Source organism: Roseburia inulinivorans DSM 16841 (genome assembly GCF_000174195.1).
Lineage (GTDB): Bacteria > Bacillota > Clostridia > Lachnospirales > Lachnospiraceae > Roseburia > Roseburia inulinivorans.
In genome coordinates this window covers 1-46,779 of the sequence record NZ_ACFY01000054.1, presented here as the reverse complement: position 1 = coordinate 46,779, position 46,779 = coordinate 1, and the positions used below count along the sequence as shown (strand labels likewise).

The 46,779-nt window shown below is 46.6% G+C and carries 44 protein-coding genes, 7 tRNA genes and 1 pseudogene; 46 read left to right on the top strand and 6 right to left on the bottom strand.

Annotated features, from left to right (window positions below):
• Positions 1 to 24: 24 nt before the first annotated feature.
• Positions 25 to 1,209, bottom strand: coding sequence for a helix-turn-helix domain-containing protein (locus ROSEINA2194_RS05935; protein ID WP_007884465.1), 1,185 nt, complete (start codon positions 1,207 to 1,209; stop codon positions 25 to 27).
• Positions 1,210 to 1,362: 153 nt separating this feature from the next.
• Here ROSEINA2194_RS05935 and ROSEINA2194_RS05930 point away from each other — a divergent pair, with 153 nt between their 5' ends.
• The 41 genes and pseudogenes from ROSEINA2194_RS05930 (at position 1,363) to ROSEINA2194_RS20240 (ending at position 39,828) form a co-directional block, all read left to right on the top strand.
• Entirely contained in the window at positions 1,363 to 1,611 is a 249-nt protein-coding gene (locus tag ROSEINA2194_RS05930; protein WP_044927325.1) for a hypothetical protein, read from the top strand.
• 70 nt (positions 1,612 to 1,681) lie between these two features.
• A complete protein-coding gene (locus ROSEINA2194_RS22470; protein WP_289844232.1) occupies positions 1,682 to 1,813 on the top strand; it encodes a hypothetical protein in 132 nt (43 codons plus the stop codon).
• Between the two features lie 58 nt (positions 1,814 to 1,871).
• Positions 1,872 to 3,794: a beta-galactosidase gene (locus tag ROSEINA2194_RS05920; RefSeq protein WP_172727052.1), complete on the top strand. Its 1,923-nt coding sequence runs from the start codon at positions 1,872 to 1,874 to the stop codon at positions 3,792 to 3,794.
• A gap of 101 nt (positions 3,795 to 3,895) precedes the next feature.
• Entirely contained in the window at positions 3,896 to 5,230 is a 1,335-nt protein-coding gene (locus ROSEINA2194_RS05915; protein ID WP_252832557.1) for an MFS transporter, read from the top strand.
• 33 nt (positions 5,231 to 5,263) lie between these two features.
• Positions 5,264 to 7,735 (top strand): glycoside hydrolase family 3 N-terminal domain-containing protein, encoded by a 2,472-nt coding sequence (locus ROSEINA2194_RS05910; RefSeq protein ID WP_007884445.1) that lies wholly within the window; start codon positions 5,264 to 5,266, stop codon positions 7,733 to 7,735.
• A 5-nt stretch (positions 7,736 to 7,740) separates the two neighbouring features.
• Positions 7,741 to 10,230, top strand: coding sequence for a glycoside hydrolase family 3 protein (locus ROSEINA2194_RS05905; RefSeq protein WP_007884442.1), 2,490 nt, complete (start codon positions 7,741 to 7,743; stop codon positions 10,228 to 10,230).
• Positions 10,211 to 12,517, top strand: a complete 2,307-nt coding sequence (locus ROSEINA2194_RS05900; RefSeq protein ID WP_227970535.1) for a GH36-type glycosyl hydrolase domain-containing protein — start codon at positions 10,211 to 10,213, stop codon at positions 12,515 to 12,517. Before ROSEINA2194_RS05905 ends, ROSEINA2194_RS05900 begins: the two co-directional genes overlap by 20 nt.
• A 108-nt stretch (positions 12,518 to 12,625) precedes the next feature.
• Positions 12,626 to 12,706, top strand: a pseudogene (locus ROSEINA2194_RS20245) (Hsp20/alpha crystallin family protein); the annotation flags it as partial.
• Positions 12,707 to 12,953: 247 nt separating this feature from the next.
• Positions 12,954 to 13,127, top strand: a complete 174-nt coding sequence (locus ROSEINA2194_RS20920) for a hypothetical protein (protein ID WP_172727051.1) — start codon at positions 12,954 to 12,956, stop codon at positions 13,125 to 13,127.
• Positions 13,128 to 13,228: 101 nt separating this feature from the next.
• Positions 13,229 to 13,531: a rhodanese-like domain-containing protein gene (locus ROSEINA2194_RS05890; protein ID WP_007884438.1), complete on the top strand. Its 303-nt coding sequence runs from the start codon at positions 13,229 to 13,231 to the stop codon at positions 13,529 to 13,531.
• A 105-nt stretch (positions 13,532 to 13,636) separates the two neighbouring features.
• Positions 13,637 to 14,785 (top strand): THUMP domain-containing class I SAM-dependent RNA methyltransferase, encoded by a 1,149-nt coding sequence (locus ROSEINA2194_RS05885; RefSeq protein WP_007884437.1) that lies wholly within the window; start codon positions 13,637 to 13,639, stop codon positions 14,783 to 14,785.
• A gap of 16 nt (positions 14,786 to 14,801) precedes the next feature.
• Positions 14,802 to 16,508: a lectin like domain-containing protein gene (locus tag ROSEINA2194_RS05880; RefSeq protein ID WP_007884431.1), complete on the top strand. Its 1,707-nt coding sequence runs from the start codon at positions 14,802 to 14,804 to the stop codon at positions 16,506 to 16,508.
• 11 nt (positions 16,509 to 16,519) lie between these two features.
• Positions 16,520 to 17,584 (top strand): N-acetylmuramoyl-L-alanine amidase family protein, encoded by a 1,065-nt coding sequence (locus tag ROSEINA2194_RS05875; protein WP_007884428.1) that lies wholly within the window; start codon positions 16,520 to 16,522, stop codon positions 17,582 to 17,584.
• A gap of 4 nt (positions 17,585 to 17,588) precedes the next feature.
• A complete protein-coding gene (rdgB, locus tag ROSEINA2194_RS05870; RefSeq protein WP_044927328.1) occupies positions 17,589 to 18,188 on the top strand; it encodes an RdgB/HAM1 family non-canonical purine NTP pyrophosphatase in 600 nt (199 codons plus the stop codon).
• The gene (locus ROSEINA2194_RS05865) at positions 18,185 to 18,664 is read left to right on the top strand and encodes a metallophosphoesterase family protein (protein WP_007884424.1); all 480 of its coding nucleotides are present in this window, start codon (positions 18,185 to 18,187) and stop codon (positions 18,662 to 18,664) included. Before rdgB ends, ROSEINA2194_RS05865 begins: the two co-directional genes overlap by 4 nt.
• A 168-nt stretch (positions 18,665 to 18,832) precedes the next feature.
• A tRNA-Pro gene (locus ROSEINA2194_RS05860) sits at positions 18,833 to 18,907 on the top strand.
• 5 nt (positions 18,908 to 18,912) lie between these two features.
• Positions 18,913 to 18,983, top strand: a tRNA-Gly gene (locus tag ROSEINA2194_RS05855).
• 33 nt (positions 18,984 to 19,016) lie between these two features.
• A tRNA-Arg gene (locus ROSEINA2194_RS05850) sits at positions 19,017 to 19,090 on the top strand.
• Between the two features lie 70 nt (positions 19,091 to 19,160).
• Positions 19,161 to 19,234, top strand: a tRNA-His gene (locus ROSEINA2194_RS05845).
• Between the two features lie 63 nt (positions 19,235 to 19,297).
• Positions 19,298 to 19,369, top strand: a tRNA-Gln gene (locus tag ROSEINA2194_RS05840).
• Between the two features lie 8 nt (positions 19,370 to 19,377).
• A tRNA-Lys gene (locus tag ROSEINA2194_RS05835) sits at positions 19,378 to 19,450 on the top strand.
• 90 nt (positions 19,451 to 19,540) lie between these two features.
• Positions 19,541 to 19,621 (top strand) — tRNA-Leu (locus ROSEINA2194_RS05830).
• A gap of 242 nt (positions 19,622 to 19,863) precedes the next feature.
• Positions 19,864 to 20,226, top strand: a complete 363-nt coding sequence (locus ROSEINA2194_RS05825; protein WP_005928529.1) for a hypothetical protein — start codon at positions 19,864 to 19,866, stop codon at positions 20,224 to 20,226.
• 210 nt (positions 20,227 to 20,436) lie between these two features.
• Positions 20,437 to 21,402, top strand: coding sequence for a DUF6017 domain-containing protein (locus tag ROSEINA2194_RS05820; protein WP_005928536.1), 966 nt, complete (start codon positions 20,437 to 20,439; stop codon positions 21,400 to 21,402).
• A gap of 23 nt (positions 21,403 to 21,425) precedes the next feature.
• Positions 21,426 to 21,644 (top strand): DUF5348 domain-containing protein, encoded by a 219-nt coding sequence (locus tag ROSEINA2194_RS05815; RefSeq protein WP_005422968.1) that lies wholly within the window; start codon positions 21,426 to 21,428, stop codon positions 21,642 to 21,644.
• Positions 21,645 to 21,741: 97 nt separating this feature from the next.
• Positions 21,742 to 22,218, top strand: a complete 477-nt coding sequence (locus ROSEINA2194_RS05810; RefSeq protein WP_005928540.1) for a PcfB family protein — start codon at positions 21,742 to 21,744, stop codon at positions 22,216 to 22,218.
• Positions 22,215 to 24,002, top strand: coding sequence for a VirD4-like conjugal transfer protein, CD1115 family (locus tag ROSEINA2194_RS05805; protein ID WP_005928544.1), 1,788 nt, complete (start codon positions 22,215 to 22,217; stop codon positions 24,000 to 24,002). Before ROSEINA2194_RS05810 ends, ROSEINA2194_RS05805 begins: the two co-directional genes overlap by 4 nt.
• A complete protein-coding gene (locus tag ROSEINA2194_RS05800) occupies positions 23,995 to 24,207 on the top strand; it encodes a hypothetical protein (RefSeq protein ID WP_005928546.1) in 213 nt (70 codons plus the stop codon). Before ROSEINA2194_RS05805 ends, ROSEINA2194_RS05800 begins: the two co-directional genes overlap by 8 nt.
• 210 nt (positions 24,208 to 24,417) lie before the next feature.
• Positions 24,418 to 24,633, top strand: a complete 216-nt coding sequence (locus tag ROSEINA2194_RS05795) for a Maff2 family mobile element protein (RefSeq protein WP_005928550.1) — start codon at positions 24,418 to 24,420, stop codon at positions 24,631 to 24,633.
• 16 nt (positions 24,634 to 24,649) lie between these two features.
• On the top strand, positions 24,650 to 25,519 hold the full coding sequence (locus ROSEINA2194_RS05790) for a VirB6/TrbL-like conjugal transfer protein, CD1112 family (protein WP_005928553.1): 870 nt from the start codon (positions 24,650 to 24,652) through the stop codon (positions 25,517 to 25,519).
• 24 nt (positions 25,520 to 25,543) lie between these two features.
• On the top strand, positions 25,544 to 25,954 hold the full coding sequence (locus ROSEINA2194_RS05785; RefSeq protein WP_005928557.1) for a PrgI family protein: 411 nt from the start codon (positions 25,544 to 25,546) through the stop codon (positions 25,952 to 25,954).
• Positions 25,902 to 28,331, top strand: a complete 2,430-nt coding sequence (locus ROSEINA2194_RS05780) for a VirB4-like conjugal transfer ATPase, CD1110 family (protein ID WP_015542402.1) — start codon at positions 25,902 to 25,904, stop codon at positions 28,329 to 28,331. The genes ROSEINA2194_RS05785 and ROSEINA2194_RS05780 overlap by 53 nt, the downstream gene beginning before the upstream one ends.
• Positions 28,328 to 29,209 (top strand): DNA-methyltransferase, encoded by an 882-nt coding sequence (locus ROSEINA2194_RS05775; protein ID WP_005928563.1) that lies wholly within the window; start codon positions 28,328 to 28,330, stop codon positions 29,207 to 29,209. Before ROSEINA2194_RS05780 ends, ROSEINA2194_RS05775 begins: the two co-directional genes overlap by 4 nt.
• Before the next feature lie 38 nt (positions 29,210 to 29,247).
• On the top strand, positions 29,248 to 31,311 hold the full coding sequence (locus ROSEINA2194_RS05770) for a C40 family peptidase (RefSeq protein WP_035393412.1): 2,064 nt from the start codon (positions 29,248 to 29,250) through the stop codon (positions 31,309 to 31,311).
• 34 nt (positions 31,312 to 31,345) lie between these two features.
• On the top strand, positions 31,346 to 31,603 hold the full coding sequence (locus ROSEINA2194_RS05765; RefSeq protein WP_005928569.1) for a DUF4315 family protein: 258 nt from the start codon (positions 31,346 to 31,348) through the stop codon (positions 31,601 to 31,603).
• Positions 31,593 to 32,291: a DUF4366 domain-containing protein gene (locus ROSEINA2194_RS05760; protein ID WP_015542401.1), complete on the top strand. Its 699-nt coding sequence runs from the start codon at positions 31,593 to 31,595 to the stop codon at positions 32,289 to 32,291. Before ROSEINA2194_RS05765 ends, ROSEINA2194_RS05760 begins: the two co-directional genes overlap by 11 nt.
• Positions 32,288 to 34,384: a DNA topoisomerase 3 gene (locus tag ROSEINA2194_RS05755; RefSeq protein ID WP_007884408.1), complete on the top strand. Its 2,097-nt coding sequence runs from the start codon at positions 32,288 to 32,290 to the stop codon at positions 34,382 to 34,384. The genes ROSEINA2194_RS05760 and ROSEINA2194_RS05755 overlap by 4 nt, the downstream gene beginning before the upstream one ends.
• 202 nt (positions 34,385 to 34,586) lie before the next feature.
• A complete protein-coding gene (locus ROSEINA2194_RS05750) occupies positions 34,587 to 38,300 on the top strand; it encodes a YodL domain-containing protein (RefSeq protein WP_005928606.1) in 3,714 nt (1,237 codons plus the stop codon).
• A gap of 3 nt (positions 38,301 to 38,303) precedes the next feature.
• Positions 38,304 to 39,257 (top strand): hypothetical protein, encoded by a 954-nt coding sequence (locus tag ROSEINA2194_RS05745; RefSeq protein ID WP_005928610.1) that lies wholly within the window; start codon positions 38,304 to 38,306, stop codon positions 39,255 to 39,257.
• Positions 39,254 to 39,466, top strand: a complete 213-nt coding sequence (locus ROSEINA2194_RS05740; RefSeq protein WP_005928614.1) for a transposon-transfer assisting family protein — start codon at positions 39,254 to 39,256, stop codon at positions 39,464 to 39,466. Before ROSEINA2194_RS05745 ends, ROSEINA2194_RS05740 begins: the two co-directional genes overlap by 4 nt.
• Positions 39,463 to 39,828 carry a cysteine-rich VLP domain-containing protein gene (locus ROSEINA2194_RS20240; protein ID WP_005928617.1) on the top strand — a complete coding sequence of 122 codons (366 nt, stop codon included), beginning with the start codon at positions 39,463 to 39,465 and terminating at the stop codon, positions 39,826 to 39,828. The genes ROSEINA2194_RS05740 and ROSEINA2194_RS20240 overlap by 4 nt, the downstream gene beginning before the upstream one ends.
• A 177-nt stretch (positions 39,829 to 40,005) precedes the next feature.
• Here the strand turns inward: ROSEINA2194_RS20240 and ROSEINA2194_RS05730 are convergent, their stop codons facing one another.
• From ROSEINA2194_RS05730 to ROSEINA2194_RS05710, 5 genes are all read right to left on the bottom strand, one after another.
• Entirely contained in the window at positions 40,006 to 40,374 is a 369-nt protein-coding gene (locus tag ROSEINA2194_RS05730; RefSeq protein ID WP_005928622.1) for a DUF6050 family protein, read from the bottom strand.
• 4 nt (positions 40,375 to 40,378) lie between these two features.
• A complete protein-coding gene (locus ROSEINA2194_RS05725) occupies positions 40,379 to 40,609 on the bottom strand; it encodes a helix-turn-helix domain-containing protein (protein ID WP_005928624.1) in 231 nt (76 codons plus the stop codon).
• 92 nt (positions 40,610 to 40,701) lie between these two features.
• Positions 40,702 to 42,042, bottom strand: a complete 1,341-nt coding sequence (locus ROSEINA2194_RS05720) for a relaxase/mobilization nuclease domain-containing protein (protein WP_005928627.1) — start codon at positions 42,040 to 42,042, stop codon at positions 40,702 to 40,704.
• Complete coding sequence (locus ROSEINA2194_RS05715; RefSeq protein WP_005422959.1) at positions 42,003 to 42,332, bottom strand: plasmid mobilization protein; 330 nt, start codon at positions 42,330 to 42,332, stop codon at positions 42,003 to 42,005. Before ROSEINA2194_RS05715 ends, ROSEINA2194_RS05720 begins: the two co-directional genes overlap by 40 nt.
• Before the next feature lie 254 nt (positions 42,333 to 42,586).
• Positions 42,587 to 42,940, bottom strand: a complete 354-nt coding sequence (locus ROSEINA2194_RS05710; RefSeq protein WP_015542399.1) for a helix-turn-helix domain-containing protein — start codon at positions 42,938 to 42,940, stop codon at positions 42,587 to 42,589.
• Positions 42,941 to 43,100: 160 nt separating this feature from the next.
• Here ROSEINA2194_RS05710 and ROSEINA2194_RS05705 point away from each other — a divergent pair, with 160 nt between their 5' ends.
• From ROSEINA2194_RS05705 to ROSEINA2194_RS05685, 5 genes are all read left to right on the top strand, one after another.
• Positions 43,101 to 43,304: a helix-turn-helix domain-containing protein gene (locus tag ROSEINA2194_RS05705; RefSeq protein ID WP_015542398.1), complete on the top strand. Its 204-nt coding sequence runs from the start codon at positions 43,101 to 43,103 to the stop codon at positions 43,302 to 43,304.
• The gene (locus tag ROSEINA2194_RS05700) at positions 43,282 to 43,947 is read left to right on the top strand and encodes a response regulator transcription factor (protein WP_005928637.1); all 666 of its coding nucleotides are present in this window, start codon (positions 43,282 to 43,284) and stop codon (positions 43,945 to 43,947) included. The genes ROSEINA2194_RS05705 and ROSEINA2194_RS05700 overlap by 23 nt, the downstream gene beginning before the upstream one ends.
• A gap of 83 nt (positions 43,948 to 44,030) precedes the next feature.
• Entirely contained in the window at positions 44,031 to 44,951 is a 921-nt protein-coding gene (locus ROSEINA2194_RS05695; protein ID WP_005928640.1) for an ATP-binding cassette domain-containing protein, read from the top strand.
• Complete coding sequence (locus tag ROSEINA2194_RS05690; protein ID WP_005928643.1) at positions 44,944 to 45,750, top strand: ABC transporter permease; 807 nt, start codon at positions 44,944 to 44,946, stop codon at positions 45,748 to 45,750. The genes ROSEINA2194_RS05695 and ROSEINA2194_RS05690 overlap by 8 nt, the downstream gene beginning before the upstream one ends.
• Positions 45,751 to 45,767: 17 nt before the next feature.
• Positions 45,768 to 46,682: a sensor histidine kinase gene (locus ROSEINA2194_RS05685; protein ID WP_005928646.1), complete on the top strand. Its 915-nt coding sequence runs from the start codon at positions 45,768 to 45,770 to the stop codon at positions 46,680 to 46,682.
• Positions 46,683 to 46,779 lie beyond the last annotated feature (97 nt).

The following is a 46,779-nucleotide window of genomic DNA, read 5'->3' as shown; positions in this document are numbered from 1 at the left end:
CAAATCTTCATGAATAAATTCGAATTATATCTGCTGTGTTTTATTTCGATACTGTCTCGGAGTTATACCATATTTCTTTTTAAAAGCAGTCTGAAAGTGGGCCTGACTGGAATAGCAAAGATAATTGCTTATTTCGGTCAGACTTTTTTCCGTAAAAGTAAGGAGACTTTTTGCCTCTTCCAGTTTGCAGCGGCTGATATAAGCGCCGGGGCTAAATCCTAATTCGGATTTGAATTTTTTGGCAATGAAAGAGGTGCTGCGGTCAATATGAGCGGCAACATCTTCCAGACAAATCGCTTCATTGGTATGACTTCTGATGTAATTCATGCAGGCGTAGATATCCGCAGATATCCCGCTTGGTATGTGGGTTTCACCGGCTTTTTCGCAAAAGTCGAAAAGCATTTGATACTGTAAATCGTTGATTTCTTTTAGCGTCTGAAGCTGTTCACATTCCTGTATATACATATCCATAAGATGATAAGCACGTTCAACGTCAACACCGCCCGGAATTGCGCCGATCATCCCTACATTTGTCACCGTACTGATAAAAATATTTTTGGCCTGGCGTAAAGGCGATTTTGCCAGTTTCTTTTCATTGAGATTCAAAGGAGTAGATTTGAGAAAATCCGCCAGTTTCTTTGGATTCCCGTTTCGAATATGTTCATAGAGCTCCAACTCCATATAATGGGTGGAGTGAAGTTCTTCATTTTCCTTATTTTCAATAAACTGCTCTACATTGTGTGAATTGCGGTTCACAGTATTACCAAAGCTTATTTCCAGTATTTCCGGAATATCGGCATTCTTCCGGTTCAGAATCAGATGAAGTAATGACAGATGTCTTGCAAGATGCAGGCGGCTGGTTGTCGGTATTGTATATAAAAATTCGACGATTTGCTCCCGGTATGCTGCCGGAACAGCACTCTCTTTCATGAACAGATTGATCTGTGAGGGTGTGACGGGGCACTCGAAAATAGGACCAAGAATGATAACATAGTCGGTCTCTTCTATACAAATACATCCGTATATGATTTCAGAAGAATAAAAATGTATGGACGGATTAGGACCACCTGCGAGAACAGGGTAATCTGTAAGCGGTTCTACAGAAAAAAGCTCACCGATGGTTGAGTACTTTCCGGCCGTTCCGAGAAGTAAACTAATAGGAATCTTGGTTGTGGCATAATACTGTTTACAGAAATCAATATAATCCATGATTGATAATTCTCTCCTTTTTTCAAAAGTATATCACAAAATTTTTGAAAATACAGAAAAATATAATATAAAATAAAATTATGAAATATGAATCATGGAAAATGAAGTATTTTATGAGTAGAAACGAAAGAAAGAAGGGAAGGAGAAAGTGAAGTGAGACAGAGAATAAGAATCCATAAAGCTGAAACAAACAAAGGCGCAGCGGATTTTTCACATCTGTTGGATGCACCTGCAGGAAAGCATGGGTTTGTACGTGTAAAGGACGGACATTTTTATTTTGAAGACGGAACACGCATTAGATTTTTGGGCTTCAATATGGCAGCAAGATCCAATACTCCGAATCATGAGACAGCGGAAAAAATTGGCTGCAAGATTTGCCAGTATGGGTGTGAATGTCATTAGGCTGCATGCAGCGGATGCTCCTATCGGTGAAGAACCGTGTACGTGGAGCAGTTGTAAGGAAGCGCCGCTTTTGGATTACGAGAGAGGGAACAGCCTGGAATTTAACAAAGCAGGTCTCGACAGATTTGATTATTTTGTCGCGAAATTGAAAGAAAAGGGAATCTATCTGCACATTGATCTGTTAGTTGCAAGAGCATTTTAATAAGGAAGATGGAATTGAATATTCCGATAGAGTGGATTCCTGTACAAAATGCTTTCCGATGATTAATGAAAGACTGATTGAACTGCAGAAGGATTATGCAAGAAAGCTTCTGTTGCATGTGAATCCATATACCGGACTTGCACTGGCAGATGATCCGGCAGTCATTACCGTTCAGATCAATAATGAAGAATCGGCGATTAAGGGAACAGCGGAGCTGGAGCATGTTGAACATATGAAGCCTTATAGGCAGGAGGTTCAGAGAAAATTTAATCATTTTCTTCTGATGAAATACGATACAAGGGAAAAATTAAAAGAAGCCTGGACATTTGACGGTGTTTCTGCCTTGCGGGAGGATGAGAATCCGGAAGAATGCTCAGTGCGTATTACGGAGGGGGATTTTGTCCAACCGGTGAATGATCCGATGGGTTCATGGGAAGGAATGAACAGCCCGGCAAGATATGCAGATTATATGGAGTTTGGAATTTTTATTAATCGGGAATTTTATCAGATGATGAAAAATTATCTGCATTCTATCGGGGTGAAGGTTCCGATTAACACCAGTAACCTGCTGGGCGGTGCGGCTGATGTATACGGACACAGCGATGCGGACGTAATGGAAAATAACAGCTATTTCAATCATCCGCTGCTTCCGGTCCAGGGAACGACATTTATGGTGGCAGGCCCGATGGAATATGTTTCCACCAATCCGCTGACCATACAAAAGGGTGCAGGGGCCATAGCAACAACGATCCCGAGCATGGGTGCAACTGCCATTATAAAAGGAAAGCCGTTTATGCTGAGTGAATGGAATGAATACGGACTTCATCCGTTCCATTCCACTGCATTTGTTCAGACAGTGGCATGTGCATGTTTAAATGATTGGGACGGACTGATTCTTTATAATTATCAAACTTCTGAAAAATGGGATGATCAGCCGGCGGATGAGATTTTAAGTGTATTTGATGCATACAATGATCCGGCGGTGGCCTGTCAGTGGGGATTTATGGCATCTGTATTTTTGAAGGGCCTTGTGGCTGTTTCTGATAAAAAAGTAGATGTTGTATATACACAGGATGACCTTAAGACGCTTCCAAACTGGCATGGCATGCTGACAACGATGTTACCTTACATCACAGGTATGCGAAACGTTTTCCTGGATGGAGGGGAGAGGTACACCGGTGACGCGGATGCGGCCATCAATGCAGGCTTTTTAAATGGAGCCGATCTTTCCGAGGCAAAGAAAGGAGTCTATTATGCATGGTCTCCTTACAGGGATGCAACGAGAAGATATCCGGATAAAAACCGACTGACTTTTGCAGCAAGGGATACCAAAGAGATACAGCAGGGTGTACATCTTGGCGAAAAAACACTGGTTTTTGATGAGATTGAAAAGATTGCAGGGGACGGAGATTATCGGGAATTTGCAGGAATCCTGGATCAGGCCTTTAAGAAATGGGAGATTGTTCCGGAGGATGCAGGACTTGTGGACGGGAAAATGATTTCAGTTACCAAAGAAATGATATTTGATCCGGATAATTCCAGATTTTCACTGAACACCGATTATTGCAGCTTTTTCAGCGGATCCCCGGAGAAAAATATCCGCCTGACGGAAAAAATTAGTGTAGAAGTGAATAACAGCAGAATATCTGTTTCGGTGCTTCCGATGGATACGGACAAGCTAGCAGATGCAAAAGAGTTTATCCTCACGGCAATGGGTGAGACGGGAATGGATGAAACAGAGATGCAGACGGGAATTGAACTGATGGGCTATGAATTTACTGCAGTGACAATGAAAGGAAAGCTTTTTGCAGATACGCTGGAAGGAACGATTTCTGTAAAAGCTGAGAAGGCATCCCTTGAGATATTAAGTCCGGTCGGAGAAGTCATTACGGTAATGGATGGACAAAAGAGTGGGGGATCTGTACTCTTTCATCTGGATGGAATGGTGCCGGGTATCATGTACCATTTATCAATAAACTAAGCATATAACTTTTTAAGAGAGGTAAAATCAATGGGAAAAAAGAAAAAGAACTTGGTTTCGACAGTGACGGCGCAAAAAAAGTCATGCGAAAAAGAGACTATATGGCAGATATGTCAGGTCAGTTGGCACTTGGACTTATGGCAAATGTAGTCGGTCAGCTTACATACTTCTATACAGACAAGGTGGGTCTTGCTGTTGGCGGTGTCGGTATTATGATGGCAATCGCTAAAGTTATTGATGCACTTACTGATATCTGGTTTGGAAATATAATCGAGCATTCAAAAGGCGGAAACAGTAAATTTTACAAATGGATGTTCCGCATGATGATTCCGGCGGCAGTAATTACATTTTTGATGTTTACAGTGCCGAAAGGTCAGACAATCGGAATGATTTATGTACTTGTGACTAATGTATTGTTGACAGCCGTAATTTATACGATGATTGCAACACCGTTTGGTGCAGTTATGGTTGTGCGTACCAACAGCCAGGTAGAACGAAGCAATATGGGTATCTTCCGTGCAGTAGGAAACTATGGGGCAGGGATGATCATTGCGATTATTATTATTCCTGTTACTAATATGTTAGGTGGAACACAGAGCGCATGGATTAAATTTGGAGCGATTTTAGCGTTAATTGTTCTTTTGCTGCTTGCAATTTGTTATAACAACGGACGCAAGGCAAAGTATTCAGAAGATACAGAAACGCTAAATGAAGTAGAGGAGGAAGAGGCAGTTCCGTTTAAAGATGCGATTAAAATGCTTTTTGGAAACAAATACTGGGTGATTGTTCTTTTATTCAATATTATTACGAATGTTACAAATGCGATTGCAGCGGCATCCGGAACTTATTACTGTAAATGGATCTTCGGAAATGATAATCTGGTGGCTATAACAGGTACCGCAGGGCTTGCGGCAACTTTACTTGGATTTGTGCTTGCGAAGCCAATCATTTCTAAACTCGGAATTAAGAAAACGGTTTACTTTGGGGTGTTAGGTCAGGCAATTACCTGTGCGGCCAGATGTGTCGTTCCGACGAATTTCATGGCATTTACGGTGACGTCCTTAATCGGAGGTTTAGTACAGATTCCGCTGATGTGCTTATATGGAGTGCTTCTTGCAATGGCTGTCGATTATAATGAATGGAAATACGACAAGAAGCTGGTAGCAATATCTTCAGGAGCAATCGGATTTGGAAGTAAAGTAGGCGGCGGACTGGGAAGCATTATTTTATCAGCCTTTCTTGCAATCGGAGCCTATGATGCTACATTGGAAGTTGCAACTACTTCTATGAGATATGCAATTTACGGGTTCTCAAATTATCTGCCGTTAGTGATGAATTTGCTGATGTTCTTTGTATTTACAAAGTTTGATTTGGAAGAGAAGCTTCCAAAAATGAGAGCGGAAGTTGAAGCACGTAGAACGGGTCAGAATAACTAAATAAAAATATATCAGGTATGGAGCCGGCCATTTATGACTGGCTTCATGCTATATCAGAAATTAAATGGAAAGTGGAGAGATGATAAAATGAGCGACAAATATCAGAATACAGAATTGATACCGGAGGAAAGGGCGGCATATCTTTTAGAGGAACTGAGTCTGGATGAAAAAGTGGCTCAGTTGAACTGTGTTTTTCCATTTGACAAGGCGAGTTATGATTTTGCCGGAATCAATGAACAGACAAAGCATGGAATCGGACAGGTAAGTACGCTGGAAATGCGGAGAATGGAAAGTCTGGATGAAGTGGTCCAGTGGCAGAGAAAGGTGCAGAGAATCGTTATGGAAAACAGTCCGCACCGTATTCCGGCAATTTTTCATATGGAAGGACTCTGTGGAGCATTTATTCAGGATTCCACAAGCTTTCCTTCCGGAATTGGAAGGGGTGCCGGATGGAATCCAAAGTTGGAGGAGAAAATTGCAGAAATTGTAAGCCGTCAGGAAGCGGCATGTGGGATTACGCATGTTTTTGCCCCTGTGCTTGATATTTCCAGAGATTCCAGAATGGGACGGCAGGGAGAAACGTATGGAGAGGATCCGGTTCTTACAGCCAGCCTGGGATCAGCCTATACAAAAGGGTGCCAGAAATATGAGACAGCAGGACGCAGAACAGAAAGTGTAGCCAAGCATTTTCTGGCATTTCATAATTCAGCAGCCGGTATTCATGGAGCCAATAGTGATACACCGGAACGTTTGCTGGAAGAAATCTATGGAAAGCCATTTCAGGCAGCCATTACAGAAGCAGGTTTAAGAGGAATTATGCCCTGCTATTGCCTGATCAATGGAGAGCCGGCTTCCGCATCGCATCATCTTTTGACAGAACTGCTGAGAGAAGAGATGGGGTTTGACGGACTTTGCGTCAGTGATTATGGTGCCATCAATAATGCATTTATGTTTCAGGGAATCGGAGAAACCAAAGAGGAAACAGGGCTGTTGTGCCTGGAGGCGGGAATGGATATGGAGCTGCCGAGTGTTGAGGGCTATGGGGAAGCATTTAAAAATCTTTTTGCGTCAGGCAGGGCAGATATGGACATTCTGGATCGGGCTGTAAAAAGAGTCCTGACGGCAAAGTTTCGTATGGGGCTGTTTGAACATCCTTTTGCTTTGGAAGGAGAAGAGCTTCGCAGAGTTTTTATGAATAAGACAGATAAAGAAATTTCCCTGCAGTCTGCAAAAGAATCTATGGTACTGATTAAAAATAATGGTGTGCTTCCGATTCAAAAATCCGTAAAAAAGATTGCACTGATCGGACCTCACGCAGACAGTCCGAGAAAGTTTTTCGGAGGATATACGCATATGTGTATGATGGAATCTACCTATGCAATTGCCAACTCGATTGCAGGGGTCAGTGGAAGTGAAAATGTGGACAACAGAGAAATTGTGACTGTTCCGGGAACCAATATTCAGTCAGATGAGACGCCGGAATTTGATGTGATTCTGAAACGTCAGAAACCGGACTGCCGAAGTATATTGGAGGAACTGAAAGCTCAGATGCCAGATGCAGAGATTCGTTATGCTTATGGATACCCGATTGCAGGAGCGGATCAATCCGGTTTTGCCCGGGCGCTTGAAATTGCAGAGGATGCCGATATTGTGATTCTTACTTTAGGAGGAAAGCACGGGACCTGTTCTATGGCCTCCATGGGAGAGGGTGTGGATGCGACAAATATCAATCTTCCGGAATGCCAGGATGCATTTATCAGGAAGGCAGCAAAGCTTGGAAAACCGCTGATCGGAGTTCATTTTGACGGACGCCCTATATCCAGTGATGCGGCAGATGCACATCTGGATGCAATACTGGAGGCTTGGAATCCGTCCGAGAAGGGGGCGGAGGCAGTTGTGAGCATTCTGCTTGGCAGGTATAATCCTGGAGGAAAAATGCCGGTAACGACAGCTTATACTTCCGGTCAGATTCCAATTTATTACAATCACCCGCATAATTCCGCATGGCATCAGACCGGAAGCATCGGCTTTTTGAATTATGTGGATATGCCGCATACACCGAGGTATTATTTCGGACATGGTTTGTCTTATACAAAATTCGAATACAGCAATCTGCAATTATCCAAGGATTGCATTATGCCGACAGAAAGTATCCGGATTCAGTGTGATGTGGAAAATACAGGAGAATACAAGGGGGATGAAGTCGTTCAGCTTTATCTGAAGGATATTCATGCAAGCATGGCAAGACCGGTCAAGGAACTGGCGGGATTTAAGAGAATTACGCTAGTGCCGGGAGAAAAGAAAAAAGTAATCTTTGAGATAAAAGCATCACAGCTTGCATTTCTGGATAGAAGGATGAAATGGAAGATTGAGAAAGGAACCATTGAGGCAGAAATAGGAAGCTCTTCAGAGGATATCAGGCTGAGAGGCGCTTTTGAGATTGCAGAAAATGGATGGGTTGCCGGAAGAGACAGAGCGTTTTATGCAGATGTGACAGTGGAGTAAAGAGAATGGTTAAAAATAGAAAATTGCTTGCAGAGCAGCTGGTGGAAGAATCGGTTGTTCTGCTGAAAAATGAGAATCAGCTTCTTCCGCTTCAGGAAGGACAGACAGTTGCTGTGTTCGGACGATCAGCACTTGTGACCTATGTTTCCGGAAATGGTTCCGGAGCGGCAAGAGGAGCAGAAAGCAGTAATATCATAATAGAACTTGAGAAAGCAGGGATCTCTGTATGTGAGGAGTTAAAGCAGTACTATCTGCAGCAGCGGGAAGCGGAAGCAGCGAATCCGCAGGAAGAATTCGATTTTTCCCAGATGAAGGAGGCAGTAAACAGTGGCCTGATGTATGAGATATTTGGAACGTACCATGCGCCGGTTCCGGAGTATCCGATTCCGGAATGTCTGCTGACTAATGTGAGAGACAGGACAAACACCGCAATTCTTGTGCTGGGAAGAAATGCAGGCGGAGAGGAATGTGACAGAAGATTGGAAGGAGATTATTATCTTACCGAAGAAGAAAAGAAGCTGGTCAGCCAGGTGTGCGAAAACTTCCCGGAAGTCATTGTAATCCTTAATGTAAATGGACTTATTGACCTGGAATGGACAACAAAGTATGCTTCCGTAAAAAGTATTCTGTTCCTTGGTCTTCCGGGAGAGGGTGGTGCAAAGGCTGTTGCAGAAATCATTAAAGGTAATGTTTCCCCTTCCGGAAAGCTGGCATTTACAATTGCACACCGGTATGAGGATTATCCTTCTGCAAAGCATTTTTCATGGGACAAGGAGAAGGAAGAGCATATTCTGACTTATGAGGATTATGGATTGGATGCGGAAGAAAACGGGAGTTTCGGTTTCCGAAAAAGCCCGGTGACCGTATATCAGGAGGATATCTATAACGGCTACCGGTATTTCAGTTCTTTTAGGAAAGAGGTACTGTTTCCGTTCGGGCATGGGCTTTCTTACACAAAATTTGCATTAGACGCGGCTGCTGTTTCAAAAGAAGAAGACGGGATAACTATAAAAATTGATGTGAAGAATGTCGGACTCTGTGCAGGCAGGGAAGTCGTGCAAATCTATGTTTCTATGCCGGACGGAAAAACAGAAAAAGCAGACAGAGAATTAAAGGGATTTGCCAAGACAGAAGTTTTGAAACCGGGAGAGAAAACCAGTGTGTCAATCCATATACCATGGGACGGATTTTCGTGTTATGAGGAAAAATCTTCCGTATGGCTGATTGAGAAGGGACACTATAAGCTCAGAATGGGAACGTCCTCGGAAGAGACCGTCTGCATCTGTGAGTTAGAGGTTTCGGAGGACATTATATACAGCATTTGTCGTTCAGCGCTCGGGTTGAAAGCATGTAATGAGGGGAAAATCGTGTTTTTAAAGAAAAATCCCCTGGAAAACCAGGGGAATCTGAGTGATGCATGCGGCGGAGTCTGTGAAGAAAATCCAATGTATAAACTAACGCTTTCAGGAATTGATGTCAAACCGGAGAAAAGAGAGGCGGGGCATGGAAAGCAGGCAGGAGATTTTTCAGATTTCACAGAGGAACAGCTTGCGGCACTTCTCGTAGGCTTCGGTCCCGGAATTCCCTTTGCAGGGCTTCTGGATACAGCGTTTCCGGAGACCATCTGTGACAAAGAAGGAAAGCCTTTGACCTGCAATGATCATCCGGCAGGGCATAATGGATATGTGTCACCGGCAATGAAAGAAAAAGGAATCCATTCTGTTTTCTATATGGATGGACCTGCCGGAATCGGGAGAACTGCGTGGCCGACGGAAATGCTGCTGGCATGTGCGTTTAATAAAGAGGCGTGGTACAGATTTGGAGATGCAGTGGGTGCAGAGTGTGAGGAAGCACAGGTTGATGTGTGGCTCGCACCTGCAGTAAATCTTCACCGAAATCCGTTGTGTGGTAGAAACTTTGAGTATTTTTCAGAAGATCCTTTTCTTACAGGAGTGTGTGCCTGCGCAATTACAAAAGGCGTACAGGAAAATCATCAGGTACTGGTGTGTCCAAAGCATTTCGCAGTTAATGAGCAGGAAACCTACCGCAGGGGAAACGCAAAGAAACAGTATGACGCAGTGGATTCTGTAATTACGGAACGGGCAGCCCGGGAACTGTATCTGAAGCCATTTGAAATGCTGGTGAAAAAAGCCGATGTACGCTGTATTATGACTTCTTTTAACAAAATTAATGGGATGTTCGCAGGCGGAAACAGTGACCTGTGCAACCAGATTCTGCGGGAAGAATGGGGATATGAAGGATTTCTGGTGACTGACTGGGGGGATATGGATATTGTGGTGGATGGCACGGATGCAGTTGCGGCCGGAAATGATGTTGTCATGCCCGGCGGGCCGCCGGTGATTAACCAGATCCTGAACGGATACCGGGAAGGGCGAGTGACACGCAGGCAGCTGGAGACAGCGGCGAGTCATCTGCTGCGGGTAATCAAGAGTTTGAAAGGAAGAAATGGAAAGAATGGAAAAGAAGATATATGAATTTACAAACGACGGCAATTCCTGTGTGATTTATGATGCAAAGCCGCCAAGATACTGGTTTAACTATCTGTGGAATGAAAACGGCTACTGCGCGCAGGTTTCCCAGAACGGGCATGGACGCAGCTATTACCTGAATGAAAGAGCAGATATGTGCATGATCAATAACAATGATGCAAGATATTTCTATATCCGGGATGATGAAACGAATAAAAGCTGGAATATCGGTGCGGCACCGCTGAATGAACAGGTAGAAAGCTATCAGTGTGAGCACAGTATCGGATTTTCCAGACTTCAGTCCGAGTGTCAGGGGATAGAAAGCTCCTGGAGAATTTTTGTGCCGCAGACCGGATTCCAGGAAGTGTGGACGTTTCGACTCAGGAACAAGAGTGACAGAGCCCGTATGCTCAGTACATTTTCAGCGGTAACTTTTGAACTGGAGGGGTTCTCATATCCCCGTTATTATGAAATGTACCGTTGCCTTGAAACTTCCTTTGACAGGGAATTAAATGGAATATATTGTAGATCCGCTCATCCGTTTGCACCGCATAAACGGTACAATGCTTATCTGGCTGCTTCCGAGCCTGTGTATGCTTATGACGGGGATCTGGCCAGATTCTGTGGAGCGGCAGGATCTGTCACGAAGCTGGATGCTTCTGCTTATGCACTGTTTCAGAGACCGGATGTAGTAGTAAATGGCGGTGACTGTACGAATTCTGAGGCGGCACTGTTTATTCTTGGCGGTGTGCTGCAGCATAAGTTCATACTGCAGCCGGGCGAGACAAAGGAAATCCGGATGGTTTTCGGCGTCAGTGAATCTCTGGACGAGGCAAGAGCGGTAGCTAAAATGTATGCAGATGCTAAGAGTGCGGAAAGTGCCTGTAAGGAGGCCGTGGAGTATAATCTGGACAAATATAGTTCCCTGTCCGTCACCACACCGGACAGCAAAATCAATCATATTATGAACCAGTGGCTGAAGAAGCAGATAGACTGCTGTATTGTTGGAAAAAAGGGCGTGCGGGATAATCTGCAGATTGCAGTGGCACTTCTGAATTATCGTCAGGAGAAGGCCAGGGAGGAGATTCTGGAATGTCTGCGCCATCAGTTTCGGGATGGCCATGCCGTATTGACCTGGTATCCGTATGACGACACCAGGTATTCAGACCAGCCGTTCTGGATTATCTGGGCGGTGTGTGAACTTATCAAGGAAACGGGAGATTACACGATTCTGCAAAAGAAGATTGAGTGGCAGGATGGCGGCGATGCTTCTGTAGTGGAACACTTAAAAGCAGCCGCAGACTGTCTGATCCGGGATAAGGGAAGAAATGGGCTGAGCCGGATTTATTTTGCAGACTGGAATGATGCGCTGAATATCACAACCGATCCCGAAGCGGAATCCGTCATGCTTTCTCATCAGTTCTGTCTTGCTTTCAGAGAACTGAAGCTGCTTATGGAAAAAATCGGGGAGACTGATTATGCAGAATTTCTGAAAAAAGAATATGATACCATGAGAAAGACTATTAATGAGAAAGCCTGGGATGGTGAATGGTATATGCGGGCACTCAGTAAGAAGGAAAACATTGGTTCCAGAACAAGTGAAGGCAGTAAAATCTATCTGAACGCCCAGACCTGGGCAGTTCTGGGAGACGTGGCAGATGAAGAGAAGCTCCCGAAGCTTCTGGCTGCGGTTGACAGTATGGAACATGATTTCGGTTTCCCTCTGAATATGCCGCCGTATGAGAAATATTCTCCAAACGTTGGGCGGATGTCGGGAATGCTGCCGGGGCTGTTTGAAAACGGCGGAGTATATTGCCATGCAACGGGATTTAAAATCCTTATGGACTGCAAACTTGGCAGAGCTGAAAAGGCACTTTGTACTCTGAAAAAAATCATGCCGGACAGTGAAAAGAATCCGTCCACGCAGTCCGGTGCCGAGCCATATGTATTTACAAACTGCTATTCCACACATCCGAAATATTACGGCAAATCTTACTGGTCCTGGACAACCGGAACCTCTGCATGGTGCATGAAGGGACTGTATGAAGGCATTATGGGGGTAAAACGCGGATATGACGGGCTGGAAATTACCCCATGTTTTCCGAAAGAATGGGAACGGGCTGAGATGACGAGACATTTCCGAAACGCAGATTATCATATTGTAATTGAGAATCCGCAGTGCCGGAAGGCTGTCACATCCGTAATTATTGTGGACGGAACACAGATAAAAGGAAACAGGATTCCGGATTTTGCAGACAATAAAAAGCATGAAATAAAGGTTATCCTTCAATAAAAATTATTAGCACTCGCGCTTGACGAGCGCTAATATATGCGTTATAGTACAAACAGAACAAAGGAAGACCGGCTGGCATGACAGGTTCATAAAAAGGAGAAATGACTTATGTTAATGCCTAGTATTTTTGGAGAAAATTTGTTTGATGATTTTATGAGTGATTTTCCATTCTTTGATGATAGAGATCTATCAATAGAAAAAGCCAAATGCAACCGCACCTGGCTTTTTCTGAGGGGAGTATAAATAATTAATAAGGGGTATAACTATGATACGTATTCGTATCACAACGTTAGTATATCCTATCTATATTTAAAAAGCAATTTAAAAAATGAATATTTTGTGTGATTCTTCAAATAATAAAAATGCATGTGACAAAGTAATTTTACATGCAGAAAAAAAAGAAAATTTTGTACACAAAACAGGAGGACATTTTATCATGGCAAAGAACATGGATGGTACAAACAAGAGTGAAAACAGCTACGAGCAGAACAGTTATGAGAACAGCAATGGACAGAACAAGAGTGGTCAGAACAAATCTACCAATAAGTCAACAAATAAGTCCACAAACAAATCCACAAACAAAACTTCTGACTGCCATCACGAAGAGTAGCAGCACGGAAAACAAATCATTGCATAATATGTAATAAGGAAAGAATCAGAGACAGATTACAGATCACACTGTAATCTGTTTCTTGTTATAAAGGGGGAAATATGGCATTTTATACCATTTATCCAAGAGATATCCAGAATATTTGTTTTCAAAAGAGGGTGCGTGTAGTTGATATCAGAGAACCTCAGGAATACAGAAAATATCACTATCCGGGTGCGGTAAATATCCCGTACAGTGATGAGGACAGCTGGTGCTGTCGTTTTTCAAAGTACCGGCCGCTGCTTTTATACTGTGAGTATGGGAGTACAAGTCTTCTTGCAGCGCGCAAGCTGGGAAAAGAAGGGTATGAGGTTTATACTGTGATTGGCGGTGCAAATGCAATGCAGGAGCAGATAAGGCGTTAGACGGGCAGAACCATTTCTCATGGAAATATTTTTGCAATTGACAGTTCAAAATAGAACAGATAATATAAGAATAGGTTTTTAGACTTATTTTTAGAGGAGATTTCAGTGAGAACATTTGATTTACTTGTGCCTTGCCACTTTGGGTTAGAGGCAGTTTTAAAAAGAGAAATATATGATCTTGGCTATGAGATCACAAAAGTAGAAGATGGCAGAGTGACATTTGAAGGTGATGAGGAAGCAATCTGCCGTGCCAACATTTTTCTACGTACGGCAGAACGTGTTATGATCCAGGTCGGAAGGTTTAAGGCAACGACTTTTGAAGAACTTTTCCAGGGAATCAAGAACCTTCCGTGGGAAGAATATATTCCGGAGGATGGAAAGTTCTGGGTGAAAAAAGCGTCTTCTATCAACAGCAAGTTGTTCAGTCCATCCGATATCCAGTCCATTGCCAAAAAAGCAATGGTGGAGCGCATGAAACAGAAATATCACAAGGAATGGTTCAAAGAAGATGGAGCAGCTTATCCGGTCCGTATTTTTTTACTGAAGGACGAAGTGACGGTGGCGCTGGATACATCCGGTGATTCTTTACATAAACGTGGATACAGAACGATGACGAGTAAGGCTCCATTGACGGAAACTCTTGCAGCTTCTTTAATTATGTTAACCCCTTGGAGAAAGGACCGGATTCTGGTCGATCCATTTTGTGGAAGTGGTACCTTCCCAATCGAGGCAGCAATGATCGCAGCGAATGTCGCACCGGGAATGAACCGTGATTTTACAGCAGAGGAATGGACAAACCTGATTGACCGCAAACTCTGGTATGAGTGTGTGAAAGAGGCAGAGGATATGATCGACACTACTGTGAAAGTAGATATTCAGGGATATGACATTGATGGAGATGTGATCAAAGCAGCAAGGGAAAATGCGAAGCGTGCGGGAGTGGAACACATGATCCATTTTCAGCAGAGAGCGGTTGCAGATTTAAGCCATCCGAAAAAATATGGCTTCATCATCACAAATCCACCGTATGGAGAGCGTCTTGAGGATAAGGCAGATCTGCCGGAATTGTATACACAGATTGGGCAGGCATACCAGAGACTGGATTCCTGGTCGATGTTTCTGATCACAAGCTATACTGATACAGAAAAGTATATTGGAAGAAAAGCGGATAAAAACCGCAAGATTTATAACGGTATGTTAAAGACTTATTTTTACCAGTTTTTAGGACCGAAGCCTCCTAAAAAACGCAATTAAGGAGATTTAAGGGTACATGAAGTATTCGAAGCGTTATATTGCCTTCACGGGTGTGCTGGCAGTTGCACTTTTGATAAAATTTAATAATTTTGGCGAACAGTATCAGACTGTGAACCGTTTCCGCGGGGCGCAGCTTGAGGAGGAAACCTGGAATCCTCTGATCGCTCAGAGCGTTAACGAAGGACTGCTCTCAGTTGTGATCGACAATAAAGAATACACGAATGAGAAGTATCAGTTTTTCATGGATTCGAATCTGGACATCATGGTTCCGGTCTCTATTTTACGGGATGCATTAAACTGCAGCGCACATATTTATAATGAGGATACACTTCTGGTAGAGAAGCATAACAGTGAGCTTTCTTTTTCTCTGAATGACGATATGATAGAGGTCAATGGAAAGAAGGAAAAAGTGGTTTCCCCGCTGATCAAAAAGAACAAAGAGTATTATGTGAGTCTGAATGACCTGTCCAATTATCTGGACTATTCCTATACGTGGAATATTCAGGAAAATAAGGCACAGGCAGCAGATGTGTCGGAGAGTGCAACGATCATTCCGACAAAGTACGATCTGCGGGACAGAGCGAGGGTTTCTGCTATCCGCAATCAGGGAACGTATGGAACCTGCTGGTCTTTTGCAGCGTTGAGTGCGATGGAATCCGTTCTTTTACCGGAGCAGGATTATCAGTTTTCGGTGGATCATATGACATTGAATAATGGGTTTCATCTGGCGCAGGACGATGGTGGTGAGTACACGATGGGAATGGCATATCTTGCGTCATGGAAAGGACCGGTATTCGAAAAGGATGATCCGTATGGAGATAACAAAACAAACCCGGATCTTACGGCTGTAAAGCATGTGCAGGAGATGCAGATCATCGATGGAAAAGATTATGAGAAGATAAAGGAAGCAGTATTTAAATACGGTGGCGTGCAGACTTCGATTTATAACTCGTTAAAAAGTTCACAGTCGAAATCACCTTATTATGACCGCAGAACAAGTTCGTACTGCTATATCGGTACGGAAAAACCAAACCATGATGTTGTGATCATCGGCTGGGACGACAGTTATTCCAAGGATAATTTTTCCGTTGATCTTGAGGGGGACGGAGCATTTATCTGTCAGAACAGCTGGGGAAGCGAATTCGGTGATGGCGGGATTTTTTATATTTCTTACTATGATACGAATATTGGTACCCACAATGTCGTGTATACAGGAATTGAGGACAGTGATAACTACGATCACATTTATCAGAGTGATCTCTGCGGCTGGGTAGGACAGCTCGGCTATAACAAAGAGAGCATTTACGGTGCAAATGTTTATACTGCGGAATCCAATCAGAATCTTACGGCTGCGAGCTTTTATGCCACAGGAAAAGATTCGGAGTATCAGCTTTATGTTGTGAAAAATTTTGAAGATGAATCATCTTTGAGTAATATGACACCGGTAGCATCAGGAAAATTGAGTAATGCAGGTTATTATACAATCCCATTTGACAAACAAATTGCACTGGATGCAGGAGAGCGGTATGCGGTGGTATTATTTATCAGTACACCGGATGCAGTACATCCGCTTGCCATTGAGTATGAGGCGGATGATGCCACGGCCGATGTCGTCTTAGATGACGGCGAAGGTTATGTCAGTGCCAATGGTTTTGAGTGGGAAAATGTAAAAAATGTGGAGAATTGTAATATTTGTCTCAAAGCATTTAGTAATGACCGTTAACAGGGGGTTACGTGGAAGAGAAAGCAATGAAGTTTGCAACCGTGACAGCGGTTCTTCTCATGATCATAGTGTGTGTGTTATTGCCGAAACTTCCGGCAATCCACACATGGGCAGTGGAGCGTGAGGAGGAGCGGATCGCAGAGGCAGAACTTGCAGAACAGAAGATTACAATGAGTGATCTTACAATTAAAAATACAGAAGTGGCAGATGACACAGAACAGAGACAATTGCGTCTGAAGCTTCCGGCGGGAGTAAAGGGGAGTGATATCACAATCTCAAATGACTATGTGACACAAACTGTCCGTATCGAATTGCCTCAGACAGAGGTCAGTTATTTTGAGAATGATCCATTGACAGGAAGCAGCAACCATATTGATAATCTTTCTTATGCAGTGAGCAAGGGAAGCAGTGGACTGATCGAGATCACGATGGATCAGGTTTATGAACTGGATATGGATTATGATGAGAATTATTACTATTTTGATTTTCTGACGCCGCATGAAGTCTATGACAAAGTCGTGGTTGTGGATGCCGGGCATGGTGGAAGAGCGCCGGGAGCAACGAAACAGGGAATCAACGAAAAAGATATTGACCTTGGAATTGTGCTGCAGCTGAAAGCGATTTTTGATAACAGCGATGAGAATATCGGTGTTTACTATACAAGAACGGATGACAGCAACCCGACTTTTGACCAGAGGGTACAACTGGCGAATAAGTCTCAGGCAGATCTGTTCATCAGTATACATAATAATTCAACGAAAAGCGGGCGGATGTCCTCGACACATGGTACACAGGTGATGTACAGTGAGTCAGATACGAAAGAGTTGGGAAGTAAGACATTTGCGCAGATTTGCCTGGATCATGTGACGGAGGCGCTTGAGAGCAGGGATAAGGGGCTTGTGGAAGGCGATGAGATTTATATCATTCGGACCAGCGAAGTACCGGTAGCATTGATCGAAGTCGGATTTATGACAAATCAGGAGGAACTGAATCTTCTCAACAGTACCGATTATCAGAAAAAAGCAGCAGAAGGTGTTTATGACGCTGTTCTGGATGCATTTGCGAAAGGATATTAAAAAGATGACAAAAATTATTTTTGCAACAGGAAACGCAGGAAAAATGCGCGAGATCAGAGACATTATGGCAGATCTGGATGTGGAACTTTTATCCATGAAAGAGGCAGGAATCAAACTGGATATTGTAGAAGATGGAAAGACATTTGAGGAGAATGCACTCATTAAGGCAAGAGCAGTGTCTAAGGAGGCACCTGGGGCAATTGTGATGGCAGATGATTCCGGGCTGGAAGTGGATTACCTGCACAAAAAGCCGGGAATTTATTCTGCACGTTTTATCGGCGAGGATATATCTTATGATATTAAAAATCAGGCGATTTTAGACCTTCTGGCAGGTGTTCCAAAGGAGAAACGAACTGCCCGCTTCGTCTGTTCCATTGCAGCAGTGCTGCCGGATGGAAGGGAATTTGTGACAAGAGAGACCATGGAAGGCTATATCGGGGATAAAATTGCAGGCGAGAATGGATTTGGTTATGATCCAATTTTTTGCGTGGAAAAATACGGATGTACAACCGCAGAACTTTCGGAAGAACAGAAAAATGAGATCAGTCACCGGGGAAAAGCACTGCGCGCCATGAAAGAGAAACTTGCAAAGGAAAACCTATGAAAATATTGATCATCAGTGATACCCATAGAAAACATGACAATCTTTTAAAAGTGTTAGAGCGGGAGTGCCCGGTTGATCTTCTGATCCATCTTGGTGATGCTGAGGGGTATGAGGATTATATTGCAGAGCAGGCAGGCTGTCCTGTGGAAGTGGTGGCGGGGAATAACGACTTTTTTTCCTCACTGCCACGGGAAAAAGAGCTGCAGATCGGAAAGTATAAAGTGCTTATTACCCATGGACACTACTATTATGTTAATACCGGGATTGAAGATATTGAGCGCGAAGCAGAAGGAAGAGGATTTGATATCGTTATGTTTGGGCATACCCATCGTCCGATCATCGATTATCATAAGGATGTCATTGCGCTAAATCCGGGCAGCCTTTCTTATCCGAGGCAGGAAGGAAAAAGACCGTCTTATATTATTATGGATCTTGATAAAAAGGGAGAAGCAACGTTTGAAATTGAGTATTTATAGGCGCAAAGCCCTGAAAAATCAGGGGATTCGGGCAATTAGAAAAAAGTTGAAAAAATGTAAAAAAAGTGTTGACATTTTCTTTGCGCTCTTATATAATAACTCTTGCGTCACGGATTGAGAGACAAAACAAAGCTTCTCAAGAGGTGAAAAGCATTGGAGATTATCCTTCGGGGTGTGGCTCAGCTTGGCTAGAGCGCCTGGTTTGGGACCAGGAGGTCGCAGGTTCGAATCCTGTCACCCCGACTTATGCGGGTGTAGTTCAATGGTAGAACACCAGCCTTCCAAGCTGGATACGTGGGTTCGATTCCCATCACCCGCTTTCCATTTGCCAATTTGGTGAATGCGAGCGTATGTGTTCGTAGCTCAGCTGGATAGAGCAACGGCCTTCTAAGCCGTGGGTCGGGGGTTCGAATCCCTTCGAGCACATTTCCTTTTTAGGAATAAGAAGACACAAGGATTTAAGCATCGGCAACAGAGTTGCTTGCAGTCTTTTATGGTGGGTATAGCGCAGTTGGTTAGCGCGCCAGATTGTGGCTCTGGAGGCCCAGGGTTCGAATCCCTGTATCCACCCTTACAATAAAGCTTTTGCTTTTATTGTTAAAATGTTGCGATAGGTGCAGCAAATTTCTTTGTTGGGCTATCGCCAAGCGGTAAGGCACTGGATTTTGATTCCAGCATTCGCAGGTTCGAATCCTGCTAGCCCAGCTTAATATGGGATATTAGCTCAGTTGGTAGAGCACTTGACTTTTAATCAAGTTGTCCGGGGTTCGAATCCCCGATGTCTCATTGAAATTTGTCGCCTTTATTGTGAAGGCGATATTTTTTTTGCCGGATTTGCAGGAAGCAAATACGGATATTGTATGATTTATAATTTATGCGGGTGTGGCGGAATTGGCAGACGCGCTAGATTTAGGTTCTAGTGTCCCCGACGTGCAGGTTCAAGTCCTGTCACCCGCAGTCTTTGAAAATAGCCGGAAAACTAAGATTTTGTAGTGAAATCAAGGTTTTTCGGCTATTTTTTATTGATTTGATAGACGCAAAACCTTTTATAAGTCCTCACAAATGTTTATAAACCAATGTGAAAATGGCTTAAAATCAAGGTTTTCCGCATATCTTCATTTTTCTTGTCATATCTCCGCATAAGGTGTTTTTGTAAGACCGGGCACCATTTTAGCACCACAGAATATAAGGAGGACGACATGAAAAACGAACTTTTGACTAAGGGTATTATACTTCCGTCCGGCGAAATCGGCAAGAATAAGATAAACCTTGTCGCCGGGGCAATCACGCAGCCGTTCGCGGAAATGGTATGGGTAACGACAGGCGGCGACATGGAAACAATCAACCGCCTTACCAACGTACTTGTAACCATGAACAACCCCACCGACCGGGGCAAGCTGTTCAAAATCATCAAACTGCTTTATGGGCTAATGGGCTTGCCTTTTTCAGAGGAAGCCGAGCCTATGGACGCAGACCCCGACGTTTTGGAATACTTCATCTTTTCTTTCATGGCAGACTTTGGAGAAGTCATGCAAGAACTGATAGCAGAAGAAATGAAATAGCGACCCGCACAGCGGCGTTTCTCACTCTCTCACTGGGAGAACAGGAACGCCGCTATTTTTATGCCCTCATGTTACGCAGTAGGGGCAAAAAAAGCCTTGATTTATCGGGCTTACAGAACGCAAAACAGAGGAAGCAAGGAAAAGATACCTTACCCCTCAAAATCCGCGTTCTACTGCGCAACAAATCTAAAGCAAAGGAGTGATGAAGCTATGGCAGTTTTCCGTGTGGAACGCAACACAGGCTACACCGTAATGAGCAACCACCACTTACGCAACAAGGAGCTTTCCTTAAAGGCAAAGGGGCTGTTATCTCAAATGCTGTCCCTGCCGGAGGATTGGGACTATACCCTTGCAGGGCTGTCCTACATCAACCGGGAAAGTATCGACGCTATCCGTACCGCCGTTTGGGAGCTTGAAAAAGCCGGATATATCACAAGGCGGCAGGGACGCGACGAGAAAGGCAAAATGACCGCAATCGAGTACACCATTTACGAACAGCCGCAGCCGCCGGAATTGGATTGCCCGGTATTGGAAAATCCAACAGCGGATAACCCGACAACGGAAAATCCGACGTCGGAAAATCCAATGCAATTAAATAAAGATATATCAAGAACTAACTTACAAAAAAAAGAAAAATCAAATACGGATTTATCAAGTACCCATTCCATTCCTATCCATTCCCTAAATCCCTTGCCTTATGGCGAGGACGAAGCGGCACAGCCGCCGGAACGGAAAGGAACGGAAAGGAACGACGCTTACAGAGTGTATGAGGAAATCATCAAGGACAATATCGAGTATAACATTCTCTTGCAGGATATGAAGTTTGACCATGACCGTCTGAATGAGATTGTTGACATTATCCTTGAAACGGTCTGTACGTCAAGAAAGAAAATCCGTATTGCAGGGGACGATTACCCCGCCGAGCTTGTGAAGTCAAAGTTTATGAAGCTGGACAGCGAACATATCCGCTTTGTGCTTGACTGTATGCAGGAGAACACCACGAAAATCCGCAATATCAAGCAGTACCTAAAGGCGGTTCTTTTCAATGCCCCGTCTACCATTGACAGCTATTATACTTCCCTTGTCGCTCACGACATGGCAAGCGGCGCATTATCCGGCAAGCCTAAATACGGCGACCCGGACTACTACACCTACAACGAGGGCGAAAGCCTGTAAACGAAAAAAGGAGGATTTACCACATGGCACAGAAAACAGGAGCTTTAATTTTTGACGAAACCGCTGACCGCTACGATATTCGCTTTGATATTGCCGACTATTACGGCGGCTTGCATTGCGGCGAGTGCATGGACGTATTCACAGGCGGCAAATGGAAGCCGACCCGGATTGAGTACGGGGACAACTGGTATCTTGTAGGTATCCGCGCCGAGGACTTGAACGGGCTGCGGGTGCGGATTTAACGGGGCGGCGTGAAGAACGGACGCCCTTTTTTCACGCCCAAAAGCGGCGTACCACCTTAACACTATCACTACTACCGGGAAAGGAGGACGGTAAACATTGCAAGATGAAATCAACGAAAAAGTGGTTGCGCTCTCTGTCAAGGGAGCGAAGCTGACCGCTGAAACGCTGCAAAAGGCAATCAAAGCCATGCTTGCACAGGCAAAAAAGCAGCAGGAAAAACAGCCCCACGGGAAGCAGACCCTAAAGCAGCTTGCGAAGCAGAACGCGGGGCTATCCAACATTGAGATAACCGAGGGCAATATCAAAGCCTTTGAGCAGACGGCAAAAAAATACGGTATCGACTTTGCCCTAAAGAAAGACAGCACCGAAACGCCGCCCCGTTATCTCGTCTTTTTCAAGGGGCGGGACGCGGACGCTCTGACCGCAGCCTTTAAGGAGTTTTCCGCAAAGAAGCTGACACAGGAGCAAAAGCCCTCTATCCGAAAGGCACTTGCCACATTCCGGGAAGCAGCAAAGCAGCTTAACGCGAACCGTCAAAAGACAAAATACAAGGACAGGGAGGTATCGCTATGAAGCCGAATATCAAGAAGCTGCTTATCCTAAACGCCCCCTATCTGCTCTTTGTGTATCTCTTTGATAAAGTCGGACAGGCGGTGCGGCTCTCGCCGGGGGCTGACCTCTCCGGCAAGCTGGTTTCCATTGGCAGCGGCTTTTCCGCTGCCTTTTCAAATGCCCTGCCGAGTTTTAACCCTATGGATTTGCTTATCGGCATTGTCGGGGCTGTCGTTATCCGGCTTGCGGTCTATGTGAAAGGCAAGAACGCAAAGAAATACCGTAAGGGCATGGAGTACGGCTCTGCACGTTGGGGCAATGCCGAGGATATAAAGCCATATATCGACCCCATGTTTGAAAATAACGTGCTGCTGACGCAGACCGAAAGGCTGATGATGAGCAGCCGCCCGAAGCACCCGAAGTATGCAAGAAACAAAAACGTGCTTGTCATCGGCGGCTCCGGCAGCGGCAAAACAAGGTTTTTTGTAAAGCCCAACTTAATGCAAATGCACAGCAGCTATGTTGTCACAGACCCGAAAGGAACGGTTTTAATCGAGTGTGGAAAGCTCTTGCAGCGGGGCGGGTACAAAATCAAGGTGCTAAACACCATCAATTTCAAGAAATCCATGCGGTACAATCCCTTCGCCTATCTGCGCAGCGAAAAGGATATTTTGAAACTGGTAAATACCATTATCGCCAACACCAAAGGCGACGGGGAAAAATCCGGCGAGGATTTTTGGGTGAAATCGGAACGGCTTTTTTACTGCGCCCTTATCGGCTACATCTGGTACGAAGCCCCGGAGAATGAGAAAAACTTTACGACGCTGCTTGAAATGATAAATGCGTCGGAAGCCCGCGAGGACGACCCGGAATTTCAATCCCCCGTTGACCTCATGTTTGAACGCTTGGAGGAAAAAGACCCGGAACATTTTGCGGTGCGCCAGTACAAGAAGTTTTTGCTGTCTGCCGGAAAAACAAGAAGCTCTATCCTCATTTCCTGCGGTGCGCGTCTTGCCCCCTTTGACATTCGGGAACTGCGCGAGCTGATGGAAACCGACGAAATGGAGCTTGACACCTTAGGCGACCGAAAGACCGCGCTTTTTGTTATTATCTCCGACACCGACGACACCTTTAACTTTGTTGTATCAATCCTTTACACACAGCTTTTCAATCTGCTTTGTGACAAGGCAGATGATGTGTACGGCGGGCGGCTACCTGTTCATGTGCGCTGTCTGCTTGACGAGTTTGCAAATATCGGGCAGATACCGAAGTTTGAAAAACTCATTGCCACGATAAGGAGCCGCGAAATCTCCGCGTCCATCATCTTGCAGAGCCAGTCGCAGCTAAAGGCTATCTACAAGGACAACGCCGATACCATTGTCGGCAACTGCGATACGACCCTGTTCTTGGGCGGCAAGGAGAAAACGACCCTTAAAGAAATGTCGGAAATCTTGGGGAAAGAAACCATTGACAGCTTCAACACTTCCGAAACAAGAGGACGGGAGCTTTCCCACGGGCTGAACTATCAGAAGTTAGGCAAGCAGCTTATGAGCGAAGATGAAATTGCGGTCATGGACGGCGGGAAATGTATCTTGCAACTACGCGGGGTGCGTCCGTTCTTCTCCGAAAAATACGATATTACCAAACACCCGAAGTACAAGTACCTTTCCGACTTTGACAAGAAAAATGCCTTTGACATGGAAAAGCACTTGCGCCGCCGTCCTGCAATCGTAAAGCCGGACGAGGTATTTGACTATTACGAAGTTGACGAAGCAGATTTGCAGGAGGACACAGAAAATGAATAAGCGTATCAGAAAGAAAAAGGCAAAACAGCAGCTAATCCGGGCTATCAGCGGGCTTGTGGAAGCTGCCGAGGAAATGCAGCGGGAACAGGAACGCAGGACAAGACAGGCAGGTATTTCCTATATCAAGTATATCGAAGCTGTCCGGGAACGGCAGTACGGCATTATGCCTGTCTACACACCACTTTTTGAAAAGGAGGGAGCTTAAAGTAAAAATAATAAACACGGGCTACATGGTACGCGCCCCTACTCCTTGCGCGTATCGCGGCAGGAAGCCGCACCCTTACAACTGAATACCGCCGCGCCGCAGCAACAAACGCAGCGCGGGGACTTATGACCGCGGCAGTTATCGAAAACTGACCGCCGTTTTTTATGCCCTTTTTCGGGCAGCCGCACAGCGGCAGAAAGGAGTTATATTATGGCATTTTTCAACAGCGCAGTAGGCGTTTTACAGACACTCGTTATCGCTCTCGGAGCAGGTCTTGGCATTTGGGGCGTTATCAACCTCTTGGAGGGCTACGGAAATGACAACCCAGGTGCAAAAAGCCAGGGCATGAAGCAGCTCATGGCGGGCGGCGGCGTTGCCCTTATCGGTGGCACCCTTGTACCTCTGCTTTCCGGCCTGTTCGGTTAAGCGGCGGGGTTAGCCTATGCAGAGCATACTTGACGCGATTAACGAATGGATAAAGGAAATCCTCATTGGAGCCATTAACGGTAATCTGTCAACTATGTTCGGGGACGTAAACGAAAAAGTCGGAACTATCGCCGCAGAGGTAGGACAAACCCCGCAGGGGTGGAACGCAGGCATATTTTCCATGATACAGAGTTTGTCGGAAAATGTGATTGTACCCATTGCGGGGCTTGTCATTACCTACGTTCTATGCGTGGAGCTTATCAGCATGGTAACGGAAAAGAACAATATGCACGATATTGACACGTTCATGTTCTTTAAGTGGTTTTTCAAGGCGTGGGTAGCGGTGTATCTCGTTACCCACACCTTTACTATCACTATGGCGGTGTTCGATATGGCGCAGCACGTTGTTTCCGGCGCAGCGGGCGTGATCGGCGGCAATACGAATATCGACGTTGACGCCGCCCTCTCGTCCATGCAAGCCGGACTTGACGCTATGGAAATCCCCGAACTGCTTTTGCTCGTTATGGAAACAAGCCTTGTGAGCCTTTGCATGAAAATCATGTCGGTGCTTATCACGGTTATCCTGTACGGCAGAATGATAGAAATTTACCTTTACTGTTCGGTATCGCCTATCCCGTTTGCAACTATGACCAACAGAGAGTGGGGGCAGATAGGCAACAACTACTTAAAAGCCCTGTTCGCCCTCGGTTTTCAAGGCTTCCTCATAATGATATGCGTCGGCATTTATGCGGTTTTGGTTGGCAGCATGATTGTAGCGGACAACCTGCACAGCGCGATTTTCTCCCTTGCAGCCTACACCGTGATTTTGTGCTTCTCCCTATTCAAAACAGGCGCACTTGCGAAGTCAATATTTAACGCCCATTAAAGACCGAAAGGAGGAGGTTTTCACTTGGCGTATGTACCCGTACCCAAAGACTTATCAAAAATCAAAACGAAAGTCGCTTTTAATCTGACAAAGCGGCAGATTATATGTTTTGCGGCAGCCCTCGCTATGGGACTACCGCTTTTCTTTTTGCTCAAAGACAGCGCGGGAACAAGCATGGCGGCATTTGCAATGATTGTCGTTATGCTTCCCTGCTTCCTCTTGGCAATGTATGAAAAACACGGGCAGCCCCTTGAAATCGTGATAAAGAACGTCATTCAGACAAAGTTTATCCGACCAAAGGAACGCCCCTATCAGACGGAAAATTTTTATGCCGTCATAGAAAAACAACGAAAACTGGAAAAGGAGGTATCGGCTATTGTCAATGGCAGAACGAAAAACCATGACCCGCGCGGTAAAAAATCCCGTGAAGCGTAAGCTGACCCGCGCAGAAAAGAAAGAAATCGCCGCCGTGATACAGGCGGCAAAGGGCGACGGGAAGCCCCGCACCGCACAACAGACCATTCCCTACTTGCAGATGTACCCGGACGGGATTTGCAGGGTAACGGAAAAGAAATACAGTAAAAGCCTTGTCTTTGAAGATATTAACTATCAGCTTGCACAGGCAGACGATAAGACAGCCATTTTTGAAAACTGGTGCGATTTTCTCAACTACTTTGACGCTTCCGTTTCGGTGCAGCTCTCTTTCATCAATCAGGGTGCAAGAAAGGAAAAGGCACAGGCGGCTATCGAAATTCCGGCGCAGGACGACGCTTTTAACTCTATCCGCAGGGAGTACGCGGATATGCTTAAAAATCAGCTTGAAAAAGGCAACAACGGACTGGAAAAGTGCAAGTACATTACCTTTTCCATTGAAGCGGACAATCTTGCGGCGGCAAAAGCCCGCCTTTCCCGTATCGAAACCGACGTACTCAATAATTTTAAGGTGCTTGGTGTAACCGCCCGCCCCATGAACGGACAGGAACGCTTGAACGTACTGCATGGGATTTTCCACCCGGAGGGCGAGCCGTTCCGTTTCTCTTGGGACTGGCTTGTACCGTCCGGGCTTACCACAAAGGACTTTATCGCCCCGTCCTCGTTCCGCTTTGGCGACGGCAGGACGTTTCGCATGGGGCGCAAGCTCGGTGCTGTTAGCTTCCTTGAAATCCTTGCGCCGGAGCTGAACGACCGTATGCTTTCGGACATTCTCGACCTTGAAAACGGAATTATCGTCAATCTGCATATCCGCAGTATCGACCAGAGCGAAGCAATCAAGACTATCAAGCGCAAAATTACCGACCTCGACAAGATGAAGATTGAGGAACAGAAAAAGGCGGTACGCAGCGGGTACGATATGGATATAATTCCGTCCGACCTTGCCACGTTCGGCAGCGAAGCGAAAAATCTCTTGCAGGATTTACAGAGCAGAAATGAAAGAATGTTTCTGCTGACGTTCCTTGTGGTAAACATGGCAGACACGAAGCGGAAACTGGATAATGACATCTTTGCTACGGCGGGCTTTGCACAGAAAAACAACTGCGCTCTGACCCGCCTTGACTATTTGCAGGAAGCGGGCTTTATGTCCTCTATTCCTCTTGGGGAGAACCTTATCCCCATTCAAAGAGGGCTTACGACCAGTAGCACCGCTATTTTTATCCCGTTCATCACGCAGGAGCTTTTCCAAAGGGGTGCAGCCCTTTACTACGGCTTAAATGCCCTTAGTAACAACATGATACTCTGCGACCGCAAGCAACTGAAAAATCCCAACGGGCTTATTCTTGGAACACCGGGAAGCGGTAAATCCTTTGCGGCAAAACGGGAAATGACAAACGCCTTTCTCATTACCGACGACGATATTATTATCTGCGACCCGGAAGCAGAATATTTTTCCCTTGTGCAGCGTTTGGGCGGGCAAGTGATACGTCTGTCGCCTGCCGGAAAAGGCATGGACGGCAAGCCCCAGTATGTGAACCCTATGGATATTAACCTCAACTACTCCGAGGACGACAACCCGCTTGCCTTGAAATCCGACTTTATCCTTTCCCTCTGCGAGCTTGTTATCGGCGGCAAAGAGGGCTTGCAGCCCGTGGAAAAGACCGTCATTGACCGCGCCGTTAGGAATGTGTACCGACCTTTCCTTGCAGACCCCGACCCGGCAAAAATGCCGATTTTGGGCGACCTCTACAACGAACTGCTGAAACAGCCGGAGCCGGAAGCTGCCCGCATTGCGGCGGCATTGGAGCTTTATGTTTCCGGCTCTCTGAACGTCTTTAACCACCGTACCAACGTGGAGCTTTCAAACCGTCTTGTCTGCTTTGATATTAAGCAGCTTGGAAAGCAGCTCAAAAAATTAGGTATGCTCATTGTGCAAGACCAGGTGTGGAACCGCGTGACCGTCAACCGCGCCGAGAAAAAGGCAACCCGTTACTATATGGACGAATTTCATTTGCTTTTGAAAGAGGAACAGACCGCAGCCTATTCTGTGGAGATTTGGAAGCGTTTTCGTAAATGGGGCGGCATACCGACGGCTATCACACAGAACGTCAAAGACCTTTTAAGCAGCCGCGAAGTCGAGAATATCTTTGAAAACTCCGATTTTGTCCTCATGCTCAATCAGGCACAGGGCGACCGGGCTATCCTTGCAAAGCAGCTTAACATCTCCCCGCAGCAGATGAAGTATGTAACCCACACCGAAGCGGGCGAGGGGCTTATCTTTTACGGGAATGTGGTGCTGCCGTTCATTGACCGCTTCCCGACGGACACCGAGCTTTACTGTCTGCTTACGACAAAGCCGGAGGAAGTGAGCAAGCCATGAAAACAGACGTAATCATCAACCGCGACGCCCTCTATGCCCTGCGGGAGCTTCCGAGCGAAAGCGTGAACTGCTGCGTCACAAGCCCGCCTTACTATGGACTAAGGGACTACGGGCTTGACGCGCAGATTGGACGTGAGGACACGCCGGAGCAGTATATCGGGCGGCTTGTGGAAGTGTTCCGGGAGCTGCGCCGGGTACTCAAAGACGACGGGACATTTTGGCTGAATATCGCAGACACATACTGCGGCAGCGGCATGAAAGCGGGCTGCAAGCAAAAGGATTTAATCGGTATTCCGTGGCTTCTTGCCTTTGCCCTGCGCTCTGACGGGTGGTATTTACGCAGCGATATTATCTGGCTGAAAGAAAACCCTATGCCGGAAAGCTGCCGCGACCGACCGAGCCGCTGCTATGAGCATATCTTTTTACTGACGAAATCAAAGAAATATTACTATGACGCTGCCGCCATTGCAGAGCCGATCGCGCCGGGAACGGCTGCGCGCTACAGGCAAGGGCGCAGCGCAGGACACAAATACGCCGAGGAAGTACCAGGACAGGGCAAGGTACAGGGTATCAATCAGCCCCGCAGCGGCAGCTATTATGACGACGCCCTTATGCCGACCACAAGAAACAAGCGGGACGTTTGGCTTATCAATACCGTACCGTACAAGGGCGGGCATTTTGCCGCCTATCCCCCGAAGCTCGCGGAAACGTGCATACTTGCGGGCTGTCCGAAAGGCGGCGTTGTGATAGACCCGTTCTTTGGAAGCGGCACCACCGGGCTTGCAGCGCAAAGCCTTGACCGCCGCTATATCGGCATTGAACTGAACGCCGAGTATTGCGCCCTTGCAGGGGCGCGGATTGGAGGTGGTAACACTTGAAAGACCCATTAAAGCCCCGCGATAAAATCACGCAGAAAATGACCCGCGACGGGGCTATCGCAGAAAATCAGACCACGGGAGACACGGAACGTATCAGCAACCGCATACGGGACGCGGATTTACAAAAGACCCCGGAACAACAGGCGGCACAGGACGCTATGCAGCTTCCCCCGGTATCTGATACAAGCCCGCTTCCCCATGTGCCGGGAGCTGCCCCCAAAGCGGACACAGGCAAAACGGAGCGCGTCATGAAGCATATCGACGCCGCCCATACACGAAAAGCCAGTAAAAAGGCAGTACGAAAAGCACAGGCAGAAGCTACCGCCGGGACGAAATCTTCCCGGCTGCAATTTACCGACGAGGAACGCGCTGCCCCGGAGCTTGAAAAGTATATCAAGAAATCCGATAAAGCCGCCGACCGCTTGGATAAGGCAAAGGCAGCTATCCCCAAAGAAAAGAAACTGGTAAAAGAGCGCACCTTTGACGAAACCACCGGGAAAGGCAAGACCCGCCTGCACTTTGAGGAAAAGGACAAGCCGCCCGGATTTAAGGAGAAGCACAACCCGCTATCCCGCCCCACACAGGAAGCCGGGATTTTGGTACATAACAAAATCCATTCTGTCGAAAAGGATAATTCCGGCGTGGAGGGCGCACACAAGAGCGAGGAAGCCGCAGAACGGGGATTGAAGTACGGGGCGCGGAAAATCAAGCAGGGCTACCGCAACCATAAGCTGAAACCCTACCGGGAAGCGGCAAAGGCAGAAAAAGCGGCTTTTCGGGCAAATATGGACTTTCAGTATCACAAGACCCTGCATGAGAACCCGCAGCTAACCAGTAACCCCATTTCCCGGTTTTGGCAGAAGCAGAAAATCAAGCGGCAGTATGCAAAGGAAGCCCGCAATACCGCAAAGGGTATCAAGGGCGCGGCAGAACGCACCCGCAAGGCGGCAGCCAAAGCCGCCGAGAAAACGAAGCAGACCGCAGCATTTGTGGCAAGGCACCCGGCGGGTGTGGCAATCGCTGTCGGGGTGCTACTGCTCTTTATCATGGTTATGTCCGGGCTGTCCTCTTGTGGGGCAATGTTTTCCGGCACGTTAAACGGCGTGCTTGGAACGTCCTATACGTCCGAGGACAGCGACCTTGTGGAAGTGGAAAACAGCTACGCAGGATTGGAAAACGAGCTGCAAAGCAGGATTGACAATATCGAGCGCGACAATCCGGGCTATGACGAGTACCGCTATGACCTTGCAAATATCGGACACAATCCCCATGAATTAGCGTCTTATCTGACCGCAAAATACCAAAGCTACACCTGCGCCGAGGTACAGAGCGAATTACAGCGGATTTTCAATCAACAATACAAGCTGACGCTAACCGAGGAAGTGGAAATACGCTACCGGGAGGAAGAACGCACCGACACATGGACAGATGAGGACGGCAACGAGCATACGGACACCTACACGGTACAAGTGCCTTATGAGTATTACATCTTGAACGTCAAGCTGACGAATACCCCACTATCCACCATTGCGGAAAACAATCTGACCCCGGAACAACTGGAAATGTACCGGGTGTACTTACAGACAAGCGGGAACAAGCCCCTTATCTTTGGCGGCGGCTCTCCCGACACTTCCGCGTCGGAAGATTTAAGCGGCGTGGACTTTGTAAACGGAACGCGCCCCGGCAATACCGCTATCGTTGACCTTGCAAAACGGCAAGTCGGAAATGTGGGCGGCTATCCGTATTGGAGCTGGTACGGCTTTAATTCCCGCGTGGAATGGTGCGCCTGTTTCGTGTCCTGGTGCTACGGGCAAATGGGACTTTCCGAGCCGCGCTTTGCCGCCTGCCAGTCGCAGGGTATTCCGTGGTTTACTTCTCACGGACAATGGGGAGCGCGGGGCTATGAAAACATTGCCCCCGGCGACGCTATCTTTTTTGACTGGGATTTAGACGGCAGCGCAGACCATGTAGGACTTGTTATCGGCAGGGACGAAAGCCGCGTCTATACCGTGGAGGGCAATTCCGGCGACGCCTGCAAGATTAAGAGCTATCCCCTTGACTATGCCTGTATCAAAGGGTACGGGCTGATGAACTGGAACTGACACATTTTTTGAAAATCGAAAGGAGAAAAATTTTATGGCAATGAGTAAAATCGAAAGAATTGACAAGGAAATCCAAAAGACCCGTGAGAAAATCACGGAGTATCAGAACAGGCTGCGCGGACTGGAAGCACAGAAAACCGAAGCGGAAAATCTGCAAATCGTTCAGCTTGTGCGCTCTATGCGCCTTACCCCGCAGGAGCTTACCGCTATGCTTGCGGGCGGAGGTATTCCGGGCATTGCCCCTATGCCCGCAGACTATGAGGAACAGGAGGACAATGCAGATGAAGAATAAAATCCTTGCAAGCCTTACCGTACTTTGCGCCGCCCTTGTCCTTGTGGGCGGCTTTTCCGTTACCGCCTATGCACAGACCCCGACGGAAGAAACCGACGACAGCGGCGTAATCGTGGAAACCGAGCCGCAGCCCTTGACCCCGGAGGGCAACATGACCCTTGTGGACGACATTGACGGGGACGCTGCCGAGGATAAGCAGTTTATCGTCGTGAAAAGCAAAGGTGGCAACTATTTTTACATTATCGTTGACCGGGCAGCCGAGGGGGAAAATTCCGTCCACTTCCTAAATCAAGTAGACGAAAGCGACCTTATGGCGATTATCGGGGAGGAACAGACCGAACAACCCCCGGCTGTCTGCAACTGTACCGAGAAATGCAAGGCGGGCGAAGTAAACACCGCCTGCCCCGCCTGCTCTGTCAACATGGATAGCTGCACAGGCAAGGAAGCCACGCCGGAGGAACCCGCCGAGCAGGAGCAGCCCCAGAACGGCATGGGCGGGCTTTTGATTTTCCTTGTCGTGGGCTTGCTTGGCGGCGGCGCAGCCCTCTACTACGTTAAGTTTATGAAACCGAAACAGAACGTGAAAGGCAGCACCGACCTTGACGAGTTCGATTTTGACGAATACGACGAGGACGAGCCGGAAGAAGCTGACAGCGCAGACACCGAACAGGAGGACGAGGAAGAATGAAACTTGTGATTTGTGAGAAACCCAGCGTCGGGGCGGCGGTTGCCGCCGCCCTTGGCGTAAGGGAGAAGAAAGACGGATATATCGAGGGGAACGGTTATGTTATCTCTTGGTGTATCGGGCATTTGGTAGGACTTGCGGAAGCTGCCGCCTATGGGGAACAGTACAGGAAATGGAGCTATGACAGCTTACCCATTCTGCCGCAGGAATGGCAGTACACCGTAGCTGCCGACAAGGGAAAGCAATTCAAAATCTTAAAAGACCTCATGCAGCGCAGCGACGTTTCGGAAGTCGTGAACGCCTGCGACGCAGGACGCGAGGGAGAATTGATTTTCCGCTTTGTCTATCATCAAGCGGGCTGCAAGAAGCCCTTTACCCGTCTTTGGATTTCCTCTATGGAAACGGACGCCATCAAAAGCGGCTTTGACAATCTGAAGGACGGGCGCAGGTATGACGCTCTCTATCATTCCGCACTATGCAGGGCAAAGGCTGACTGGCTTATCGGCATTAACGCGACCCGCCTTTTCTCCTGCCTGTATGGAAAAACCTTGAACGTGGGGCGCGTTCAGACCCCAACCCTAAAAATGCTTGTAGACCGGGACGCTGCCATTATGAACTTCAAGAAAGAAAAATATTACCATGTGCGCCTTATGCTCCCCGGCGCAGAAGCGGCAAGCGCGAAGATCTGCGCCGCTGATGAAGCGGGCAAACTGAAAGCGGCCTGCGAAGCGTCGGCGGCTGTCTGCACTTCCTTGACCCGTGAAAATAAAACCGCTATACCGCCGAAGCTCTTTGACCTTACCTCTCTGCAAAGGGAAGCAAACCGTATCTACGGGTACACGGCAAAGCAGACCTTTGACCTTGCACAGACACTTTATGAAAAGAAGCTGCTTACTTATCCGAGAACGGACAGCAACTATCTGACCGACGACATGGGCGACACAGCGGCGAGTATCGTATCGCTGCTTTGCGGCAAGCTGCCCTTTATGGCGAGCGCAGCCTATGAACAGAGTATTTCCCGCGTTCTGAACAGCAAAAAAGTATCAGACCACCACGCCATTATCCCCACTATGGAAATTGCAAAAACTGACCTTACTACGCTGCCGGAAAGTGAAAGAAATATCCTTATCCTTACCGGGGCGCGTCTGCTTATGGCGACCGCAGAGCCGCACGTTTACGAAGCGGTAACGGCGGTTTTCTCCTGCGCCGACCATGAATTTACGGCAAGGGGCAAGACGGTAATCGCTGCCGGGTGGAAAAACATTGAACGGCTTTACCGGGCTACCCTCAAAAAGAAGCCGGACAGCGACGACGAAAACGAACTTGTTTTAGATGTGCCGGACTTTACCGAGGGACAGACCTTTGAAAACCCTGCTGCAAAGGTTACGGAGCATGAAACGACGCCGCCGAAGCCCCACAATGAAGCGTCCTTACTTTCTGCTATGGAACGCGCCGGAAATGAGGACACCGACCCGGACGCAGAACGCCGGGGGCTTGGTACGCCTGCCACCCGCGCCGCTGTCATTGAAAAGTTAGTGAAAGGCGGCTTTGTGGAGCGCAAGGGCAAGCAGCTACTTCCCACCAAAGACGGCACAAGCCTTGTCTGCGTCCTGCCGGACAGCTTAACTTCTCCGCAGCTTACGGCTGCATGGGAAAACAATCTGACGCAGATTGCAAAGGGCAACGCCGACCCTGCCGCTTTCATGCAGGGAATTGAAGCAATGGCACAGGAGCTTGTAAAAACCTATGCTTCCGTGTTAGGCGAGAAACAGGAGCTTTTCAAGACAGAGAAAACAGAGCTTGGAAAATGCCCCCGCTGTAAATCCCCGGTCTATGAGGGGAAGAAAAACTACTACTGTTCCAACAAAGAGTGCAGCTTTACCATGTGGAAAAATGACCGCTTCTTTGAAGAACGAAAAACTGTCTTTACCCCGAAGATTGCCGCTGCACTCTTGAAATCCGGCAAGGCAAAAGTCAAAAAGCTGTATTCCGTAAAAACGGGCAAAACCTATGACGGAACGGTGCTTTTAGCTGATACGGGCGGTAAGTATGTGAATTACAAAGTAACCATTTCAAAGGACAAAGAACTGGAATAGCAAGCATAGGAAGCGGGTACCCACTTCCGTAAAATCCCTGCCACTCTGACCGAGCTTGGCGGGGATTTTGCTTGTTGGGAAGTTTCCCAAACCCTCTAAAAATCCTCAAAAATCTTTGGCAGAAATGCGGGCGCACCGTAGTAGGACTATGTAACCACAAACGCAGCGTCCGCGCTGCCATACGCGAAAGGAGGTTTTACACATGGCAAGTTTGCGCGACAGCGTAAAGGACTATCAAGAGGAACTTAGGGACGGTATCGCATGGGTGGCGTTCTGGAAAGAGGGGCGTTCATGGAACGCCGAGCTGTTTCATCTTGAAGTGGACGGTACTTTAGAACCGTTTGACAGGAGCCGGTTAGAGGAAATCAAAGCGGCTGACCCCGCCGCCGTTATTCTAAACGGCTACTACTGCGGGCATTTAGGCGAGGATATGAGCCTTGACGAACTGACCGCCGGAGTGCGCTATCACTATGAAAACAGCATGAATGACCTTGACGGTTTTATCGGGGCGCATGACGACAGGCTTCCCCCGGAGGTTATCGAGGAAGCAAGAGCCGCCGCCCATGCAGCGGGGATTCCCTTTTCCGAAAAGCCCTACCGGGACGGGGAAGATTTTGACCCTTATGTATTTGACGGAAGCATGAGTATTGAGGACTACGAACTTATGCACCGCATGATTGAAAAAGAAAGGAGCAAGCGAATGGACGAATTGAAAACAGGTTATTCTTCATACGACCGCGACAGACTGGACGCCGCCGACAAGATGAAGATTGAGCGCGGTATCTATTTTGACACGAAAGGCGCGGATATTTCCCCGCTGACCGCCTTATCTCTTGCGGAGCTTATGAAGCTGCGGGAAGAAAGCGCGGCTGCGGAACAGACCGTTTTTGAAAATCTGAAAGTACAGGCTGCCGCCTGGGAGGAACAGGCGGGAAAGACCCTGTTATATGACAAGGCGATTGAGTATGCAAGAGTACCCGAAGTGAAGCATACGGCGAACAAGTGGCAGGACGAGGACAACGACCGCCACATTATCAGCAACCGGGTATATAAAATGAGCTATCATGTGTACGAAAATACCCGCTATGACAAGGCAGCACAGAAATCTATTCCATATTCCTATACGTTATCTTGGAACGTCTACACCAACAGCCCCCACGGGTACGGACAGGCGAAAATCGCCGGACAGGACAGAAAGGTATTTGCTGACCGGGCAGCTATGGAAAAATATCTGAATGGGCGTATCAAGGCGTATGAAGAACTTTTTACGGAAATCTCCCCGGCTATCCCGCCGGAATACGCGGAACAGTTTAGGGTAAACGGGCAGCTCTTACCGGGCTACACCGTAGAGGGCGAGGAAATCAAGCAGCCCGCCGCCGACAGTCCCGCCGCTGCACCGAGAACCGAACCGGGACAGGAAACGGAACAGTTTGCAATCCTGATTGACAGCCGCACCCGTTTTGAAACGGGAGAACCGGGTGGCTACTGGCTTTCCATGCCCGCCACCAAAGAGCAGCTTCACGAAGCCATGCAAAGCGTCGGCATTACCGCAGACAACCCGCAGGAATTTTTCATTCACGGCTACTCTGACCGGGAGGACAGACACATTGCCCTGCCGTATGACATGGTATGCGCGGCACAGGTGGACGAGCTGAATTTCCTTGCGGCACGACTGGAAAACCTTGACGCTTCCGGGATTGCCGCGCTGAACGCCGCCACACAGCGAAAGAACGGTTTTGAGAATATCGGGCAGCTCATTGACTTTACCTATAACGAGGACTTTTTCGTGCATATCCCCGAAGTACATAATCCCCGCGAATTGGGCGATTATTACCTTAACAAATCCGGCATGGTGCAAATGCCCGCTGAATGGAAAAACAGCATTGACCTTATCGCCTTTGGACGAAACGCCGCCGCGCAGGAAAAAGGCAGCTTTACGGAATACGGCTACCTTGTGGAAAGCGGCGACGAATGGGAGAAACACTTTGAGGGACGGGACGTGCCGGAGGAATACCGCATTATGAGCTACCCGCAGCCGACCATCGAACTGGACGCAGCCCCGGCAGTACAGACGGCGACCATTCCCGAAGCACAGCAGCAGGAGCCGCGCCCGGTTATCCCTATCGTGCTGACGAGCGAGAAGCCAGCCGAAAAGCTCAAAGAGATAACCGACCGCTTGGAGCAAGGCATTACGGAGCTGTTCGACAGCGAGCGTTACAAGGAATATCTGCGCGTCATGTCAAAGTTTCATAATTACAGCTTTAACAATACGCTGCTGATCGCCATGCAAAAGCCCGACGCTTCCCTTATCGCCGGATTTTCCGCATGGAAAAATAACTTTGGACGAAACGTGATGAAAGGACAAAAGGGTATCAAAATCCTTGCCCCGTCGCCGTTCAAGATTAAAAAAGAAATGGAGAAAATCGACCCGCAAACACAGAAAGTCATTATCGGTAAGGACGGAAAGCCCGTAACCGAAGAAAAGGAAATCACAATCCCCGCCTTTAAGGTGGTATCTGTCTTTGATGTATCGCAGACCGAGGGAAAGGAAATCCCCGACATTGCCGTAAATATGCTGACCGGAGATGTGGAGCATTACAAGGAGGTTTTCGCTGCCCTTGAAAAGACTTCTCCTGTTCCTGTTGGCTTTGAAAAAATCGAGGGCGGCGCACATGGTTACTACCACTTGGAGGACAAGCGTATTGCCCTTGATGAGGGCATGAGCGAGCTGCAAACCTTAAAGACACTTATCCATGAAATCGCCCATGCAAAGCTGCACGACATTGACCTTAACGCACCATTGGAGGACTTGGAGAACAGACCCGACCGCCGCACCCGTGAGGTACAGGCAGAAAGTATCGCCTATACCGTGTGCCAGCATTACGGGCTTGATACTTCCGATTATTCCTTTGGGTATGTTGCCGGGTGGAGTGCCGGACGGGAGCTTGCCGAACTGAAAAGCTCTCTTGAAACAATCCGCAGCGCAGCCGCCGAGATTATCAATTCCATTGACGGACATATCGCAGAACTGCAAAAGGAACAGGCACAGGACGCACCGAGGGAAAAAGCCGCCATGCCGGAGTACATTTACAAGATTGAAGCCAACCCCCGCACAACGGGCGACAACGACCGCTTTTTCCTGCAAGCCTATCTCCCGCAGGAAAACGGCAGGGCAAAAATCGGGGACGTGCTGTATATCGGCAGCCTTGCAAAATGCCGGGAACTCATGGGCGGGCTGAACGCCGGAGAGCTGACGCAGGGAGAAGTAAAGGAGCTATATGCAAAGGCGCAGGAAGCCGAAGCCGACAAAGACACCTTTTCCATTTATCAGCTAAAGCAAGGGGACGAAACGCGGGACTTCCGCTTTGAGCCTTACGACCGCCTGCAGGCGGCGGGAAATGTGGTTGATAAGACAAACTATGAGCTTGTCTATTCCGCAGAGCTTACGCCGGGTACTTCCCTTGAAGATATTTACACCCGTTTCAATATCGACCACCCGAAAGATTTTAAGGGACACAGCCTTTCCGTTTCCGACGTGGTAGTGCTTCATCAGAACGGACAGGACGCGGCGCATTATGTAGATAGTTTCGGCTACAAGGAAGTGCCGGAGTTTTTGCAGGAGCAGACACAACAGCCGGAAAAGATAAACCCGCTAAAGCACGTCGAGGACACAATCGAGCAGAACGACAACAACTTTGACGGTATCATCAACAACACCCCTACGGTTGACGAACTGGAAGCAAAGGTAAAAGCCGGGGAACAGATTTCCCTTGTTGACCTTGCAGAAGCGATTAAGGCAGACAAAGAACGCGGCAAAGAAAAGCCCTCTATCCGGGCGCAGCTTAAAGCTGACAAAGAACGGACGGGGAAAAAGAAGAACGCAAAGCAGAAGTCGCAGGACTTGGAAAGGAGCTGACACATGAGCAAATTAAATAAATTTGAAGATGTAGACGTGTTCGCTTCCCTCGATGCGATTATGAAGCAGAATACAGGCTTTTACCAAAGCGATTTTGATATTGACAGGGAGATTATCGCAAAAACGGCGGCAAGCGCAAGTAAAGAGGATAAGACCCTCTTATGGTTTTGCCGCCCGTCCGGGACGCATTGCTTCCGGGAGCGTGACGTTTTCCTAAAGGACACCGCGCCCCATAATACCTGGCGTTTTTACATGGAGCAGACAAGCGACCGTATTCTTGCCTATGCAATCGAGCTGACAGGCAAGGAGCATGGAAAAATCAAGGGCAATCTGTATGAACTTGACTATTCCCGCCATTATGAGCGCGTCAAAGAAAAAGGGCTGCCCGCCGATACGGTAAAGCTGATTTATGAGCGCGGGGAGCAGATGATACCCGCCGGACAGTATTTCAACGGAAGCCCAGACCCGCAGTTTGGGAAGTTTGAACGCTTTGAAGCCATACCCAACGACCCGGACGCTCTTAAATGGCTCTTACGGGAGGAACACCGCAACAGGGAGCAGCTTCCACCGGGAGATTTTAAGGCCCATATCGCCGCATTGCATGACGGACTGATTGAAACGGAAGCACGGCGCATTGTGCGGGAAATGAAGCGGCATGACACGCCGAACAGCCCGAACAAGACCCATTTCATGGTGGAGCTTTCCCCAGCGTTCATGCAGCTTGCGAACACAAAGGACATTGACCGCCTTTTCTCCATGCTGCCTTACAAGACCCTTTCCTTTTCCAAAATCGAGGGCAGACATGGAACGTATGCGCTGATTGACAAGGGAGAGAACCGGGACAAAGAGATTAAAAAGCCCCGCCCCTCTGTCCGGGCGCAGCTTGCCGCAGACAAGAAAACAGCCGCCCCGAAAAAGTCAGCGGCAAAAAGAAAAAATCACGATTTGGAGGTATGAGCATGAATAGATTTACTGTTGAGGAAACAAACCTTTTGAGCATTTACCATGAGGGAAGCAAGGCGCAGCTTATTGAGAACATGACCGCTGCGCTGCCTTACATGGACGCGGGATTACGGGAGCTTGCAGAGCGCACCATTTCCAAAGTGAACGCGCTGACCGACGCCGAGTACAAAGAGCTTTCCGTTTATCCTGCTGATGAAGTATGACCGGGATTAAGCGGCTGACGCCGCGACAAAGCCGCAAGGTAAACACCCTTGTGAAAAAGGAGTGCTGCAACTGCGAGAATGGCAACTGTATTTTACTGGACGACGGGGACACTTGCGTATGCCCGCAGCTCATTTCCTATTCCCTGCTCTGTAAGTGGTTTCGGATTGCCGTACTTCCTCTTGATAAGCTGCTCTATGCGGAACTCTATCAGACCGAGGACAGAAAGAAATGTACCGTGTGCGGCGCGTTCTTTGCGTCCACCTCTAACAGCGTCAAATACTGCCCGGACTGTCGGAAGCGGATTACCCGCAGACAGGCAGCCGAGCGCATGAGAAAACGGCGCGCTCTTGTTACGCGGTAAGGGCGAAAAAAGCCTTGTTTTACAGGCTTCTGACAACCGTTTCCTCATAGGGCAAGGGCTTTATACCTTTTCCCTTAAAAACGGCGTTCTACTGCGTAACATTTCAGAACTGCACCCATAAGAAAACCGGGGCGCGGATAGTCTTTACTGACTGTCTGCGTCCCGGTTTTTCCTTTGCTATTTTTCCATGTTGATTTGAGGGGTTGCGCCCTTATCTGTGGTAAGTAAACGGTATATCGTAAGGGGGATATACCATGCAGCCACGACGAGCCGCCATATCAAAATGACCCCACCGATAATGCCGCCCAAAATGAAGTTGAGGGCAATGATACCCACCGTTCCGGCTATGTCATACCCATGCGGTACAAGCCATACGAACATACGGCGAATACCAAAGGGAATACCGCAGCACAGCCACACATAAAAGTAATTGGTCTGCCCGTCCTCTGTAAAGACGTTCTTAAACATGAAGAATAAAAACAATGCGATAACGGCGGGCAAAACGGTTCTCTTAAAAAAGTCTTTCCAAATTTCCCCGCGTGTCATGGTATCACTCCTTTTCTATTGGGAATTGTGGGATAGCTTCTAACAGTTTCAGTATGAGCGTTTGCCGTAAATCGTCGTCGATTTCCTCTTTTACGCTTCCGTCCGGCTGACGCTTTTTTACCATTGCAAGGCGGTTGATTTCGTCACCGTAACAAGCAAGCACTTTTTCCAACGCCCATTTTTCGCCCGCAACGGCGGCGCGTATCGTTTCATAGTCCGGCATTTCCTGTTCCATTCTCTGACACTTCCTTTGCTGAAAATGTATCACTTTGGTATGTAACTACTGTTTTTGATAGGAACTATTATATCATACAAGTATGAACAAAGCTACTCCCCGCGTTCTTTTCCTTTTTCCCGTTCCGGTTCTCTTGGCTGCCGTAAAATGCTGTCTATGTTCTGTTTGATAACGTCGTACTCTTTGACCTGTTTTTTCAGTCTGCCATAGTCGGCGTAAAGGGCTTCTTTCTGTTCCTGGAGCTTTTCATATTCCGATTGCAGCGCGGTGAGGTTCGGGAGCTTGGAAACGCCCGCCGCCTTTAATGCCTTTGCCGCTGCTTCATGCAAGATGATTTCGCGCTCATGGGCTGCCCGGTAACTGTCCTTATTTCTTGCTTTGCGGTATGCGTCATAGGCGGGTTTTGTCTTTTGGAACGTGGAAACATTCTTGATAAGCACCGCCATATCTACAAGCCGTTTTTCCGCGCTCTTTAATGCGTCTGCCGCCTGTTCGCTCTCTGTCTGTATCTCTGCGATTTTTGCGGTCAAGTCGGTGTATTGTTCAATCTTGTGTTCCGTAATAAAATTCATGGTCTTAGCTGCCTGTTTCAGATTGTGGATTTTCGCCCATTGTTCATAACCCCGGCTCTGCGCCGCCTTGATACTGTTTTCAATATCAATGAGCAGGGACACGCCGCGTTCTGTCTTGGGAGCTTTGGCGGTGCGGGTACGCTTGCCCTCTATCCGTTCCCGGATTGCTTCCTCTGTATAATCTGCGCCGAGGGTTTTCAAACGGGTAAACCGTTCCTGTCCCGGAACCAAACAGGACACATATTTTCCCCGTTTGATTGTGAAGCCTTCTGCCTGTAACCGCGCGAGCAATTCTTCAAAGTCGGACACTTGGGGGATAAGGGTATCGACGGCAAGTTTCAATTTTGCTTTGGCGGTTTTCTCTTTCTTATACACCGCATAATTCTTTCCCTTGCCGCCTTTCTCCGGCACAAGGACGGACAAGCCGTTTTCCCGGCACAGCCTGTCGCTGATGTTGCGTATTCCGTAATAGGTGCGCTTGTTGGAAACATACTTGTGGTAGTCTACAAAGTTTACCGCACAAAAAATGATGTGGTTATGGATATGCCCTTTATCTATGTGAGTGGTAAGGACGTATTCATATTGCCCCTTTGTTACCGCGTCGGCAAGCTGTTTTCCGATTTCATGGGCTTTCTCATAATCGACTTCCCCCGGCTCAAAAGATTGTATCAAATGGTGTGCGAGGTTGTTTCCTCTGTCAAGAGCTTGCGACAATGTAAATCCGAACTCAATATCTGCCGTTTCATAGCTGCACCCGAACGAGGACACCAGCATTTTCCCGTCCGTCTTGTTCGGGTTTTGGATATAGTCAAGGGCTTTTTTTAACGTGCTTTTAATAGGCTTAATCTTTGTAACCGCCATATCTCCGCAAGCACCTCCTTGATTTCTTCTATATCCTCTTGGTAGACGCTGCCCGTCGCATTGACGCGCTTTGCAATCTGATTGACATTGACCCCGATTTTCTGTATCTCCGCTGTCATAGCTTTTATGTCGGCATGGTCTATCTGAATGATATACCCGTCGATTGCCATTTTCCGCAAGTAGGCTTCCATGTTCCGGGTAGGGACGAGCTGCATTTTCTGTTCAATGAACGCCCGTTCTTCCTCTGTTACTCTGAATTTAATTTGTACTGTCCGTTTCCTGCCGTTCATCGGCTCACACTCCTTTCCATTCCGAGGGTTTGGGACACTTCCCAACAAGCAATTTTCAACCGACGCGCCGCAGCGCAGGAGGGCGAAAATACGGAAAGGGTACCCCTTTCCTATGCTTGCTACGAAAGTTTTTCCTTACTTCCTACTACGGAGCTACACCCGATTTTGCCAAACTTCCGCAAAAGAAAAACGCTGCAATCTCAAAAAAAGATTACAACGCTTCTTAAATCCTGTTCAGTTTTGCCGGACACATCTTATCTGCCCTCTTTTTCGACTTTAGCTATTTCCTCTGCTGTTGCGGTCACAATCCGTATGCCCGTATCGCTCATATCGTCAAGGAGCGCGTCAAGCTGCCGCCGATTTGTGTCTTTCCCGGCGGGGCTGTCAAAAAGGAACTGGTCTACGGATATATTATAACGCTGTATAAGCTCAAAGAAAATCTGCAAACTTGGGTGTTGCCCGTTGTTCTCAATGTTCGCAAGGTAACGCGGGGAGATATACATTTCGTCGCTTACTTTCTTGCGGCTCTCCTTGCGCCCTTTCCGAGCTTCTTTTATCGCTTCCCCAAAAGCCTTGAAGTCATACTTTTCTACTGGTCTTTTTGCCATATTCATTCACCCGATTACATTTTACTGTTCCCCTTTCCCGTTGGATATGCTTACACAATTCCTACTATGCACCAAAATAATTCATAATCAGACACTTGCTATTATTCGCCTGTCCGAGTATAATTATACTGATACTGTATGCAGAAAGGACGGGAGAATTATGGAATATATGTCTGCGCCACAGGCAGCGGAAAAATGGGGCATTTCGGAACGACGGGTACAGATACTTTGCAGCCAGAACCGCATACCGGGCGTTTCAAAACTTGGGTATATGTGGCTGATACCAAAGGACGCGGAAAAGCCGATTGACGGGAGAACAAAACAGAGAAAGGAGTTACGCCATGAACAAGGTGCTAATTATTGAGGATGATAAAGAAATATGCTTTATGATAAAAGACCATCTGGAAAAATACAATTATCAAGTATTCTTCACATTTACTGGTGCAAATGCGCTTGAACGTGTAAAAGAATTGACCCCAGATTTAATTATTTTAGATTTAATGCTTCCTTTTATCAGTGGAGATGAGTTAATTAGAACTATTAGAAAATTTTCAAATGTACCTGTAATTGTTGTTTCTGCAAAGAGTTTGACATTTAATAAAGTTGAACTCTTTCGCTTGGGTGCTGATGACTATTTAACAAAGCCATTTGATTTGGACGAATTATTAGCACGGATTGAGCGCAACTTATTGAGAAGTCAAAAATGTACGCCCAATCTTTGTTTGAAATTTGGAGAACTTTCCATTGATACAGCATCAAAAATAGTTACTGTTGCAGACGAAATCATTGTGCTTACCGCAAAAGAATATCAACTTTTAGAACTATTGGCGAAATATCCCGATAAGGTTTTTTCAAAGCAAAATCTTTATGAAAGTATTTGGCAAGAACCATTTGCAAGGGATAACGATGTCATTAACACACATATAAGCAACTTACGCAAAAAATTAAGGAGCGAAGGCTGCCGAATTAAAACCGTATGGGGCTTGGGCTACCGCTTTGCAAAATAAACTTTAGCTATTCTTTAGATTTGCCTTAGATTATTCAAGAAATTATCTGCGATACTAAGTAATAAGAAAGGAGCTGTGAAAATATGAACACAACAGTTTTTGAAGCTATCAACATCACGAAAAAGTATCGCAACACACTGGCCCTAAATCAAGTATCTATGTCTGTAATGCAGGGAGACATTTATGGGTTTATCGGAGAAAACGGTGCAGGTAAAACGACCATGATCCGTTTATTAACTGGGTTAGCAGAACCTACAACTGGCAATATTGCTTTGTTCGGTAAGAGTGATAAGAAACTCGCAAAACAGCGTGAGCGCATTGGTTGTATTATTGAGAGTCCTTCTCTTTATCTTGATATGACAGCCCATGAAAATTTGGAGGTACAACGCCTGCAACGTGGTATTCCTGGAAAGGTTTGCATTGATAATGCTCTGGAATTGGTCAATCTGAGAGACGCCGGAAAGAAAAAAGCAAAAGATTTTTCTTTGGGTATGCGGCAGCGATTAGCTCTTGCAATCGCTTTGCTTGGAAATCCTGAATTTCTCGTACTGGATGAACCAATTAACGGATTAGACCCTACTGGAATTATTGAATTAAGAAACTTACTAAAAAGGTTAAATGAAGAACGTGGAATTACTATTTTAATTTCAAGTCACATTCTCTCGGAGCTTCATCAATTAGCCAATAGATACGGTATCTTACATGAGGGGAAACTTTTGCAGGAAATTACTGCGGCAGAGTTAGAGCAACGCTGCAAAAAGCATTTATTATTACAGGTTAATGATGTAGCTACTACCAGTGCTTTGTTGGAAAGCGAACTGAATACTTCAAATTTTTCTGTTATGCCAGATAAAAGTATTCATCTATATGATTATGTTGAAAATGCCGGAAAAGTATCAGCGTTGCTAAGTGCGAATAATATTATAATTTATCAGTTGGCACAATCCGGAGACAGCCTTGAAACTTATTATACTAATTTGATTGGAGGGTGCAAAAATGATTAACCATTTTAAAGCTGAATTTTATAAATTGTTTCGCTCAAAAATAATGATAGCTATATTAGGCGTATGTGTGGCACTTGTAATGGTCTCCTTTGCACTTGGCGATATGACTTTTTTCGGAGCAGGAGACGGAACAGAAAGTGTAATCGGCTTTCAAGCTAAATGTTACTTATCCAGTGAAATGCCAACTTTTCAAACTGTTGCCCGCTCATCCCTTGCATACACAGCCTTTTTCTGGATTGTTTGCCTTGTATTTGCGACCATATTTTTTACAAAAGAATATAACACGGGCACAATCAAGTTGTCTGTTGCATACGGTACTAAACGGACTATTCTCTATTACACCAAGGCAATTACAATATTGGCAGTGTCCCTGATAACATATCTGATTTTTGTCGCTGCATTTTTCGTTATCGAAATCATACAATCCGGTTATATTCCGTCTGCGAGTGAAGCACTAACCCTGTTTGGATGGGCACTGGCTTGTGGAATCGTTTTGTTAGCATTTGAAAGCATTTCTATTTTCCTGTGTGTTATCATTCAAAATATAGGGGTTGTAACTGGAATTTGCTGCTTATATGTATTCAGCGGAGCGTCTGTTTATTTAATGCTATGGAGTAATATGGACGCGGCTTCAATACCTTTGAAAATTTTTGTGTATGGAAATCCTATGTACTATTGGATGAATTTTTGTTCTTGCCGCACAATGGGGATTATCGAACATTTACCATTTTATTTCATGGGGGGCATTTTGCTTTTGATTGTCGGCGGCATTGCTATGAGTAAGAAAGAAATCAAGTAAAAACAAGGAGGTAGAATATGGGTTGGGCGATTCTGTTTCTTGTTCTAGTAGTATTGGTCATTATCCTTTCAATTTCTTTAATTAACTGGAAAATGCAGATACACAAAGTGAACGTCCAACTAAATGCTATTCTGAATGGAGAAACGAAAAAGTTAGTTACAATATCTTTAACTGATAGGCGGTTGGAGCATTTAGTGGAAATCATAAATCAAATCGTATCAAAAGATAACATTTATCTGGGAGAAATCCGAAAAAAGGAGGATGAACTTAAAGAGAATATTTCTTGCCTTTCTCACGATTTACGGACACCACTAACTTCTATTCGCGGATATTTGCAGCTTTTATCAAGTGCGCCGGACGAAAAAAGACAAGAATATATTTCAGCATTATCAGGAAAAGCCTTGAGATTAGAACGTCTCATAGACGACTTTTATCAAATCTCTCTTTTGGAAGCAGGACAATATCCATTTTATTATGGAAAAGTTGAATTATGCTCATTGCTTACCGAAATCCTGTTGGACAACTATTCGACTTTCAGTGTTAATGGAATTGAACCGCAAATAGAAATACCTGATGTGAATATTTATCTTAATGCTGATAGAAAAGCGTGTATTCGCATTATACAGAATCTTATATTCAATGCGATAACTTCCACTACAAGTAATGTTGTAGTTCAGCTAATTTATAATACAGATTCTGTTCAACTGTGTATCAAAAATCCTATTGCAACTATTCCTACAGAAGAATATTCAAAATTGTTGGAGCGCTTTTATGTGGCAGATATTTCAAGGAGTAACGGTACATCTGGACAGGGACTTTATATTGTAAAAAAGCTGTTGCTGTTGATGAATTGCAAAAATCCAATAATTGAGATACAAGACCATATTTTTAAGATTACGATTGATTTTTCTCCCTTACTCATAAAAAAATAATCTGCCGGACGACGGCAAAAGAAAAAAAGCCGTCGCAGAGCAGAAGCATTTTCACGCGCCTACTATTTTTCGGCGGCTTTGATTTTCAGAGCCGCCG

Coding starts and splice junctions, on each gene's coding strand:
- ROSEINA2194_RS20920 (WP_172727051.1), top strand. CDS start 12,954: ATGGCAAAGAACATGGATGGTACAAACAAGAGTGAAAACAGCTACGAG.
- ROSEINA2194_RS05800 (WP_005928546.1), top strand. CDS start 23,995: ATGAATAAGCGTATCAGAAAGAAAAAGGCAAAACAGCAGCTAATCCGG.
- ROSEINA2194_RS05690 (WP_005928643.1), top strand. CDS start 44,944: ATGATTAACCATTTTAAAGCTGAATTTTATAAATTGTTTCGCTCAAAA.
- ROSEINA2194_RS05775 (WP_005928563.1), top strand. CDS start 28,328: ATGAAAACAGACGTAATCATCAACCGCGACGCCCTCTATGCCCTGCGG.
- ROSEINA2194_RS05695 (WP_005928640.1), top strand. CDS start 44,031: ATGAACACAACAGTTTTTGAAGCTATCAACATCACGAAAAAGTATCGC.
- ROSEINA2194_RS05700 (WP_005928637.1), top strand. CDS start 43,282: ATGAACAAGGTGCTAATTATTGAGGATGATAAAGAAATATGCTTTATG.
- ROSEINA2194_RS05705 (WP_015542398.1), top strand. CDS start 43,101: ATGGAATATATGTCTGCGCCACAGGCAGCGGAAAAATGGGGCATTTCG.
- ROSEINA2194_RS05725 (WP_005928624.1), bottom strand. CDS start 40,609: ATGGAACAGGAAATGCCGGACTATGAAACGATACGCGCCGCCGTTGCG.
- ROSEINA2194_RS05740 (WP_005928614.1), top strand. CDS start 39,254: ATGAGCATGAATAGATTTACTGTTGAGGAAACAAACCTTTTGAGCATT.
- ROSEINA2194_RS05770 (WP_035393412.1), top strand. CDS start 29,248: ATGACCCGCGACGGGGCTATCGCAGAAAATCAGACCACGGGAGACACG.
- ROSEINA2194_RS05935 (WP_007884465.1), bottom strand. CDS start 1,209: ATGGATTATATTGATTTCTGTAAACAGTATTATGCCACAACCAAGATT.
- ROSEINA2194_RS05745 (WP_005928610.1), top strand. CDS start 38,304: ATGAGCAAATTAAATAAATTTGAAGATGTAGACGTGTTCGCTTCCCTC.
- ROSEINA2194_RS05760 (WP_015542401.1), top strand. CDS start 31,593: ATGAAGAATAAAATCCTTGCAAGCCTTACCGTACTTTGCGCCGCCCTT.
- ROSEINA2194_RS05915 (WP_252832557.1), top strand. CDS start 3,896: ATGGCAGATATGTCAGGTCAGTTGGCACTTGGACTTATGGCAAATGTA.
- ROSEINA2194_RS05780 (WP_015542402.1), top strand. CDS start 25,902: ATGGCAGAACGAAAAACCATGACCCGCGCGGTAAAAAATCCCGTGAAG.
- ROSEINA2194_RS05710 (WP_015542399.1), bottom strand. CDS start 42,940: ATGGCAAAAAGACCAGTAGAAAAGTATGACTTCAAGGCTTTTGGGGAA.
- ROSEINA2194_RS05880 (WP_007884431.1), top strand. CDS start 14,802: ATGAAGTATTCGAAGCGTTATATTGCCTTCACGGGTGTGCTGGCAGTT.
- ROSEINA2194_RS05865 (WP_007884424.1), top strand. CDS start 18,185: ATGAAAATATTGATCATCAGTGATACCCATAGAAAACATGACAATCTT.
- ROSEINA2194_RS05905 (WP_007884442.1), top strand. CDS start 7,741: ATGGTTAAAAATAGAAAATTGCTTGCAGAGCAGCTGGTGGAAGAATCG.
- ROSEINA2194_RS05750 (WP_005928606.1), top strand. CDS start 34,587: ATGGCAAGTTTGCGCGACAGCGTAAAGGACTATCAAGAGGAACTTAGG.
- ROSEINA2194_RS05900 (WP_227970535.1), top strand. CDS start 10,211: ATGGAAAAGAAGATATATGAATTTACAAACGACGGCAATTCCTGTGTG.
- ROSEINA2194_RS05920 (WP_172727052.1), top strand. CDS start 1,872: ATGATTAATGAAAGACTGATTGAACTGCAGAAGGATTATGCAAGAAAG.
- ROSEINA2194_RS05765 (WP_005928569.1), top strand. CDS start 31,346: ATGGCAATGAGTAAAATCGAAAGAATTGACAAGGAAATCCAAAAGACC.
- ROSEINA2194_RS05890 (WP_007884438.1), top strand. CDS start 13,229: ATGGCATTTTATACCATTTATCCAAGAGATATCCAGAATATTTGTTTT.
- ROSEINA2194_RS05790 (WP_005928553.1), top strand. CDS start 24,650: ATGCAGAGCATACTTGACGCGATTAACGAATGGATAAAGGAAATCCTC.
- ROSEINA2194_RS05715 (WP_005422959.1), bottom strand. CDS start 42,332: ATGAACGGCAGGAAACGGACAGTACAAATTAAATTCAGAGTAACAGAG.
- ROSEINA2194_RS05795 (WP_005928550.1), top strand. CDS start 24,418: ATGGCATTTTTCAACAGCGCAGTAGGCGTTTTACAGACACTCGTTATC.
- ROSEINA2194_RS05820 (WP_005928536.1), top strand. CDS start 20,437: ATGGCAGTTTTCCGTGTGGAACGCAACACAGGCTACACCGTAATGAGC.
- ROSEINA2194_RS05685 (WP_005928646.1), top strand. CDS start 45,768: ATGGGTTGGGCGATTCTGTTTCTTGTTCTAGTAGTATTGGTCATTATC.
- ROSEINA2194_RS05720 (WP_005928627.1), bottom strand. CDS start 42,042: ATGGCGGTTACAAAGATTAAGCCTATTAAAAGCACGTTAAAAAAAGCC.
- ROSEINA2194_RS05755 (WP_007884408.1), top strand. CDS start 32,288: ATGAAACTTGTGATTTGTGAGAAACCCAGCGTCGGGGCGGCGGTTGCC.
- ROSEINA2194_RS05805 (WP_005928544.1), top strand. CDS start 22,215: ATGAAGCCGAATATCAAGAAGCTGCTTATCCTAAACGCCCCCTATCTG.
- rdgB (WP_044927328.1), top strand. CDS start 17,589: ATGACAAAAATTATTTTTGCAACAGGAAACGCAGGAAAAATGCGCGAG.
- ROSEINA2194_RS20240 (WP_005928617.1), top strand. CDS start 39,463: ATGACCGGGATTAAGCGGCTGACGCCGCGACAAAGCCGCAAGGTAAAC.
- ROSEINA2194_RS05910 (WP_007884445.1), top strand. CDS start 5,264: ATGACTGGCTTCATGCTATATCAGAAATTAAATGGAAAGTGGAGAGAT.
- ROSEINA2194_RS05825 (WP_005928529.1), top strand. CDS start 19,864: ATGAAAAACGAACTTTTGACTAAGGGTATTATACTTCCGTCCGGCGAA.
- ROSEINA2194_RS05730 (WP_005928622.1), bottom strand. CDS start 40,374: ATGACACGCGGGGAAATTTGGAAAGACTTTTTTAAGAGAACCGTTTTG.
- ROSEINA2194_RS05815 (WP_005422968.1), top strand. CDS start 21,426: ATGGCACAGAAAACAGGAGCTTTAATTTTTGACGAAACCGCTGACCGC.